The following is a 57,671-nucleotide window of genomic DNA, read 5'->3' on the forward strand; positions in this document are numbered from 1 at the left end:
TCGTAATAATGCTCCGGCCAGTTCTCCAGATAATTGACCGGAGCGGTTTTTTCATGGTTTAAAAGCATAAAACCCTCCCCGAAACAGTATTACAGATATTTTACCATATATCCTGCAAGATGTCCGAATTTATTGACATGAAAGAAATCTCATGCTATATTGTTCAAAATAAAAGAAAGAAGGCATAAAATGAACAAAAAAGACGGAAAATTCGGGAAGTATAGCGGGCAGCTGGACTGGATGATCACATTGGTTCCGCTGCTTCTGATCGTTGTGCTATGCATGTTGTTTTTTATTTTGCCGGAGCAGTCCAATGTGATGCTGACGGCGGTGCGGACCTTCCTTGGAGATTGCTTTGGTGTCTATTATCTTGCCATCGGACTGGGCATGGCATTGATCTCCGTCTTTCTCTGCGCTTCAAAATATGGCAGCATCGTACTGGGAGCACAAGATGAGAAGCCAAAATACAGCTTTTTTGCCTGGGGCTCAATGATGTTTACCGCAGGACTCGCGGCCGACATCCTCTTTTATTCCTTCTGTGAATGGATGCTGTACTGGGAGGATCCGCATACCGCGGAGATGGGAGACCTCATGGAGTGGTCCAGCACCTATACACTGTTTCACTGGGGACCGACGGTCTGGTCGTTTTATCTGGTTCTGGCTGTCGCGTTTGGTTTTATGCTGCATGTACGGAAGCGTACTCGCCAGAAGTATTCAGAGGCATGCAGGCCGATCCTTGGAAAGTATACGGATGGTCTTGCAGGACGTCTGATCGATCTGTTGGCGGTCTTTGCGCTGCTTGCGGGTACGGCAACGACTTTTTCTGTGGCGACACCACTTCTTGCGGAGGCGATCAAGGCGTTGACCGGCATCACCTTATCCGAGCGGATCATAACAATCTGTATTTTGCTGCTTACCTGCGTGATTTATACTTATTCTGTTATGAAGGGCATGCTCGGGGTTTCCATGCTTGCCAACATCTGTACCTACTGCTTCTACGGACTACTTTTGTTTGTTCTGCTGTTTGGAGGAGATACAAAATTTATTGTAGAAAACGGCTTTTCCGCTATGGGAAGGCTTGCCCAGAATTATTTTACGCTGTCCACCTACACGGATCCGCTCCGGAAAACGGGATTTGCGCAGAACTGGACTATTTTTTACTGGGCATACTGGCTTGTGTGGTGTGTAGCGGCACCGTTTTTTATCGGCAGCATTTCCAGGGGACGTACCATCCGGCAGACCATCCTGGGAGGTTATGTCTTCGGTATGGGCAGTACCTTTGTAAGCTTTATTATCTTAGGAAATTACGGACTTGGACTGCAGGTCTTTGGCAGACTGGACGTCGTTTCTCTATATGAAAAGACACAGAATCTTTACAGCACGGTGATTGCCATGATCGAGCAGCTGCCTTTGGCACCGGCGGTGCTGGTCTTACTTATAGTAACGATGATTGCTTTTTACGCGACCTCGTTTGATTCCATCGCGCTGGTGGCATCGCAGTATACCTATAGAAAGCTTGGAGAGGGAGAGGAGCCGGCAGGACTCATCAAAGCCTTCTGGTCGATCCTTCTGATTTTACTTCCGGTGGCACTGGTATTTTCAGACAGCTCTATGGCAAACCTTCAGTCCGTAAGTATCATTGCGGCATTTCCGATCGGATTTGTCATACTGCTGATTACGGCAAGCTTTATCAAAGACGCGGGAGATTATCTTGAGGAAATCAAAAAGAGCAAGTGACAGTATATATATTGAAATATTGAAAATCTGTCTGAAGATTCAAATGACATTAGATATTAAATGACATTAAATAAAAAAAGACCCTGTAAAAAGGGAATACGCTATAAATGATAAAGCCCTATAAAAGGGAGGAGGCCAGGGATCCATTGGATCCCTGGCCGAGTATTATGAAAAAAATCTTATTAAGCTAGATAACTTTTCTTTGTTATCTATGTGATAATATAAAGGTCAGTAGTGAACAAACTATGTGTTTCCTGTAAACAAATTTAAAACAAACTATGAACGAATTATGAACAAAACAAAGCAGAATTTTAACAGAACAATCAACGTAATTTTTGACGTAGACGGTACCTTGTGGGATTCCGCAGGGGAGGTCAGCAATGCATGGAACTCTGTGCTTTTAAAACATACAGAGCTCGGTAGTCCGCAGATCACAGTAGAGGATATGTACCGTTATATGGGGCATACCATGGAGGAAATCGCGCTCATGATGCTGCCGGATGCCGGTGAGAAACAGCGTAAGGAAGTCATGGAGGAGTGCATGGAAGTGGAAAACAAGTGGCTTATGACGCACAGCGGACGTTTCTATCCTGCGCTTGCCGGCACACTTGACCGTCTGCTTAAAATGGGCTGTCAGCTCTATATTGTCTCCAACTGTCAGGACGGCTATATCCAGGCCATGCTTACATGTGGAGATCTTACAAGTAAAATCAGCGATTTTGAATGCTTCGGCCGCACGAAGCTCCAAAAGGGCGATAACATTTTGCTCCTTATGAAACGGCAGGGGATCGCTCCGGAAACTGCTGTTTATGTCGGTGACACAGCGATGGATGAAAAAGCAGCAAAGCATGCAGGCATCCGTTTTATCCACGCGAAATACGGATTCGGTAAGGCAGATGCACCCGATGCCTCGCTTTCTGCTATCCATGAGCTTCCGGAAGTTCTCTCTAAAATGTTTCCGGACTTCTAAGTTCAGGGGAAGTATGCTATACTCCAGTTCTAATCTGATTTCATTCTGTTCATTACATTCGGAAGATCATTCCGGACTTACAGGAAGCGGAGGTTGGTATGGACTTACATTTAAGACCGGCATCAGAATGCTTTTATGATGCGGCATCACTGGGAGAAATCATGCTGCGGTTTGACCCGGGAGAGGGCAGGATCCGTACTGCCAGGTCATTTCGTGTCTGGGAGGGCGGTGGCGAATATAACGTGATCCGCGGTCTCCGGAAATGCTTTGGTATGAAAACCGCCGCGATTACAGCATTCGCCGATAATGAGGTCGGACATCTGGTCGAGGACTTCATTATGCAAGGCGGAGTGGATACGGCCCTTGTAAAATGGTTCCCAACAGACGGAATCGGCAGAGTCTGCCGTAACGGTCTGAATTTTACAGAACGAGGCTTTGGTATCCGGGGTGCCAAGGGCTGCTCAGACCGTGCCAATACCGCAATCTCCAAGGCAAGACCAGAGGATTTTGATTTTGACTATATCTTTGGAGAGCTCGGCGTCAGATGGTTCCATACCGGAGGCGTATATGCATCCATTTCCGAGCAGAGCTGCGAGACCGTGATTGAGGCGATTAAAACAGCAAAAAAATACGGCACAATCATATCATATGATTTAAATTATCGTCCCTCGATGTGGTCAGCGATCGGCGGTGAACAAAAGGCGAGAGAGGTAAATCAGGAGATTGCCGGATATGTGGATGTTATGATCGGAAATGAAGAGGAATTCACAAAGTGTCTCGGACTGCAGGTTGAAGGACAGGATGCTTCCTTCCGGCATCTCAATGTGGACGGATATAAAAAGATGATTGAGGAAGCTGTTAAGAAGTATCCTAATTTCCGTGTGGTTGCGACAACCCTCCGTGCAGTGCATACTGCGACGGTGAATGACTGGTCGGCTTTGTGCTGGGCAGACGGTGAGATCTACAGATCCAAAAGCTTTGAACGGATTGAGGTACTGGACCGTGTAGGGGGAGGCGATTCCTTTGCATCTGGCCTGATTTACGGACTTATGACCTATGGAGATCCGGAGCTGGCGGTAAACTATGGCGCAGCGCACGGCGCACTTGCCATGACAACACCGGGAGATACCTCCATGGCAACCAAACAGGAGGTGGAAGATGCGATGGGAGGCTCCAGCGTAAGGATCCGGAGATAAAGCTTGTCTAGTTTTGATCTGCAATTTCATCTGGTAGAAGATATATGACAGGAAGCAAAGGCATATAGCGCTCTGAAATTATACAGTATTATCCTGCAAGCCATGATGCATAAGTATTAAAAGCCATTGGTAGGGACGAAAGCTTGTCTTATTTTGGTAAGAAAGCAGTCGCCTCTGCCAATGGCTTTTTGATGCCAGAAACGAGAATAGCAACAAAAACAATAAAAACGATAAAAAATTAACAAAATGATTGTATTCCAGTATACATGCTGATATAGTTATAGGCAGTAATTGATATGTGAACAAGTATACATGGGTATATGATGCTTCTATTATAAAGACATGAGCTTGAGTTATGTCAGGGGGGAGAAATGGAACTGGTTCATAAAACGCTTGGCGACTGTCTCAGAGAGACGGCTCTGAAATATCCGGATCATATCGGCATGGAACGTGATGGATGGACATGCACCTTTAAGGAAATGGATGAAATTACAGATGTCTATGCCGGACGACTCATGCATCAGTATGGAATCCGGAGGGGTATGCATGTCGGAATCTGGAGTGTTAATACACCAAGCTTTGTTTTTACAACTCTTGCGCTCGCCAAAATCGGAGCAGTTACCTGCGCTTTTAATACGTTCTATAAGGTAGAGGAAATGTCCAAGATCCTACGGACCTCCGATGTCGAGCTGCTTTTTTATGGCAGTGGATGTAAGGATACCGTCTATGACGATCTGATTCCGGAGATTAAACGCCGTACCCCGTCTGTAAGACATTTTTATCATATTGATGAAAAAGAGGGCGGTATATGGATGTCTATGGACAGCTTCACGGAAAAAGAAAAATCCGAGGAGACACTTCAGAGTGTTCGTGAAGCCGCACGGCAGGTAACATCCGGGGATCCGATCTTTATCATTTTTACATCAGGAACCACGGATATTCCAAAGGGTGTGGTACTTACACATTTTGGTGTGGTAAATGATGTACTGCATGTGAAGTATTACATGCGCTGGTCAGAGAATGACAAAATGTGTGTCTGCGTACCTATGTTTCACTGCTTTGGACTGGTTACCGCACTGGTCGGATCAATTGTTATCGGATTTACCATGCATTTATTGCCGTATTTCAGAACAGCGACCGTATGGAGAGCCATCCTTGACTTCCATTGTACAATCCTTATCGGCGTGCCGAGTATGTTTCTTGCATTGATCCATAAGAGCGAATATGCCGGTTTGCTCGGTACCTCACTTACTTCTGGAATTGTTGGAGGTTCTCCTCTGCCGGCGGAGCAGTACATTGAGATCTGCAGAAGATTTCCTAATATGCATCTGCAGACCTCCTTTGGCATGACGGAAATGTCTGCAAGTGTTACCAATGCGGATTGGGATGAGCCGATTGAAAAAAAGGCTGTGACTTGCGGACGTCTTATGGAGGATGTGGAAGGTCGCATTGCGGAACCGGGTACAGGTAAGGTCCTTGGCAAAAATCAGATCGGAGAAATTCAATTCCGTGGCTTTAATGTCATGAAGGAGTATTACAATAATCCAGAAAAGACAAAGGAAGCCTTTACGGAGGATGGCTGGTTTAGAACCGGAGACCTGGGATATTTCAATAATGATGATGAACTGTGTGTAACCGGACGACTCAAGGATATTATTATCCGTGGAGGAGAAAATATCTCGCCTGTAGAGATTGAGGATGTAATTTTACGCTCCGGAATGGTGGATGAGGTCAAGGTCATCGGTGTGCCATCTAAATTCCGGCAGGAGGAGGTTGCTGCCTGCATTGTGCCCAAAAATCATAATGACCTGAATATTGAGCATTTCTGTGCATTTTTAAGACCTCGGCTTGCAACGTATAAATTACCTTACTATATTATAAGCTTTGATAAACTGCCGATGACTGCGAGCGGTAAGCCGGACATCAAGGAAATACGCGATCAGGCGATTACTATGATCAAAAACGCGAACAATCGATGTTATATCAATAAATAAGCAATGGAAGTATGGAAAATGGAAAAAAATGATGTATTCTATAAGAGAGTTTTGGAATACAGGAATTCAGAACATAATCCCTATGGTCAGCTCCTGGGATTTCATATTGTGGATATCCAAAAAGGCTACGGACGCGTCGAAATTGATCTGAAAAATGACATTATGAACTCGCTCGGATTTGCACATGGAGGAGTACTGTTTTCTCTGGCAGATTCAGCGAGCGGCGCTGCGGCTGCATCGCGTGGGACTAAAAACGTCACGCTGAGTGGGAATCTGAATTTTGTGCATCAAGGTAGAGGCTTCCGTAAACTGATTGCGGAAGCACGCTCTGTGCATGAAGGCAAGACGATTTCAGTTTACAATACGACGATCCATAATGAAAATGGCGAGTTGATTGCCGAGGGAAGCTATACCTATTATGATCTGCACATTCCTCTGTTTGACCAGGACCTGTAAACAGCAAGTCAAAGAGAGAAGAGGAAGTTAATGAACAGTAAAAATTACAGTTTTAATCAGATCACATCGATGAAAAGCTTAAGTAGTGAAGAAATTTATCAGGAAATACTTCAGAAAATCATAGATTTAAGCTATGAGCCGGGTAGATTACTCAGTGAAAATCAGATGACGGATGAGTATAAGGTGTCGCGGACTGTAATACGAGCTGTATTTGCAAGACTTCAGCAGACAGGTTTTTTGGAAGTATATCCTCAGAGAGGAACCTTTGTATCACTCATTGATTTAAATTATATTTCGGATATATTAATGCTTCGTACTGCACTGGAAAAAGAGATTATTTATGAGCTGATCAGTAGTCTGCCGGACGAGGAGCTTGAAAAGTTAATCTCCAAACTGGAAGAAAATATGGAGCAGCAGCGCTCATGTATGCATGAAAAAGATTATCATGGGCTGTTTCCCAAACTTGACTCCGAGTTCCATCACAGCATGATCCACTCTGCGCACAGAGATTCTCTGATGGCAATGATTTCTCCATACATGGCACATCTCGCCAGGTGGAGAAACTTTGATGTTTCCCTTGGAAATCGGGTTCCGGAATTGATCGCAGAGCATCAGGATATCCTTACGGGTCTGAAGCAGCATGATGTTTTGGCAACGCAAAAGGCCATGGCAAAGCATCTGGATACCATCAATGGAATTGCAGAAAAAGCTATACAAGAATATCCGGGGTATTTTGTCAAAAGATGATAATAGTATCTTGATAAAAAGGGCTGACGATAGGCCCTTTTTATTTTACAATCTTAAATATCACTAAAAATATAAAAATATTATATTCAAATCCACAAAAATTTTTTTTTTAACAAAAAAAGATTTACATTATAGATATGCATTGATAAAATAATAACGATTCCGAAAGGAATATTTTTTGATGGTTGGTTGTATACAAATAAACATGTATACGTATCAACATGTATACGAAATAGGAGATAGGTCATGTATACACTGGGTGTGGATATTGGTTCTACAACTGCAAAGGCAGTAATACTGGAAAACGGAGAGCGCATTGTTGCTTCGTCCATTATTATTGCAACGGTTGGAACAAGCGGAGTGCAGAATGCTGTCACGGAAGTGCTTGACAAATCTGGACTACGGATGGAGGACATGACCGCTGTTGTTGCAACGGGATATGGCAGACAGACATATGAGCAGGCAGATTACCAGATCAGTGAGCTTAGCTGCCATGCAATCGGTGCGCACTTTGTCTTTCCTGATGTGCATACGGTCATCGATATCGGTGGACAGGATGCAAAGGTTTTGTCTCTTAACGAGCGAGGACAGCTTGCAAATTTTGCGATGAATGACAAATGCGCAGCAGGTACCGGACGTTTCCTGGATGTTATGGCAAGTATCCTGAATCTTAAAATCAGTGATTTGGAAAAGGAAGCAGCCAAGGCAACAGAACCGGCGCAGATTTCCAGCACTTGTACGGTTTTTGCGGAATCAGAGGTTATCTCACAGCTTGCCAACGGCGTCAAAATACCGGATGTAGTTGCCGGGATCTGCAGCTCGGTGGCATCCAGAGTTGCCTCGCTTGTACGCAGAGTCGGCGTACAGGAAAAGGTATGCATGACCGGAGGAGTTGCTCAGAATGGTGGTGTGAGACTCGCACTGGAAAAGGAACTTGGTGTTCCGATTTTATATGATGACAAAGCACAGCTTATGGGGGCTCTGGGAGCTTCCCTGTATGCTTTCAATAAAGAAAATAAAAAAAATAATGCATAAGGAGGTTCTATTTTATGGCAGAAGAAGTAAAAAAGCAGAGACCGGCACCGGATCCTAATTCAGCAAAGATGCGTCTTAGAAAAATCGCGGCGGATGCATATTCAGATGCTATAGAAGCAAAAAAGCGTGGAGAGCTCGTTGGATGGTGCTCCAGCAACTTTCCGGTGGAAATTCCGGAAACTCTGGGATTAACCGTCTGCTATCCTGAAAACCAGGCAGCTGGTATTGCAGCCAGAGGCGGCGGAGAGAGGATGTGCTCAGAAGCAGAGAGCGAAGGCTACAGCAATGATATCTGCGCATATGCTAGAATCTCGCTTGCATATATGAAGCTTAAGAGTGCACCAGAGCAGGATATGCCGCTTCCGGATTATGTACTGTGCGCTAATAACATTTGTAACTGTATGATCAAGTGGTATGAAAATATCGCTAAAGAACTGAATATCCCGATGATCATGATCGATATTCCGTTTAACCCGGATTATGAGGTTTCCGAGGCGGAGATTGATTATATTGAAGCGCAGATGTGGGATGCGATCCATCAGCTGGAAAAGATTACCGGTCATAAATGGAGCGATGAAAAGTTCAGACAGGTACAGCAGATTTCCGGCAGAGCCAGCAAGGCATGGCTGGATGCAACTGCTACGGCAAGATATGTACCATCTCCATTTAACGGATTTGACCTGCTCAACCATATGGCGGTTATGGTAACTGCCAGAGGTAAGGAAGAAGCTGCCGAGGCTATGGATAAGCTTAATTCCGAGTATGAGGAGAATCATCTCAATGGTACGTCCACTTTCCATGCAGAGGAGAAGTACCGGATCATGTTTGAGGGTATTGCCTGCTGGCCGTGGCTTCGTGTGACATCTACCGGACTTAAAGGCCGTGGAATCAACATGGTAACTACAATTTATGCCGATGCCTTTGGATTTATCTATAAAGATTTCAGAGATATGTGCAGAGCCTACGCTGAAGTGCCTAACTGCATGAACATCGAGCACGCAAGGGATAAGAGAGTCCGCCTCTGCAAGGATAATCATGTAGAAGGTCTGCTCGTACATACTAATCGTTCCTGCAAGCTTTGGTCCGGATTTATGCCGGAGATGTCCCGTCAGATCGGTAAGGAATGCAATATCCCGGTGGTTTCCTTTGATGGGGACCAGGCGGATCCGAGAAATTTCTCAGAAGCACAGTATGATACAAGAGTACAGGGTCTTATGGAGATTATGGATACCAATAAGGAGGCAAAGTGAGTATGACTTCAAAAGAAATTTTTGCAAAGCTTCACGAGGTTGCATTTAATCCAAAGCAGCAGCTTAATCAGTATCTCGCGGATGGTAAAAAGGTTGTTCTGGTAACTTACTATACCCCAAATGAGATCATCCATTCCATGGGACTTGTACCGATGGGTGTATGGGGCGCTGACATTCAGCTCAATCAGTCTAAAAAATATTTCCCGGCGTTTATCTGCTCTATTATGCAGTCGATTCTGGAACTTGGCATCAATGGGACCTATAAGGGTGCATCCGCGCTGGTTGTTCCTTCCCTCTGCGATTCGCTGAAGTGTATTGGACAGAACTGGAAGTATGCAGTAAAGGATATCCCGTTTATTCCGATGAGCTATCCGCAGAACAGAAAGCCGGATTATGGCAAGCGCTTTACCAAGGCTGGATATGAGAGAGTCATTTCCGATCTGGAAGCGATTACAGGAGCACATTTCTCAGATGACAATTTGAGAGTATCCAATCATATTTACAACGAGCATAACGCTGTGATGCGTGAGTTTGCCGAGGTTGCATCTGAGTACGAGGTTTCCGCACAGGAAAGATCCGATGTATTTAAGAGTGCCTGGTTCATGCTCCCGGAGGAGCATACCACTCTCGTTAAGGAGCTTATTGAGAGACTTAAAGAGGGACCAAAGGACAGCCGTAAGGTAAGAGTGCTTGTCAGCGGTATCCTTGCAGATGCTCCGCAGCTTCTGGAGCTTTTTGAGAAATACGGCATCAAGGTTGCATTTGATGATGTATGTGATGAATCCAGACAGTATAAGAAAGACGTACCGGAGACCATTCAGAATCCGATGGACGGACTTGTAGAGAAGTTCTGCTCTATGGATGATGATACCTTGCTCTATGATGCAGACAAAAAGAGAGTGGATTACATTGTTACCGAGGCTCAGAAGCATCATGCAGAGGGCGTTATTGTGCTGATGACCAAGTTCTGCGATCCGGAGGAATTTGATTATGTACCGATCAAGAGAGCATGTGAGAAGGCAGGCCTCCATCAGGTAAATATCGAGGTGGACCGTCAGATGGTGAACTATGAACAAGCCGCAACGCAGCTGGAAGCCTTTAGCGAGCTGTTCTGATAATACGTATTCCTTACACACGTTGGGGGTTATAGGAGGAAAAAAGCAATGAACGGAAATAATAGGGAAAGCCGTTTTGCCATTGAGATTGGTGTGGCGTTTGTGTGGTTTACAACGCAGTTTGGCGGTGGATTTGCATCCGGCAACCAGTTAAGAGCTTACTTTGTACGATTTGGAAACTGGGCGTTTCTAACCTGCCTGATTTCACAGGCAATCGGCGCATTTTATCAGTGGTATGCACTTAGATATGCAAGACGTCATAATGTATATGACTACAGAAGCTTTAACAACAGCTTTTATGGAAAGTATGCACCGATCTTTTCTAATTTGTACGAGCTGGTATATGTCGTAACGCTCTGTGTTGCACCTGCGGCAGCTTTTGCAACTGGTGTAGAAACCATGAAGACATCCTTTGGTTTAAATCATTGGGTTGGGACCATATTTGTCGGATTATTTATTTTCATAGTAGCAGTTTATGGCACTAACGTTGTACGAAGAGTGGCGTCGTTCCTGTCGATCGCCATTGTTGCCGGACTTTTTCTGGTTTATGTTCCCAATATCTTTGCACAGTGGGGAGATATCCAGGCTAATATAGCAGCAAGCTCCGCAGCTCCGCAGCCATTTGGTAAGGCTCTGTGGATGACCATAGTATATGGATCTTTCCAGCTCGCATCTATTGGTCTTTTGGTTCAGCATGCAGCTCCATTTAAAGAGCCTGATGATGCCAGAACTTCGATGATCGCCGGATTTTTTGTAAATGGTATTATCTGCCTCATGGCAGTACTTGGGCTTACTGCCATTACCAATGACCCGAACTGGATGAAGGAGCCAATTCCTCTTATGATCCTTGTCAATAAAGGACCAGCATCCGCAATTCTGAGACCAATCATTTCCATCCTGATTGTACTTGGTTCTGTTTCCACCGCAGTTAATATGATCGCAGGTATGTCCAACAGAGTCTGCAAGGGACTGGATCCTAAGTTCAATCCGACCGATAAGCCGGGTAAAAATGTAATCATTGTTACACTAGTTTGCACGGTTGTAGCATTTTTGATTGCACAGCTTGGCCTCAACAAGATCGTCGCTGTCGGATATAAGTATCTCGGATACCTTACGATCCCGGTTATCGTAATTCCGTACATTGTACATATGATTGTTACAAAGTTTGATTCATTACCTCTGAAAGATGAAACAAAGTAATAATGCTTTATCTGAAGCGGGTAATTGTCAATAAAAAGGAGAGTTAGTCATGAGTAAGTTACTAGAAGGTGTGAGAGTTGTAGAGCTTGCTAATTTTATTGCGGCAGCAACAGCAGGCAGATTTCTTGCGGACTGCGGCGCCGATGTCATCAAGATTGAGGCACCGAAGGGCGATCCGCTCCGGTATACCGCTCCGTCTGAGGGCAGACCACTGGACTGGCTGGAAAATACTACATGGGAACTGGAAAATGCCAATAAGAGAGAGGCATCTCTTAATTTAAAGTCTCCGGAAGGCATGGAAGCTTTTTATAAGCTCCTCTCAACTGCAGATGTACTGATCACCAACTGGCGGATCCAGGCATTGGAAAAGCTGAATCTGGATTATGATCATCTTAAGGTAAAGTTTCCGAAGCTTGTCTATGCGATCTGCACCGGTTACGGTGAAAAGGGACCTGATAAGGATCTGCCAGGGTTTGATTTCACAGCATTTTTTGCAAGAGGTGGTTATTTACATTCACTGCATCAGGCAGGAGATCGTCCGATGAATGTTACACCTGGACTTGGAGATCATAATGTTGGCATGAATCTTGCAGCAGGTATCCTTGCAGCACTCTACCATGCCAAGATGACTGGAGAAGGCGAGAAGGTTGAGACGTCGCTGTTTGAAACTTCGATTTACAACATGGGTATGATGGTGCAGGCTGCAAACTATGATGGCATTGCAAGGAAATACCCGATTGATGCAAGAAATGCGGCAACCCCGACCAATAACTGCTTTAAGACAAAGGATGGTCGTTACATCCAGCTGTGTACTCCTGACTACAATATGTACTATGACAAGGTTATGCGTTCGATTCATCGAGAGGACCTTGTCGGCAATAAGGAGTATTTCCCAATTCTGGAATGCCAGAAAAACGGCAAGACACAGGAGGTTTATGATATTGTAACGAATGAGTTTGCCAAGTACACCAAGGATGAGATGGTAAAGAGCCTTACGGAAAACGATGTTGCGTTTGGTCTTGCACAGAGCTGGGAGGAAATCCTTGCGGATAAGCAGGCAGAGGCCAATGACTGTTTTTATGATATGAAGTTCCGGACAGGTAACACCAGAAGACTTGTAAGACTTCCAGTTAAGTTTGCCAACATGGGAGTTCCGGAATACAACAGAGCACCGGACCTTGGAGAGCAGGGACCGGAGGTGCTTAAGGAATTAGGCTATTCCGATGAAGACGTAAAACGGATGATTGAAGATAAGGCACTTTACATTCGCGATAATAAATAAGTAAATCTGTGAGGGCAATGATGCTGCTATTGATTTAATGACCGTTATCATTGCCCTTCTTTCTATATTTAAGGAGGAGTACGCATGGTTCTTTCAGAAAAATATGAAATGCTGAGAAAGAATTTCCGTAATTTTGCTGAAACTGAATTTACAAAGGAAATCCAGGACAGACTGGATGCAACCGGAGAATTTGATGAAGAGCTGTATGCCAAGATGGCAAAATACGGATTTACCGGTGTAAAAATTCCAAGAGAGTATGGCGGACAGGGAGCAGATACGCTGACCTATATGATTATGGGTGAGGAATTTGCAAGAGTGATGCCGGTTGCCACAATTTATGTCAATACTCCCAATTCCCTTGGTGCAGGGCCGATTTTGATGTGCGGAACAGAGGAGCAGAAGCAGGCAATTCTGCCGGATGTAGCGGCAGGTAAAAAGCATATTGTTTTTGCACTTACCGAGCCTGGTGCCGGTTCCGATGCCGGAAGCATGCAGACCTACGCCGTTGAGGATGGAGATGATTATATCATTAATGGACGTAAGTGCTTTATTTCCGGTGCGCCGTTTGCGGATTATGCTGTGGTTTATGCCAAAACAGACCGTACACAGAAGGGCAGCAAGGGAATCTCAATGTTTATCGTAGATATGAAGACTCCCGGTATCAGCACAGGTAAGCCTGAGGCTAAGATGGGCATCGGCGGTTATCCGACCTCGGATATCAGCTTTGACAATGTACGGGTAAACAAGAAATGGCTTCTCGGACCAAAGGACAAGGGCTTCCAGACGGCACTTAAGACACTGAATGGTGGACGTCTCGGGGTAGCCGCTCAGTCCCTCGGACTTGCACAGGGATGCCTGGAAGAAGCGATCAAGTACTCCAAGGAAAGAGTTCAGTTTGGTCGTCCGATCTGCAAGAACCAGGCGGTCAGCTTTGCAATTGCAGAAATGGCAACAGAGATTGAAGCAGCGAGATGCATGGTTTATACGGCGGCGCAGGAAATGGATGCCGGAGTTAAGGATAATTACATTAAGTGTGCAATGTGCAAGTACTATGCTGCAGAGATGGCGAACCGTGTTGCATATAAGGCACTTCAGATCTTTGGAGGTTATGGATATATAAAGGAATATAAGATCGAGCGCATGTATCGTGATGCCAGAATCTTCAGTATTTATGAAGGCACAAGTCAGGTTCAGCAGATGGTAATCTCTGGCGCGCTGTTACATTGATGGGAGGAATCGGACATGAGAATTTTTGTATGTGCTAAGCAGGTTCCGGATACATCAGGCAAGGTTGCGGTTAAGGAAAACGGTACTTTGGACCGTGCTTCCATGGCAACCATCACCAATCCGGATGATATGAATGCAGTCGAGGCTGCACTGGAGCTCAAGGATGCTACAGGCTGTCAGGTCACGGTTGTTACCATGGGACCACCTCCAGCGGCAAGTATGCTTCGTGAGCTGATTGCAATGGGTGCAGATGACGGCATTTTGATTTCCGGACGCGAGTTTGGCGGATCCGATACATTCGCAACCTCTCAGATTATCGCCGCAGCACTCCATCATGTAGGCATCGGCAAGGATGATATTATCTTCTGCGGACGGCAGGCAATTGATGGTGATACTGCTCAGGTTGGTCCGCAGATCGCGGAGAAGCTTGGTCTTCCACAGGTAACCTATGCTGCAGACATCAAGAAGGACGGAGATGTATTAAAGGTAAAGAGAATGCTGGAGGATGGCTATATGGAGGTCGAGGTTAAGACTCCATGTCTGATCACCTGCATTAAGGAATTAAACAATCCGCGGTATATGACAGTTAAGGGAATCTTTGACTGCTTTGATAAGCCTATCACGGTACTGGATTACAATGCGTTGAAGGATGAGCCTCTGATTGAGCCGGATACCATCGGACTTAAGGGCTCCCCGACCAATATCTTTAAGTCATTTACACCGCCTCAGAAGGGACAGGTAGAGATGCTTGAGGGTGGAGCTGAAGAAGCGGCCAAGGCGCTTGCCGCTAAGCTTGCAAAAAAGCATGTAATCTGATGGCTATACACGGGTAATACAGAAAGGAAAAGATATGGCTTATAATAGTGCAAATATCGAGGAATTTCATGATATCTGGGTTTTCTGCGAGCAGCGTGACGGCAAGCTTCAGAACACAGATTTTGAATTGATCAGTGAAGCCAGAAAGCTCGCAGATCAGAGAGGCTCAAAGCTTGTTGGTGTACTGCTTGGCGATCATGTCGAGGGTATTGCCAAGGAGCTGGGTGGATATGGTGCAGATAAGGTTATTGTTTGCGATGATCCATCCCTTAAGGTTTATACAACAGATGCATATGCTAAGGTGCTTTGTGATGTTGTCATGGATAAGAAGCCTGAGGTGCTGCTGATTGGTGCAACGACCATCGGACGTGACCTTGGACCGAGATGCGCAGGCAGACTCCATACCGGATTAACCGCTGACTGCACACATCTGGATATTGATATGAACACGTATGTGCAGTTCCTGCGAGATGCTTCGACAATAGATGTAGATTCTCAGAACTTTGATATGGCAGATACCAATCTTAAGATGACACGTCCTGCATTTGGAGGTCACCTGATGGCAACCATTATCTGCCCGAGATTCCGTCCGTGCATGTCTACTGTGCGTCCGGGCGTTATGAAAAAGGCAGAATTTGATCAGGCAAAGGCAGACGCATGCGAAGTAGAGATGTATCCGGTGCACATTTCCGCGGATGACCTTAAGACCAAGGTACTGGAGGTGGTAAAATCCACCAAGAAGACAGTGGATCTTGTAGGTGCAGATATCATTGTTGCTGTTGGTATGGGTATCAGCAAGGATGTGGAAAAGGGTAAGAAGCTTGCCGAGGAGCTTGCCGAAGCACTTGGCGGTGGTGTTGTAGCCGGTTCCAGACCTACGATTGAGAACGGCTGGCTTACCGAGGATCGTCAGGTTGGTCAGACCGGTAAGACCGTACATCCTAAGATTTATGTGGCACTTGGAATTTCCGGTGCGATCCAGCATAAGGCAGGTATGCAGGACTCAGATCTCATCATTGCTGTGAACTCCAATTCTGCGGCACCGATTTTTGAGGTTGCGGATTATGGTATTGTCGGAGATCTCTTTGATGTGGTTCCCAAGATGATTTCCGCAATCAATGAAGCCAAGACTGCAGAATAAGGTGAGACAAATACCCTCCATAAATTATTCAAAATTGTTCTTTAATAAAGTATCGTAAAATTTTTGTTGTGAACTTGCCAAAAAGTTTTATACTAACGATGACGGTAGCCTGACCGTTACGGGAGGGCATGATACTAAAGATGCAACATGATACATGGAGGGTATTCCAATGACTGAATTTAAGCCTGTTAAGGAAGGTAAGGTTCGTGAAATCTATGATCTTGGCGATCAGCTTGTAATGGTGGCAACAGATCGGATTTCTGCATTTGATGTCATTCTCAACAATCAGATTACGGATAAGGGCAAGGTGCTGACGCAGATGTCCAAGTTCTGGTTTGATCTTACCAGGGATGTGATTTCGAATGATCTGATCTCTGTAGATGTTAAGGATATGCCGGAGTTTTTCCAGAATGAAAAATTTGAGGGCAGATCCACTCTGTGTAAGAAGCTTACCATGATCCCGATTGAATGTATCGTGCGCGGCTATATCACCGGATCCGGATGGGAAAACTACAAAAAGGATGGAACCATCTGCGGTATGAAGCTGCCGGAGGGACTGGTAGAGTGCCAGAAGCTGCCGGAGCCGCTGTATACTCCATCGACCAAGGCTGAGCTTGGAGATCATGACGAAAACATCAATTTTGAGCAGTCGATTGATGTGCTGGAAAAGGTTTTTCCGGGACGCGGTAAGGAGATTGCTTCCAAGATTAAGGATGCAACGATTGCCGTATATAAGAAGTGCGCGGATTATGCACTTTCCAAGGGCATTATCATTGCTGATACAAAGTTTGAGTTTGGTCTTGATGAGGATGGCAATGTCATTTTGGCAGATGAGGTGCTGACCCCGGATTCTTCCCGCTTCTGGAGACTGGACCAATATAAGGAAGGACAGGGACAGTCATCCTTTGACAAGCAGTATGTAAGAAACTGGCTGAAGGCTAATCCGGATAATCATGCGACACTGCCGCAGGAGGTTGTTGACAAGACTGCGGAGCTCTATCGTGAAGCATATCATATGCTGACCGGCAAGACGCTTTGATCCTAAGCTTTAGGGTGAAACTGCTTTAGCTTCTTTGTACGGAACTTATAGTAATTTAAATACCAATTTAAAACATAAATTGCAATTTTTTAAAACGCGCATTTTTAAAAAGTGAGGGTGGGGATACCTGCTCTCATTTTTTTGTATTTTATAAAATGCCATGATTGAAAAGCGTCGATTTCCAAAGTATAGTGTTTTTGTAGATAGTATCGGGCGTTTCCCAGCTTGATCGGGATGTGCCTGTCCAGGATGCGTTAAGGGGGATAATACACCATGGATCAGGGCAAAAAAGTCGAAAAAAAGGTTGAGTATGTCGAGCTTTTTTATGATCTTATTTTTGTATACAGTCTGCGTACGATCAATGCGCTATTTCATGACGTTGAGGGCTTTCCACCGCTGGGACTGATTGCTACTTTTTTATTTTTAACGGTAGTCATCCTGCAGGTCTGGTACAATACAACCATGTTTTTTAACCGTTATGGGCGGAAGTCACTGCGTGATTATATCAGTATTTTTATCAACATGTACCTCCTGTACTATATGGCGGATGGAGCCAACAGTGAGTGGCTGAATCATTATATCCGATACCATGGAGCATGGGGACTGATTATGCTGAATCTTGCGTATCGTAACTGGGATAAGATGTATTTCGGCACACATCTTGACGAGCTGGATCACCGGATCCTCCGGTCCAATTGTACTACCATGCTTGTGGAGGCGGTAATTATCCTTTTGTCCATACCGATCCATCAGCTTACCGGAATCGTTGTTTCGCCTGTGGCACTTATTTTTGGTTATATAGCCAAGGCTCTGGAGCACAGGCTCTATCGGCAGCGGTCTGTCGACTTTCCGCATCTGTCCGAGAGATGTCTCCTGCTTGTGATTCTTACCTTTGGAGAAATGATTATAGGCATTTCCTCATTTTTTACAGAGCAACAAAGCCTGATCCATAACGTCATGGCGTTTCTGATTGTGATCGGTATGTTCCTCCTTTACGGCTTCTTTTATGATAACGTACTGGATCATAACCGTAATACATCGGGACTTGGTTATCTCACGATTCATGTTGCTCTGATCCTGGCGATTAACTCTACAACCATTGCCCTGGAGCTTGTGGCAAGGGCTTCGGAGGGGATGGTGGAGTTTCAAAAGTCGCTGTTTCTTGTGCTGACTATGGCTGCCTACTACTGCCTGATTCTCTTAACGGAGCAGTACTGCAAGCCGGCGTTCCATAAAGACGGACAGTTTATCGGTATTGTGTTCAGCATCCTTCTGATGTATGCCCTGTTTATGCTGCTGGGCGGCCATAGCATGATTGTGGGAGGACTGACAACCATTATCATGGTGTATGGAATTCTGATTTTTGCAATTCATACGCACAAAGGACGTTTAAAAAAGCTTCAGTTCGGTGGTTATCTGGAGTAATCCGGTAGAGCTCCGGCAGGGCGTGTCTTAGGAGTCATCCGGTCGACCTTGCCACGCTAAGTAAAGCATAGTATAATCAAGTACAAATGTTTGCATGATGAGCGAGGCAGGAATTATATTTATGAAACTGATTCATACGGCGGATCTGCATCTTGACAGCAGGATGACGGGAAACCTTACAGAAGAACAGGCAGAGGTGAGACGACAGGAGCTGCTTCATACCTGGATGTCTCTTATGGAGTATGCCGGGAAGTATAAGGTACGTGCAGTTCTCATTGCCGGAGATATGTTTGATTCTGCGGCGGTGAGCCGTACTACGATGCAGACAGTGCTGGACTCGATCCGGCATCATCCGTACATTGCCTTCTTTTATCTGAGAGGAAATCACGATGAGGACAGCTTCTTAAATCTCCTGGAGGAGAGGCCTCGCAATCTCTTTACGTTTGACAGAAAATGGAAAAAATACCGGCTTTCGGACAGGATTGTCATTGCAGGACGGGAGCTTCCGGAGGAGATGCCGGAACCGCTCGCAGACGGACTTGTCTTGCGGAAGCCGGATTGTAATATTGTCATGCTGCATGGAGAAGTAACGGAGTATCATGCAGGCTCCGGCGCAGGCGCTCAAGTTAAAAACGTCTCGGCGCCTCGGATTTCTCTTACGGATTTAAGAAACAGAAATATTGACTATCTGGCGCTTGGACATATCCATCAGCCCTGTGAGGGACAGCTTGACGGGAGAGGAACCTGGTGCTATGCCGGCTGCCTTGAGGGACGGGGATTTGATGAGTGCGGCAGCAGAAGCTTTGTGCTTCTTGATGTAAACGAGACCTCCGGAGTTATGTCTCGTCAGAGAGTGGATATCGCGTCCCGTCATTACTGGTCGTTGAATGTTTCCGTTACCGGGGATGAAACGAGTGAAGCCATGGCAGGAAGCATTCGCACGGCACTGATGCGTCCTGAATATCAAGAGCGGGATCTCTATCAGATTACGCTTACGGGTGAGCTGGAGATGGATGCGGATAAAAATATGACCTATCTTAGGACGGCGTTTGCGGGGAGAGGCTTTTTTGTCAGAATCATGGATGAAACAAGGTTATCTCTGCACCCGGAGAGGTTTCAGAATGACAAGAGTCTTAAGGGGGAGTTTGTGAGATCGGTTATGGGAGACAGCAGGCTTCCGGATGACGCCAAAGCAGAGGTGATTGAGATGGGAATCCGCCTCCTGAGAGGGGAGAGCCTATGAAGCTCATCAGTTGTCATATTGCAAATTTCGGGCGGCTCCATGATCTGGATCTCTCCTTTACGGATGGACTGAATACCTATCTTAAGGAAAACGGTGCCGGTAAAAGTACGCTTGCCGCGTTTATCCGGGTTATGTTTTACGGTCTGTCCGGTGAGAGGAAGACGGAGGAAAGTGAAAATGACCGGAAAAGATACATGCCCTGGCAGGGAGGTGTGTTTGGTGGTCAGCTGACATTTACGACACGTACTAAGTCCTATCGTATTGAGAGAGTCTTTGGAGAGCGTAAAAGCCAGGACCGGTTTACGCTTTACAATGCGGAGACGAATCTCGCATCTCAGGATTATACGGAAAATATCGGAGTGGAATTATTTCAGATGGATGAGGAATCATTCCGTAATACAATTTTTATCGGGCAGCAGGCAGTGGCATCCTCTGTGACCTCAGATATCCATGCAAAGATCGGAAATGTGGAGGCGGATGCGGATGATATGGGTCAGTATGCCCGGGTTTCCGCGAAACTCAGGGATGAAATCAACGCCATTTCTCCGAACCGGCGTACCGGAAGCATCTTCCGGCTAAGGCTTGAGCTTGAGAAGATCGAGGGGGAATTGAAGCCGCAGAAGGAGCTTGAGGCACGGATGGAGCATGCCGGCAGCACGCTTTGCAAGGCGAGAGAGCAAAGTATTAAGCTAAGCCGGGATATTGAGGAAATACAAAGACGCTTCCAGGCATTGTCCCGGTATCAGGACCTGGCGTCTGAGAAGGCGCAGTATGATCGCATCCGGGAGGATATCGAGGAGCTTCGTGCGGAGCTTGAGTCAGATCTTGAGAGATGCTTTAGCGGTGCGGATTCTGAAATGTCAGAGGAGGATAAGCTCCGGCAGGCTTCGATTGAGCTCAACCGGCTTACACAGACATTTGAACATGGATTCCCTACAGAGGAGGATCTCCAACGAACGGAAAAGGAGCTTCTCAGGGTCCGTTTTTTAAATGAGAGAGAATTAAAGCTCCTGCAGGAATATAAGCATAGTCCCGGAAAAAAGCTTTCAATCTATCGACTGCTGCCTGGCGTACTCCTTGTGATGGCGGGCATTGTGCTGCTGGTTCTAACGTCTCAGCCTATGCCGGGAGCTCTGGTACTGGGCATAGGTATTGTATCCATGCTTTTTGGAGCGGCTTCTCATCCTGCTTCCGGAGTCAATGAAGATATTTCGGAAAGAGAAACCAGGATTTCCCATGAGATTGCACGGCTCAATGGCAAAGTCAATCGTTTCCTTGGCGGGTTTTATCCGGATTTTGACTATCCCGGGGCAGAACAGGAGGAGCTTGAAACGGGAGACACCGGGGAGGATGAGCTGGAAAGGAGGCATCCTAACCGCTTTGTACTGCTGCGTAAGCTTGGACGCGATCTGATCCGCTATCATCGGCTGAGTGACCTGAATGTATGTGAGCAGAAGCTTTACCAGAAAACAAGAGAAAGGGATTCCTTTGAGGAATCGCATGATGTATCGCGCTATGCCGGGCTTAAAAAGCCTGCAGGAGAGACCGAATCGCTGGCAGGACTCAGCAGGATTCTTACCGCGACGACGGAACAACGGAATCATGCAGCGGATGTGATCCGTGCCGCCGGGGGAGAGATCACAGAGCTTCAGCAGAGGCTTACGGAGCTCTCGGAAAAGGAAAGGACATATCAGGCAAAGAAAGGAGAGCTTTCAGAGCTGGAAAAGCGATATGCACTGCTGGTGCTTACCCGGGATCATCTTGCGGCTGCCAAAGAGAAATTCTCCGGAGCATATATGGAACCCCTGATGCAGGCATTCCGGAAGTATTATCAGATGATGACCGGGAGTGAGGATGTGCCATACCGGATGGATGCGGATTACAATCTCATACTGATATCTGATGGAGCAAGCCATACGACATCGACGCTAAGTGATGGCTGCCAGGACCTTGTGTCTATCTGCCGCAGGATGGCATGGATCGAAGCGATGTATCCGGAGGAGCATCCCTTTATCCTGCTGGACGACCCGTTTGTCAATCTGGATGAGGATAAGCTCAGAAGGGCAATTCGCTTTTTAAACTGTATTGCGGAAGAGTATCAGATTTTGTATTTTACCTGCCATGAAAGCCGACGGTAAAACAGGAAGCTACAGGTATAAGCAGATATAAATCTTAATATATGCATAGATACAGACCGGCTATATGGGATCAACCGGTGAAACGTAAACTACTGGCGCTGGAGATGCATGTGATACAGTAATCGTAATAAATTAAGCCCCCCTGGCGGACAAAATATCCGCCGGGGGGCTTTACGATTATTATGCTTTTTTCTGTGTATGGGTTCCGGCTTTGGATTTGGCGGATTCATCCTCATCCTCGCCTTCCTCGAGATTTCTGGATACGGTCATTTCCTGATTATCAATATGCTCTTTCATTAATGCCTTGGCACGGATAATATCCCGAAGACGGATTGCTTCCAGGATTTTTTCATGCTCGGAAATGAGTGTACCGCGTTTTGCCTCGTCTTTAATGTATTCCAGGCGATACCGGTACATCTGCTCCCGGAGATTATTGATCATCTGCACCAGCTTTTTATTTCCGGATGCATTATAAATGATGTCGTGATATGCCTCGTCTGCCTCTGCAATCTGCATTTCATTGCCACCGGAGCTGACCACCTGCTTAAAATGTGCCTCCGCTTTACGGAGACTCTCAAGCTCCTCGTCCGTGATCCGCTGGCAGGCAAGATCCGTGGCAAGCTCTTCCAGAGCGCCGCGGACCTCCAGCACATCCTGCAGAGACTTGTGCGAAATCTTGGCAACCTCGGCACCTTTCCTTGGGATCATCAGGACCAGACCCTCCAGCTCCAGCTTCCGGATTGCTTCCCGGATCGGGGTTCTGGAAACACCGAGCTTCTCTGCAAGCTGTATTTCCATCAAACGCTCACCGGGCTTCAGCTCTCCCTTTAATATCGCCTGACGCAGGGTATTAAAGACGAGATCCCGAAGCGGGAGATATTCATTCATATTAACTGTAAAATCACTCATTTTTCACCTCCAGGGTTCAGTGAGATATACCTGTTTTGCAAGCTCACGGTCTTTACCAAACCGGAGCGATTCATAACACAGCTTGGCTTTGGCTGCATTGTCAAAAATGCCAAATACCGTTGATCCGGAGCCTGACATCATAGAGTTAAGTGCGCCAAATGACAGCATTTTTTCTTTCAGCGCATCGATTTCCGGATAACTTCTGGATGTAACGGTTTCCAGGATATTTCCCATATTGTCTGCAACCGCTTTTAAGTCCTGTTGCTCCAGAGCTGTGATCACACGGTCTACATTGGGGTGCGCTTCCGGAGGAAGCTCGGAAACATGGAGATTTGTATACACAAGCTTGGTGGAAACGGAAATGCCGGGCTTTGCAAGCACAATGGAACAGTGCGGAAGCTTCGGAAGGGGAGTCAGGATTTCTCCAATCCCCTCGGAGAGCGCGGTCCCGCGCATGAGACAAAACGGTACATCCGCACCCAGGGTTACGCCGCGTGCCCGCAGCTCCGCATCCGTGAGACCGAGACCAAACATCCGGTTCATACCATAAAGGACGGATGCGGCATCTGTAGAGCCTCCTGCCATGCCGGCGGATACGGGAATCACCTTTTTCAGATCCAGTCGTACACCATCCTCAATGTGAAACTCATCCATGATAAGCTTTGCCGCCTTATACATGAGATTGTTTTCGTTTACAGGCAGAAAGGAAAGATTGGTGTGAATCTCGATCCCCGGCCTTTTGGTACGATAAAGATCAATGTTATCATGCAGCTTTACCGTCTGCATGATCATGCGGACATCATGATAGCCATCCTCACGCTTCCTGAGTACATCCAGGGAAAGATTTATTTTTCCATAAGCCTGCAGCTTTAGTAATTCCATATGTGTCTCCGTGATCATCCTGACAAAGAAACTGTCGACTGTATACAATGTAAAGGCTAGATTGTATTTTATAATAAACATAAGCAAGAATCAAGTGCTTGTTGACAGGGTGACAGATTGTCACTATACTGTAGAAAGTCTCAGAGTGACAGGGTGTCACTTTTGCGCAGGCAGTTTTTGGTCCTGTGAGGCATCTGTAACTAAGACATTATTTTTAGCACATGATATATGAGGGAGGAAGTTCATGCCGTCAGAGCGGTTCATGAAGCTGGATGAGGAAAAACGCCAGCGTATCATCAAAGCTGCGAGGGAAGAGTTTTCTAAAGTGCCTTTTGAGGAAGCTTCGATCAATCAGATTGTCAAAGCTGCCGGGATTTCCAGAGGATCCTTTTACACGTATTTTGAAGATAAGAGAGACATCCTGGCGTATGTTTTAGAGGATCTGGATGAAAAAAATGAAATTTTGAACAGAGAGCTGCTGCTTAAATTTCATGGCGATTTCTGGAAAGCGGAGAAAGAGTGGATACGCTATATTGTAAGCATTCGCGAAACAACCGCCGTAAAGGAAAGTCTTAATATGTTTCTGGAAACCGGAAATCTCATACAGCTTAATGCGCTCCGTTCCAGAGAGCAAAGAGAGGAAAAAATCAATAAGGAGCTGGACTGGCTGCTGGACCATATTAGTCCGGACTGTATAGATCTTACAAAATCGAGAGAGGCGCTCAGGGTGTTGTTCCAGTATGTGCGGCATATCGCAGGGATCTTCCTGCTGCAGATTCTTGCGGACCATGAGCATGCAGACAATCTGATGCAGGAATTTGACATTTATCTTGACTTTGTAAAATATGGTGCTGCGCCTGGAATCAGGGCTGCGGCTTTACAGAAGATGCATGTAGAGTATAGAGATGGTGAGGAGTTATAACTATGAAAAAGGGATTTAAAATTGCAGCAGCTGTGGTTGTGATTGCTGCTGCAGCAGGACTTATTTTTACGAGGATCAATAAACCAAAGGAGGAGCTGCAGACCAAGGAGCTTCCGGCAGTCACATTAACACAACCCTCCAGCGGCAGCATTGCCAGTGAGGAATCGCTCATCGGCTCGATCCAGCCATCGGATACCTATTATGTTATGCCTAAGGTTGCCGGAGAGCTCCTGGAGGTCTATGTCTCCAATGGAGATACGGTGAATGCAGGCGACCCGATTGCACGCATTGATGTCAAGGATCAGCTGGATGCCGCCGAGATTCAGCTCTCGGCAGCGACTTCACAGCGGGACAGCGCCCAGGTGCAGGCCAATACAGCGACGGATGCATTAAACCGTATGACACCGCTGTATCAGGCAGGAGACATCTCCGCGCAGGAGTATGAGAGCACACAGGCACAGGCAACAGCCGCGCAAAATGCAGTAAAAGCGGCGCAGTCCAGTGTCGATGCCGCACAGCTTCAGGTAAATAACCTTAAGGACTATGCTACGGTCACAGCGCCGGCGGCAGGAACCGTGCAAAATACGGCAATGACAGTCAATGCCACGGTGGCGCAGTCTACGCAGCTCTGTATGATTACCGGCACAGGAGCCAAAACCGTGGATTTTAATGTCACAGAGGAAATGCTTAACAACCTGGAAATGGGCAGAGAGGTTGTGGTCGAGAAGCAGGGCTCCGAGTATCATGGAGCCGTCTCGGATATTGGATCAGTGGCGAATGCTCAGACCGGTCTGTTCCCGATTGAGGCAACGCTTACGGATGCCCAGGCACTGCCGGACGGAACCTCCTGTAAGGTGCGGGTTACGGCAGAGCAGCATGATAATACCATGCTGATTCCGCTGGACTGTGTTTTTTACGCAGCAGGAGAGTCCTATGTTTATACATATGATGAAGCTGCCGGCGAGGTACATAAAGTGGTAATTACCACGGATCTCTCGGATGATAAGAATATCGAAGTCGCGGACGGACTCAACGGATCGGATAAGATCGTTTCCAGCTGGACCGATGAGCTCTATGACGGTGCCAAGGTCCGGATTATTGATGAAAATGGCAATATTATCGGAGGCGAAACAGACGCTTCCCGAGAAGCGGCAGAGACGACAGCAGCGCAGTAAGCAGGAGGCAGTATAAAGGTATGGAGAAGTTAACACAATTCACCTTGCGAAGACCGGTTACTACCTTCCTGGCGGTCCTGTCTCTGGTGTTTTTTGGATTCATGGCGATTATGAACTCAAAGCTTGAGCTGATGAGTTCGATCGATATGCCCATGATGATTATTACAACCACCTATCCGGGCGCATCACCGGAGGATATTGATAAGCTGGTGACAAAGCCCATCGAGGATGGTGCAGCCGTGCTTTCCAATGTAAAGGAAATCGGTTCCTATGCGATGGACAACATGTCGATGGTTATGGTTCAGTATAACTATGGCACAGATATGGACCAGGCATATGATGATCTTAAAAAGAAGATGGATTCCATTAAGGCAGATCTCCCGGACGATGCTGGCGATCCGAGCTTCCTGGAAATGAACATCAACGATCAGCCATCCATGTATCTTGCGGTAAATAACCCTTCGCAGGATAATATGCTGAATTATGTGCAGAATGAGATCGAGCCGGAGCTTGAGAAGTTGTCTACAGTGGCATCGGTTGATACCTCCGGCGGACAGGCAGAGTATGTACAGGTGCAGCTGATTCCGGAAAAGATGGCGCAGTATCATCTGGATATGTCCACCGTGGCACAGATTGTCGGCGCAGCCGATTTTACCTATCCGGCAGGTACGACTGGTGTAGGCTCACAGGATCTCTCGGTTTCCACCGGCGCGGATTATGACAATGTGCAGGACTTACAGAATATTCCGATTATCACCGGAAACGGCAATACGATTTACCTTAAGGACATTGCCATGGTCAAGCTGGCACTTCAGGACAAGACCGCGATCGGACGCTACAACGGTTCCGATACGATCATGCTTTCCATCACCAAGACCCAGTCTGACTCGGCGGTGACACTTTCCAAGGACGTCATGGCGGAAATCAAGGCTCTTGAGGCGAAGGACGCAAACCTCCAGATCGCCGTCATTCAGGACTCTGCAGACACCATTACAAGCTCCCTGAACTCGGTGTTCCAGACGATCATCATGGCAGTTATCATTTCCATGGTCATCATCTATATATTCTTTGGCGATGTAAAGGCATCGCTGATTGTAGGTACCTCAATCCCACTGTCGATCCTTGTAGCGCTCATCTGTATGTGGGCGATGGGGTACTCACTGAATACCATTACCATGTCGTCTCTCGCACTTGGTGTTGGTATGATGGTGGATAACTCTACGGTTGTCCTGGAGGTATGCTTCCGTGCGATGGATCATTACACGGATATCAATGGATCCTCCCGTCGCAGGGCGGCGATCGAATCCATCAAAACGGTTGGTGAATCCGTTATGGGTTCCACCATTACGACCTGTGTCGTATTCCTGCCGCTTGGCTTTATGCATGGTCTTTCCGGACAGTTCTTTGCGCCGCTCGGTTTTACGATTGTGTTCTGTATGATTGCCTCACTCCTTTCCGCAGTGACGATTGTACCGCTCTGTTATGTGATGTACCGTCCGACGGAAAATACCAAGGCGCCCGCATACCGTGGAGTGCGGATTTTGCAGGATGGCTACCGCTCCATTATGGACCGGCTTCTCAACCATAAGGCGCTGGTTATGGTTACCTCTGTGGCGCTGCTGATCTTATCTTTTGTACTGGCAGGACAGCTTCGTTCCGAGCTCATGCCACAGACGGATGAAGGTACGGTGGCGATTTCTGTGGAAATGCGTCCCGGCTTAAAGATCGAGGAGCAGGACAAAATCCTTAAGGGGATTGAGGACCTGGTAGCCGCCGACCCGGATACAGATAACTATATGGTGAGTGCCGGTGGTTCCGGGCTGCAGTCTATGGTGAGCGGCGGTGGCAGTTCGGTAACCGCATATCTTAAAGATGACCGCGCGATGTCGACAAAGGAGAAGGCGGATCTCTGGAGGAAAGAGCTGGATGGTACGCCTAACGCGGTTATTACCGTACAGTCCCAGAGTATGATGTCTACGATGTCCACCAATCAGGAGACGTATCAGACCATCATCACAGCGACAAACTATGATAAGCTGAAACAGGCATCCGATGCCATTGTATCGGACATGCAGGGCAGGACTGACGTTACGGCAGTGCATTCCACGATGGAAAATGCGGCACCGCTGGTTAAAGTCCATGTAGATCCGGTGAAGGCTGCAGCCGAGGGGATCTCTCCGGTGCAGGTCGGACAGCAGTTAAATCTCTTACTTTCCGGTAAAAAAGCCATGACCATGCAGGTGGACGATCAGGATGTGTCTGTCATGGTTGAGTATCCAAAGGATGAATACAATAACCTTGAGAAGGTCAAGGACATTTATCTCTCGACGCCGACCGGTGCATCGGTAAAGCTTGAGGATCTTGCGGATATCGGCTTTGAAGATTCACCTGCGACCATCCAGCGTGATGACAGGAAGTATCAGGCAACGATCACAGCAGATTATACAACCAGCGCAGATGCCAGGACCAAACAGACCATTGATGAAGAAGTTATCAAAAAGCATCTTAATAATGAAGTAAGCATTGCAGAGAACTCGCAGATGAGGATGATGAACGAGGAGTTCGGCGCATTGGGAATGGCGATTGTTATTGCCATCTTCCTGGTATTTGTAGTCATGGCGGCGCAGTTTGAGTCGATGAGATTTTCACTCATGGTTATGACCACGATTCCATTTTCCCTGATCGGATCGTTTTTCCTGCTTTGGATTGTAGATTCACCGATTTCCATGCCGTCCCTGCTTGGATTCCTGATGCTGATCGGAACGGTAGTTAATAATGGTATCCTGTATGTTGACACAGTCAACCAGTATCGCATGGCGATGCCGATCCGCAGGGCTTTGATTGAAGCCGGTGCGACGAGACTGCGTCCGATCCTGATGACAACGCTTACTACGGTTGTATCCATGGTGCCGATGGCAATTGGATTTGGTAAGAATGGAGCAATGATGCAGGGTCTTGCACTCGTGGATGTGGGCGGACTCACGGCTTCCACCATTCTTGCGCTTCTGATGCTGCCGGTGTATTACTCGGTTATGAATCGTAAAAAGAAAAATATTTCCAGGGATGTACCGGACCCCCGGATATATGCAGGGGAAAAATCCGGAGCAGGAAAATAAACGCAGACTCTCCGCTGAGAAGGCGTATATAGACTGGACCTACTCCGAGGGAGAATAAATGTTAGAGGAGTGCATGTAATATGAAACATCATTTCAAATATTTTACGCTGCTTCTTGCGGCAAGTATGATACCGACAGGGATAGCTTATGCTGCATATCCCAACACTTCCATGACGCCGCACCAGAGCTCTGTGGAGCAGGCGAGAGATGCGGCACAGTGGGCAACGCTCCGCGACAATAAAATCGAGTGGGGAGAGCTGCAGGATCTGGTACGCGAATACAATCCGACGGTTTCCTCACTCTGGCTGGATTTCAGAGAGAGCCAGAGCCGTGGTAAATATAACATTGATTATGAGGACGTACTGGATCAGATCCAGCAGTCATATGATGCGTCTATGAATGCTGCCAATAACAATGAAATCCTGGAGGCGTACGCCAATCTGCAATATGAGACCAGTACTACGGCACAGGGGGTGGACACCTCGGCGCAGGCGACCGATGAGCAGGCAGCAGAGCTCTCTATCCGGCAGACGGAAAAAACCGTGACAGAGCAGATTCGCAAAAGTCTCATCAGTATTTATACGACGGACCTGCAGCGACAGATGGATCAGCTGACGGCGGACCATGCTGCGTCACTCTATGAGATGCAGAAACGGAAGCTAAGCGTCGGCCAGGCAACGCAGCTGGATGTGCTGACAGCCCAGGAAACGATGCAGAGCGCCCAGGCAAAGCTTACAAGCGATCAGACACTGGCAGACAAGACGAAACAGCTGGTGCTTGTGAACCTTGGCTGGAAATACAATGACAACCCGGAAATCTGTGCGATCCCGATGGTGACAGAGGAAATGCTGTCCACGATGGATCTTACCAAGGATACACAGACGGCACTTGCTAACAATTTCGCTATCCTGATTAATGAAAGAAAAATCGCGGTTTCCTCTACAGATACGCAGATCGGGTCTCTCAGCACAACGGTGGAAAATGAAAAGGAGAGCGTCCGCTCGGATATGATTGCCCGCTTTAACAGCGTGAAGAGCGCCAAAAACTCTCTGGATCAGGCAAAGCTGTCCCTTAGTAACGCCCAGGCAGCACTGGATAAGGTGAAGCGAAGCTATGCAACTGGTGCCGCAAGCCAAAGAGATCTGGAAACAGCAGAATATAATGCCAATGTCGCAAAGCTTACCGCAGATATAGCGGACTACTCACTTGTAACAGAGTATTATGATTATCTTGCCGGTCGAGATGGGATCGCGACAGCAGATGCATCCTGAGTGATTTCAGCATGCTTGCCACGCGGGATAAGGGTGGATCAATATATTTTGTTTAAGTAAAGCCTGATGCGGGAGGGATCCGCATCAGGTAACTTTTATAGATCTTTTATAGATAGAGAAAGGCTGAAATATGGCTAGAAGCAAGGTGGAAAGAAAGCGGCGAATGCTGCAGATCGCGGCGGGAGCGCTTGCCTTTTTGATGCTGGTGGGCACAGTTGCATCGGCAGCATTGGCAGAGGAACGCGTCTCCGGCTATAATCTTGAGGATAATGTAATTGAATTTAATGAGGTTCAGGATCTGGTAGGTAAATATAGTATCCTTGCCAAGATGGAGGACAGTCTGGTTCAGAACATGACGTCTGGCTTTGATGATGTGAATGCGGCATACCGGGACACCTACCGGGATACCAAGGATCAGTTTGACTCCGCCATTGATGATCTCAAGGATCAGAGAGACAATGTAACAGATACAGACGTAAAGAAGATGCTGGACGAGCAGATCCATGAGATGAAACGCGCAAGAGATACCGCGCTTAACGATATTGAGGATGAGCAGGACAAGATTTCAGATCAGAAGGATGCAGCAGTGCGTGCCATAGCCAACGGATCCATCTATAATGGAAAAAAGTCCATGACCTACGGGATGCAGACAGCAATTTTTTCCTATAAAAATCTGGAGCTTACACAGAAGCTTCTCAATCAGCAGGTGCAGTGGTATCAGACACAGTACGATAAGCTTGTGAAACAGCAGGCACTGGGAGCGGCAACAGCGCTGGATGTCCAGGGCGCAAAGCTGAATCTTACGGGCGCGCAAAATAACCTGGACCAGGTCAATCAGGGTCTGGACGCAATCCGGAGAACCGTAGGAGTAAACCTCGGATGGAATGCGCATACATATCAGAACATTACCTTTGGAGATTTACCAGTTTATGATCTCGGATATGCAGACACGAGAAACCTGGAAGCAGATATTAAGTCGGCAATGCAGCAGAATTATGCGTATGGGCAGGCGCTGCGTATAAAGGACAAGAACTTCACCAGATGGGATAAAAAGGAAATTACGATAGCATCCACGGAGCAGGAAATCCGGATTTCCATGACCAATCTGCTTGCCACAGTGCGTCAGAAACAGACGGAATATCAAAATGCCGAGACCTCCAAAGAGCTTGCAAGACTTAAAAAGGAGCGTGCTGATCGTATGGATGCGGCAGGTCTTGTGGGCAGATCCGATTATGAGGCGCTGCAGCTGGATTACATCAATAAAGCGAATGCAGTGGAAACCGCCAGGATGGCGTATCATCAGGCGGTTTTTAATTATGAGTCAGCCGTAAACCTTGGCATTATGACGCTGGGAACCTGAGACAGGAGATTCCCGTAGATGAGATGTTTTTTGTGAACCATATCCTTTTACGGATATTATCCGGATATGGAGTATAGGAGATGTCATTTTTCCATGCTATAATACAGGCGACCGCTTCGGAAACAGGAAATACTTGACACTGTTTTTGTTTCCGATTACAATAAAATCCGAAATGAGAACATACGTTTCCTAAATGCTTGGAGGATAAAATGGCAGCAAAAACCAGTAAAGCTCCTGTAAATATAAATCAGGATCACGATGAAAAGCTTAAAGCTCTGGATGTGGCTTTAACGCAGATTGAAAAGAATTTCGGCAAGGGCTCCGTCATGAAGCTGGGTGAGTCCGGCGCCAACATGAACATAGAGACCGTACCGACAGGAGCACTTTCGTTGGATATTGCGCTTGGTGCCGGTGGTTATCCTAAAGGGAGAATCATAGAGATCTTTGGACCGGAATCCTCCGGTAAAACGACGCTTGCGCTGCATGCAGTTGCGGAGGTGCAGAAAAGAGGAGGCATTGCGGGCTTTATTGATGCCGAGCATGCCCTGGATCCGAGATACGCCGCCAATATCGGGGTGGATATTGATAACCTTTATATTTCTCAGCCGGACTCCGGTGAACAGGCACTTGAGATTGCGGAAACCATGGTACGCTCCGGCGCAATGGATATTCTGGTCATTGACTCCGTTGCGGCGCTGGTACCTAAGGCGGAAATTGACGGAGAAATGGGTGACTCACATGTCGGACTGCAGGCACGGCTTATGTCGCAGGCACTGCGCAAGCTTACCTCTGTGATTTCCAAATCCAACTGTATCCTGATTTTTATCAATCAGCTGCGTGAGAAGGTCGGGGTGATGTTTGGAAGTCCTGAGACAACTACGGGCGGACGCGCACTTAAATTCTATGCTTCTGTCCGGCTGGATATCCGCAGAATCGAGACACTGAAGCAAAACGGAGATGCATCCGGTAACCGGGTACGCGTCAAGATTGTAAAAAATAAGATCGCACCACCCTTTAAGCAGTGTGAGTTTGATATCATGTTTGGTACCGGCATCTCTAAAGAGGGCGATGTCCTGGACCTTGCAGTGAATGAAAATATTGTGGAAAAAAGCGGCGCATGGTTCGCCTATAAGGGAGATAAAATTGGGCAGGGACGCGAAAATGCTAAGGTCTACCTGCATGATAATCCCCGTGTGCTTGCAGAGATCGAGAACCAGGTGCGGGAGAAATACGGACTGCCGGTAGATACCTATGAGCAGGCGGAAGCGCAGGCAGCCCCGGAAGGCGCGGAAGATCCGGATCAGCCGGAAGCCTGAGACAACGAGACAGCGCTGAGCATACATGATTTTGTTCAGGCATAGGACAGAATCAATACCTGAAGTGCAGCAGGATCATGCCACATATGTTACAAGCCATACTACATATGGAACCCAAAGCCGGATATTTCCTGATGGAAATATCCGGCTTTTTCAATGATGAATAAGAAAGCAGCAGACAATGAAAAATTTTGAGGATTTTAAGGCAGAGTTCGGTGAGGAAACAGAGTATAATCTGGATCCGAAACGACTTTCTGATCGGGACAGGCTTTTGAACCGATGTAAGGAACGATGCCTCTATCTGATTACGGATTCTGAAAAAACGGAGCAGAGCCTCCGTACAAAGCTTAAGAAATCCGGCAAGTATCCGGATGAGATTATCGACGAGACAATGGAGTTTCTCAAAAAATATGATTATCTTAATGATTTACGGTATGCGGAGCATCTGATCCGACTTTACCGGGGATCCAAGTCTTTGCGCGAGATCGAACAGAAGCTATATCAGCGTGGTGTAGACAGGGAGACGATAAAGGAGGCAATGCAGGATTTCCGGGAGACGGAAGGTACGGAATCCGAGATGGAGGCAGTGAGACTTCAGATCCGGAAAAAGGTCCGGGATGTCTCTGCTATGACTGCAGAGGAACGCAGGAAGCTTTATGCGTCATTGATGCGGAAGGGGTTTTCCTATAGTGTCGTAACCAAAGCGCTGGAGCTCGACCAGCAGTATGAGTGATGCACAGGAAGCTGCTGCGGTCGCTTTAAGATAGAGGCAGGCGGAAATGATGGATGAGATAGACAAGATAGATAAGCTCAATAAGATCAATAAGATCAATAAAATCGATCGGATGGATGAGAAAGATTCGTTTTCTGTAGAACGGAAGCTTGGAAGACCAATCTTTATGGTATCGGTGCTTTTACTTTTGCTGGAGTGCTGGAAGCAATGGTACTTATATCATGTTTACTTTGGTGGAGGGTATGATGTCTGGTATCTGCCATTTCAGCTTTGTTCGACGCCGATGTATCTTGGGACCTTTTACGGATGGCTCTTGAGACCGGAAAATGCCGGGTATGGAAGCTTGCGAAAGGCAATTCTCACGTATCTCCAGGACTTTGGTCTCCTGGGAGGAATTGCCGCACTGATTGTACATGATGGATTTACACATCCGGATTTTCCGCTTCTTACGCTCCATGGCTATGTGTGGCATATCCTGATGGTACTGATGGCGCTCTACATTGCGGTGCATCATATGGCAGCACAGCGGATCAAAACATTCCCAATCGTCCTTCCACTTTTTGCGATCGGTTGTATCTTGGCGGAAATCTTAAATGTGATTTTTCATCCGTATGGTGACTGTGATATGTTTTATATTTCGCCGTATCATCTAAGCTCCCAGATTGTTTTCCATGAGCTTGATGCGGTCATCGGCAGACCGCTGGGCATTATCATCTATCTTATGACGGTGGTGCTGGGGGCATTTCTCATTCACACTGGCATCTGTCTGCTGCAGCAAGGACGAGAGGGGCTTGGAAGGAGTGCCTTAGGCTCCAGGTAGAACCAGTTAAATTGTGCAAAATTTATTTTGAAAAAAGCTTGACAATAGTGATTTAATTGCGTACAATTTAATCACAGGTTAAGGAAAACCTGGTAGGCAAAGAAGCAATCCATGAGAACGACTCATTGGAATCAATGTATACAAATGATATGGAGGTATTACCATGGCAGCAACAAAGGTTACAACAGCAGAGTTTGAAGAGAAGGTTTTGAAGTCCGACGTTCCGGTACTTGTTGATTTCTGGGCAGATTGGTGCGGTCCATGCAAGATGCTCTCTCCGATTGTTAATGAAATTGCGGATTCCGCAGACGGATTTAAGGTTATGTCTGTGAATGCCGATGAGGAGCCGGAGCTTCTCACAAGATATGGCGTAAGAGCCATCCCGACACTGATTGTATTTAAAAATGGTGAGCCTGCAAAGCAGAGTGTAGGTTTTGTACCTAAGGAGCAGGTTCTGGATCTTCTGAAGTAAAGGTGGAAGGCAAAATGTACGATATTGTTATTGTAGGTGCAGGTACGGCGGGGCTCTCCGCAGCAATTTATGCGGAGCGCGCCGGCAAGAAGGCACTGGTGCTTGAAGCTGCCGCATACGGCGGACAGATTATCAATACACCGGATATCGAAAATTATCCGGGCATTGCACATATTTCCGGCTTTGACTTTGCAACCGGGCTCTATAATCAGGCAAAGGATCTGGGAGCCGAAATTAAGTTTGAAAAGGTTCTTGGCATCGAGACGGATGGTAATGAAAAAATTGTCAAAACCTCCGGTGGAGAGTATCGCTGCAAGGCGGTGATCCTTGCGACAGGCGCCAAGAACCGTCCGCTGGGACTGGACAATGAAAAGGAACTGGTTGGTAAGGGCGTTTCCTATTGCGCCACCTGTGACGGTATGTTTTTCCGTAATCAGCCGGTGGCTGTCAATGGCGGCGGCAACACGGCGGTAGAGGATGCGGAGTTCCTGGCGAACTTCTGCTCCAAGGTATATATCATTCATAGACGGGATGCGTTCCGTGCGGATGAAAAAGAGGTAGAGCGTCTTAAGGCTAAGGAAAATGTTGAATTTATCCTCAATGCCACCGTTACCAAGCTGAATGCAGATGACAAGGGCCTCAAATCTATTGAGGTTACTGATAAGAACACAAAGGAAGTGCGCACTCTCGAGGTGAACGGACTCTTTGTTGCGATCGGGCAGTCTCCGGACAATACTGCATTCGCTAATGTAACAAAGCTGGATTCTAAAGGATATATTGAGGCAGGAGAGGACTTAAAGACCGGCACCGACGGCATCTTTACTGCGGGAGACTGCAGAACCAAGACGGTGCGGCAGCTTACAACGGCAGCATCAGACGGAGCTGTGGCAGCGTTGGCAGCATGTGCCTATATTGATGCTCTCTAAGACAAAATTAATATAAGGAGGAAAAAGCTGTGGCTTCAATTTATGATATAAAGGTTCTTGATAAAGAAAAGAAGGAAACCACCCTTGCAGAGTATAAGGGCAAGGTTATGCTCATTGTAAATACTGCTACAGAGTGCGGATTTACGCCGCATTATGAGCAGCTGGAAGATATGTATAAAAAGTATCAGGATCAGGGATTTGTTGTACTGGATTTTCCGTGTGACCAGTTCGGACATCAGGCTCCGGGCACAGAAGAGGAGATCGCAAAGTTCTGTTCCTCCAGATTTGGCGTAACATTCCCGATGTATGCCAAGATCGATGTTAACGGAGAGCATGAGACAGAGCTTTTCCGTTATCTTAAGAGCCAGCAGGGCTTCAAGGGATTTGGAGAAGGCAAGATGGCGGACTTTATGAAGGACTTTGTCGGTAAGGCACATCCGGATTATGAGTCCACACCGGATATCAAGTGGAACTTTACAAAATTCCTCGTTGGCAGAGACGGAACCGTGCTGGATCGTTTTGAGCCGACCATGGATATGGCAGAGGTTGAAAAGAAGGTTGCTGCAGCGCTGTGAATGCCGGCAGGAGAGGAGGAAAGCATAGATGGCGGAAAAATATGATGCATTGAAGCTGGAAAATCAGCTCTGCTTTCCTCTCTATGCCTGTGCCAAGGAAATTACCCGGAGGTATAAGCCGTTTCTCGATGAGGTGGATCTTACCTATACGCAGTACATTGCTATGATGGTGTTATGGGAAAGACATGAGATCAATGTAAAAGCTCTTGGTGAGTGCTTATATCTTGACTCCGGAACGCTGACGCCACTTCTGAAACGTCTTGAGCAGAAGGGACTTGTAACCCGGGAAAGATCCCATGAGGATGAACGTTCGTTGATCGTAAGGATTACGGAAGCCGGGATGAAGCTGAGGGATCAGGCGGTGGACATACCAGTTAAAATGGGAGGCTGCGTCCACCTCAAGCCGGAGGAAATGCATACCCTGCAGAAGCTTTTATATAAAACTCTTGGCTGTATTGAGGAATCCATGAAGCAGTAAATGAAAGACCATGTCGTGCAGTAAGGTACGGCATGGTCTTTTGCTTTTGCTTTCTCTTGTATCGTCAGTTGACAGTGATTATGATTTTATATAAAATGAAATAGTTAAGTTAATGTAGAGAAATCGGAAACGGTATCTTATTATAAAAATATAAGAATTTCAGTGGGACCCGTCGGGTCCTGGTTTAAGTTCGCATTAACAAATCAATACGTGAGGGAGGTACTGAAGTGACCCCAGTTGAAATTATTATTGCTGTGGTTGCTCTGGCTTGTGTGGGTGCCATCATGTTTGTGGTGGGCCGTAATAAGGAGAAGTCTGACTATGCGAGAACCGTAGGTTCGGCTGAGCAGAAATCCAGAGAAATCATTGATGACGCAATCAGAACGGCAGAGGATAAGAAGCGGGAAGCGTTACTGGAGACAAAGGAAGAGGTCCTGAAATCCAAAAATGACCTGGACCGTGAAATCAAGGATCGCCGTAAAGAGGTTTCCGATCTGGAGCACAGAGCGCTCAAAAGAGAGGAAGCTTCGGAAAAAAAGGCTGTTGCACTGGAACAGAAGGAAAGTGAACTTGCCAAAAGGGATGAGGCTTTAAAAAGCAAGGAGGCAGAGGTAGAGGATCTGCATAATCAGAAGGTTGCCGAGCTGGAAAGAGTCTCCGGTCTTACCAGGGATCAGGCAAAATCCGAGCTTCTCAAGTCTGTAGAGGAGGACATCAAGCATGATACAGCGATGATGATCCGGGAGTATGATAATCAGGCAAAAGAGGAATCGGAAAAAATTGCGAGAAACTATATTGTAGATGCAATTCAGAGATGTGCCGCAGATCAGGTGACGGAATCCACGGTTTCTGTGGTTCAGCTTCCCAATGATGAAATGAAAGGACGGATCATCGGACGTGAAGGCAGAAATATCCGTACGCTGGAGCAGCTGACAGGTGTAGAACTGATTGTAGATGACACACCGGAAGCGGTTGTGCTTTCCGGCTTTGATCCGGTGAGGCGTGAGGTTGCCAGAATTGCACTGGAAAAGCTCATTGTAGATGGACGTATCCATCCTGCCCGGATCGAGGAGGTTGTGGAAAAAGCCCAGAAGGAAGTTGATGAGACAATCAAGGAGGAAGGTGAGGCTGCAGTCCTTGAGGTCGGTGTCCACGGAATCCATCCGGATCTTGTAAAGCTTCTCGGACGGATGAAATACAGAACCTCATTTGGACAGAATGCACTGAGACATTCTGTGGAGGTTGCACAGATTACCGGTCTGCTTGCGGAGGAGCTTGGACTGGATGTCCGGATCGCCAAGAGAGCAGGACTTCTGCATGATATCGGCAAAGCCATTGATCATGACATGGAGGGCACCCACGTGCAGCTTGGTGTGGATCTCTGTAAAAAGTATCATGAGCCGGAAACGGTCATCAATGCTGTAGCAGCACATCATGGCGGTACGGAGCCGACATCCTTAATTGCCTGTCTCGTTATGGCAGCGGATGCGATTTCTGCAGCTCGTCCGGGCGCCAGAAGGAAGTCGCTTGAGACATATACCAACCGTCTTAAGGAGCTTGAGGATATCACCAATTCCTATAAGGGCGTAGAGAAGTCCTTTGCAGTGCAGGCAGGACGTGAGGTCAGGATCATGGTGATTCCGGATCAGGTTTCCGACGATGACATGACTATTATGGCGCATGACATTGCCAAACAGATTCAGGAACAGATGCAGTATCCGGGTGTAATCAAGGTCAATGTGATCCGCGAGTCAAGAGCGGTAGATTACGCTAAGTAAGGCATAATAAACACACTGAAAAATGGATAAAAAAGATAATCATACGAATATAGATATATCCGGAGATGCTCCGCAGAAAAAACATCCGAGGCAGAAGCATCGTGTATTAAGATTTTTTAAACGTTTACTCTTAGGTCTGCTCGCCTTTACGGCGATTGCAGGCCTTTCTGCGTATTTTCTGGTAATCAAGCCGGAATATGAAAAGCTGCGGGCGACAGCCTATGACAAGCTTGCCTCTGTGGATGTAAAAGAACTCACAAAGCTCGAGGATACTAAGATTTACGATACCAACGGGGCGCTGCTGGGCACCATTAACGCAGGTCACTTTGAGTATGTCAAAATCAATGACATCAGCATGAATCTGCAGAATGCCTACATCGCCCAGGAGGACCGGAACTTTAAAATCCACCATGGGGTGGACTACAAGGCGATGCTGAGAGCAGCGCTGCAGCTTGTAAAAAACAAAGGCAGAATCACGCAGGGCGGATCGACCATCACCCAGCAGGTGGTAAAAAATACCTACCTTACCAGTGAGCGTACCTTTACCCGTAAATTTGTAGAAATAATGCTGGCGCAGGAGCTTGAAAAGATGTACACCAAGGCGGACATCATGGAGCTTTACTGTAATACCAACTTTTATGGAAACAACTGTTACGGAGTACAGGCGGCTAGTCGTTTCTATTTTGATAAAAATGCAGCAGACCTAAATGAAACAGAGGCTGCAACCCTCGCCGGCATATCCAATGCTCCAAGCCGCTATGAGCCGGTGCGCCACGCGGATGCCTGTCTGGAAAAACGAAACCAGGTGCTGCACTCCATGATGGAATGCGGTTATATTACAGAGGAGCAATATCATACCTTTACGGCAATCCCGCTCACAGTTGTACAGAATACGCAGGAAGGGACAGATGAGGATTACCTGACATCGTATGCTCTGCACAGTGCAGCGCTTACCCTGATGGACCTGAATCACTTTGATTTTGAGTATATCTGGGATACGCAGGACGCAGAGACTGCCTATAAAGAGAAATATAACGAGGCATACGACTATTATATTACGGAGATCCGGAACGGCGGATACAGCATCTATACATCTCTGGATCCGGCAGTGCAGAATAAGGTGCAGGAGCAGCTGGATCATACACTCTCCGGGTTCCAGGATGTACAGGAAAACGGTAAATACGCGCTGCAGGGCGCTGCTGCAGTTGTGGACAACCGGACCGGGTATGTCGTCGCAACCATCGGAGGGCGTGGAACGGATGACAAATACAATCGTGCCTATTTAAGTGCTCGTCAGCCTGGCTCCTCGATTAAACCGCTGCTGGATTACGCACCGGCAATCGACAGTGGAGAATACACTCCCACCACGATGATCGATGATCATAAATTTGATAACGGGCCGTCCAATGCCGGCGATGGCTATCATGGTATGATTACGCTGCGGGAGGCACTGAACCGGTCTCTTAATACCGTTGCATGGCAGATCCTGGATGATCTGGGTGTAAAAAAAGGCCTTCAGTATCTTGCTTCCATGCATTTCCAAAATATGAGCTGGATTGACGCCACAACCAAGGCGGTTTCCATCGGAGGCTTTACCTATGGTGTCAGAGTGGTGGATATGGCAGAAGGCTATGCGACACTTGCAAACCGGGGACAGTTCAGCGGCAAGACCTGCATTACAAAGATTGTGCATGAAAAAGACGGAGAACTGACCAAGGATTATAAACCGGTGGGCGGACAGGTATATCGTGATGATACGGCATTTATTATTACGGATATATTAAAAGGTACCTTGACCCAGCCTTATGGCACGGGATATGGACTGGCTCTTGCCAATAACATGCCGGCGGCAGGTAAAACCGGAACGACCAATGAGTCCAAGGATACCTGGTTCTGCGGATACACAAAATACTATACCATGGCAGTATGGGTGGGCTATGACCAGCCTCAGGCGATGCCAGGTGTGTATGGCGCAACCTATGCCGGCAAGATCTGGAAGGCTGCGATGGATCAGCTCCATGAGGGACTTACACCGGAGGACTGGGAACAGCCGGCTACGGTAGAGCGTAAGGTTGATGAGACTACCGGAATTGAGGATTATTTTTCAACCACAGCGGAAATCCGAGCAGCGGCATCTCTCAGGGAAAAGGCAGATGCTGCCAATGCGGAGAAGCTGGAGAGCCTGCTTACGCAGTATGAGTCCATGGAAATTAATGAGGTAAAGGATGTATTTACCGAGAGAAACCTGTACAAGGAGGCAAAGCCGATTGCGGATGAGCTCGAGGACTCGGATACCCGCACAAAGGCACTCTCCCGGCTCATGAGCCGGAAGGCATACTTTGATAATATTGAGGAGAGCATGTCGGACAGTATTGACAAGTATCTTGAGGTAAAAGCGGAGGAATCCAGACAGCAGCAGTCCAAAGACGCATCCAGGGCAGAGGAGTCACGGGAGGAGTCCATCAAAAAGGTTAATAAGGACTCGTTCCTGCAGGCGCTGGATACGCTGGAAAACCTGGAATATCAGGATGAAACCACGGAGGATCTCATCCAGGATGCAGTGGATAAGCTTCAGTACTGTGAAAACTACAGTGAGGCTTACAGTTATGCATCCGATCTGCAGAGTGCGATCAGCCGTGCACGGGCTTTGCCATATAAGGCGGAGTACGATGAAAAGCAGTCGGCAAGTGAAGCGGCTTCCCGCGCAGCACAGCAAAATCTTGAGCAGCAGATTTCAGGCTTGCAGCAGTCGCTTGAAGCAGGAGCAGCCTCCGGTAATGCCGGATCCGGTAACGGACCAAAAGCAGATCCGGATGCGGATGCAGGCGCGATTGCGGGCAAAAATATCGCTCCGGGGATGACACCATAAGGACGACCTCGCAGGTTTTGTGCCATAAGGCTGCTGCCGGACAAGATGCGATCCATACAGTTACGGTTTCATCTACGTGTTTCATTTATAAAAAAATTATACGAAAAAATTATACGAGCATTTGAAAAGGAGTTTATCATGCCAGATTCAGTAAAAGAAAAGAAGGCAATGCATAATACAGAGCGGGAAATCCTGATTACAGGACACAGAAATCCAGACACAGATTCCATTTGCGCAGCGATTTCCTATGCAAGACTTAAAAACAAGATCAATGCGACAGATCGTTATGTTGCCTGCCGCGCGGGTAATCCCAATGCGGAAACCAGCTTTGTGCTGGAACATTTTAAAGTCGCAGCGCCCAGACTCATCCGCTCTGTAAGGACACAGGTCAGCGACGTGGAGTACCGTAAGACTCCCGGAGTGGATCAGAACATGTCTCTAAAGCAGGCATGGAACATCATGAACAATGAGCACATCTATACGCTTCCGACGGTATCCGGATCCGGGAATCTCAACGGGCTGATTACGCTGGGCGATATTGCAAAATCGTATATGAATGTTTATGATTCCAGTATTATCTCCAAGGCACATACACAGTATAAAAATATCCTGGAAACGCTGGAGGCCACACTTGTAACCGGAGATGTCAGCCGCTTCTGTACAGAAGGCAAGGTGCTGATTGCCGCCGCCAATCCGGAGATGATGTCCTATTATATTGACAAGCATGATATCGTCATCCTCGGAAACCGCGCGGAGAGCCAGCTGTCAGCCCTTGACAATGGTGCGGACTGCATCATTATCTGTGAGGGTGCCAATGTTTCGCCTACTATCAAGGCACTGGCAGAGCAGAACGGCATGATCATTATGGTCACAAGCTACGATGCATATACCGCAGCCCGCCTGATCAACCAGTCCATGCCGATCAAGTACTTTATGACCAAGGATAAGCTGGTGACCTTCAGCGAGGAAGATGCGATCGATGACATTCGCGATATCATGACCTCGATGCGGCACAGAGACTTTCCGGTGCTCTCCAAGGACGGAAAGTACCTTGGCATGATTTCCCGCCGGAATCTGCTGGGCGCCCATGGCAAGCAGGTGATCCTGGTGGATCATAATGAAGCGGGTCAGGCAGTCGAAGGCGTGGAAAAGGCGGACATTCGCGAGATCATTGATCATCATAAGATTGACGCCGTGCCGACAATGTCCCCGGTATATTTCCGGAATCAGCCTTTGGGCTGCTGCTCGACCATAATTTACCAGATGTATAAGGAAAACGGCGTGAAGCCTGATCCGGAAACGGCAGGACTTCTAATGTCCGCCATTATTTCCGACACCCTTCTCTTTCGTTCACCGACCTGCACGGAGGTTGATAAGGCGGCAGGCAGGGAGCTCGCGGAGATTGCAGGAGTAGATATTGAGAAATACGCGCTTGAAATGTTTGCGGCTGCGTCCAACCTGAAGGGCAAAACGGATTCCGAGATTTTCCATCAGGATTTTAAGAAATTCACAGCAGGCAAGGTGCATTTTGGTGTAAGTCAGGTAACCAGCTTAAACGCAGATGAGCTTGACCAGCTGAAGCCGAGGCTCATTTCCTATGCGCAGAAGGCACTTACTGAGGAGGGAATTGATATGAGCTTCATTATGCTCACAAACATCCTCAATCAGGATACGATCCTCATCAGTGTCGGCGCAGGCTCGGGTCAGCTTGTGGAGAATGCTTTTGCCGTGCATTGTGATCATGAGATCGGAGATCCGGAGGATCCGACAGATGACAGCTGGACGGTTCGTCTGCCGGGTGTAGTCAGCCGGAAAAAGCAGCTCGTGCCGCCACTTACCATGTTTGCGGAGCAGCTTTGAGCTTCAAAGACCTGATGGACCAGAGATTAAGAGGACACTAATGTGAATATAACATTTATCGGAATGCCGTCGAGCGGCAAGAGCACCATCGGCGTTTTGCTTGCAAAGCGCCTGGGGATGAATTTTATTGACCTGGACATCGTAATTCAGGAGAAAACAGGCAAGCTGTTAAAAGAAATCATCGCAGAGCAGGGGAATGAAGGATTTCTCAAGATTGAGGGAGATACCGCAGCGTCGATCCATCCGGGAAATGCTGTGATCGCGCCAGGGGGCTCCATCTGCTATGAGGACTGGGGGATGCAGCACTTAAAGGAAATTTCCACGGTGGTGTATCTTAAAATCTCTTATGAGGAAATGTGCCGGAGAGTCGGCAACGTGGTGGATCGAGGAGTTGCCATCCCGGAGGGCTATACGCTGAGAGATCTCTATGATGAGCGCACTCGCCTGTATGAGAAATATGCGGATATCACGGTGGATGAGGAAGGCATGGATTTCGGGCAGGTTGTAGACCAGCTGCGAGAGGTTTTTGAACGTGCCGAGGCGGAAATGCGGAAAAAATTCCGATCAGAGGACATTGTGATCTCTAAAGAAGGTAGAGAGGCAAGATGAGGCAGCTGGCAGTAGGTATCCTGGCGCATGTGGATGCCGGTAAAACCACCCTTGCCGAGAGTCTTTTATATCGCTCCGGGAAGCTTCGGAGTCTGGGACGTGTAGATCATGGCGATGCCTATCTGGATACGGATCCGATGGAGAAGGAGAGAGGCATAACAATCTTTTCCAAACAGGCGATGTTTCCACTGTATGATCGCGAGATCATCCTGCTGGATACACCGGGACATGTTGATTTTTCCGCGGAAATGGAACGTACCCTGCAGGTGCTTGATTATGCTATCCTTGTGATCAATGGCTCTGACGGTGTCCAGGGACATACGGAAACGCTCTGGAAGCTGTTAAAGCATTATCAGATCCCGACCTTTCTTTTTATCAACAAGATGGATCAGCCGGGAACAGACCGGGCAGAGATCAGCGGAAATCTCCGGGAGAAGCTGTCTCAGCACATTGTGGATTTCACAGGTACAGAGTACCGGCTGACAGATGGTGTCCCGGAGCTTAAGCTGCCGGAGGATGTTGCGGAGAATGTCTCTCTCACGGATGAAGCCACAATGAACCGCTATCTTGAAACCGGTATGCTTCCCCCGGAGGAGCTCCGCAGGCTCATTCGGGAACGCAGCCTTTTTCCGGCATTCTTTGGTTCCGCGCTTAAGCTTCAGGGGATCGACGAGTTTTTAAATGCTCTTTATGCACTTACGGAACTCCCGGCATATCCGGAGGAGTTTGGCGCAAGAGTTTTTAAAATTTCAAAGGAAGGAAATCAGCGTCTCACCTGGCTTAAAATTACAGGAGGCACACTTAAGACGAGGACCGAGCTCCTGCCGGGAGAAAAGGTCAATGAAATCCGCTTTTACAGTGGTATCAAATATGAGACAAAGGACACTGCAGAGGCAGGGGATATCTGCGCGGTCACGGGCATTCGCAGCCTGAAAACAGGGGATGGCATCGGCATAGAACCAGGGTCCGGAGAGACAAGCCTTAAGCCTGTGCTGGATTATGAGGTGCTCCCGGAGGATGCAGATCCTGAGGAGCTCTACCGTAAATTATCAGAGCTTCAGGACGAGTTCCCGGAGCTTCACATTACCTATCTTAAGGAGCTCCGCGAGATCCATGTGCATCTCATGGGCGAGGTGCAGACGGAAATTGTAAAACGGCTTGTGAAGGAGCGCTGCGGCATCAGCATAGGCTTTGGACCTGGCGAGATCCTGTATCAGGAAACGATCCAGGACGCGGTCGAGGGTGTGGGTCATTTTGAACCGCTCAGACATTATGCGGAGGTACATCTCCTGCTGGAGCCCTTGCCGCGGGGGACAGGGCTTCAGTTTGCTCTGGACTGTCCGGAGGATGTGCTTCCGCGCAACTGGCAGAGACTGGTGCTTACGCATCTTAAGGAACGGGAGCATCCCGGCGTACTGACCGGTTCGCCGATTACGGACATGCGGATTACATTGATTACGGGACGGGCGAGTCAGAAGCACACCGAGGGAGGAGATTTCCGGGAGGCTACCTACAGAGCCGTACGGCAGGGTCTCAGGAAGGCGGTCAATGTGCTTCTGGAGCCTTATTATGCGTTTACACTTGAACTTCCGACAGAGTATGTAGGCAGGGCAATGACCGACATTGGCAGTATGGAGGGAAGTTTTATGCCACCGGAGACCAATGGAGATAAAACCGTGCTGAAAGGCAGGGCACCAGTGGTTACCATGAGGGACTATGCCAGGGATGTCATGGTTTATACCAAGGGCAGAGGGCACCTGTTTGTTACGCTTGCAGGCTATGATCGTTGCCATAATGCAGAGGAAGTGATTATAAAGCGCGGCTATGACCCTGATCAGGATCTGCTGAATCCATGCTCGTCTGTTTTCTGTGCGCATGGCTCCGGCTTCATTGTACCCTTTGATCAGGTGGAGAAATATATGCATGTAGAGTCTCCGCTTGCAAAGGAGGACAGCGGAGAGCGCCGTGATTTTGCCGAAGACCTGGAGCGCGCGGAGCAGCGCCGTAACAGAAAGGAAAATTATACGCCATCCGGGCATTATATCGGAGATCAGGAGCTGGAAAACATTTTTATCAATACCTATGGTAAAATCCGGAACCGGGCACAGGAGGTGAATGAAGCTGCCGCGAGAACCATCCGCGCAGCCAGCAGAGAGGAACCTCCGGAGAAGTATCAGAAAAAGCCGCCGGAGCGGAGGAAACAGTACCTGCTGGTGGATGGCTACAATATTATATTTGCATGGAAGGATTTAAACGAGCTTGCCAGGACCAATCTGGATGCGGCAAGAGGTAAGCTTCTGGACATCCTGTCGAACTATCAGGGCTTTACCGGTAAGGAAGTGATCGCTGTTTTTGACGCATACCGGGTCAGCGGACATCCGGTGGAGAAATTCCGCTTTCACAACATCTATGTGGTATTTACCCGGGAAGCTATGACTGCCGACCAGTACATTGAAGAGGAGGCGCACAGGCTCTCCGCAACGGATCAGATTGCAGTGGCAACCTCGGATAAGGTTGTGCAGGTGATCACCTGGAGAGACAAAGGCACCGAGATTCTTTCTGCGCAGGACCTTTTAGAGGAGATTGAACGCATCAACCATAAGATACGGACCGAGCATTTAAGTCCGGGCAGTATCCCGAGAGAGCATCTCACAGCGCCGATGCAGTTACCGGAAGATGGATCCGGAGAGGGTACGTAGAATATCTACGTGGCTTGTCATATGCTCATGGCAATGCTATAATGCAGTCGCTAAAACAAATGAAAAAGAGGCATATATGTATCAGATAAATTTTAAAACACCTGTCCATGTCCATTTCATCGGCATCGGCGGGATTTCCATGAGCGGGCTGGCTGAAATCCTTTTGGACCGGGGCTTTACGGTTTCCGGCTCGGACAGCCATGAGTCCAAACTCACCGACCATCTTGCAGCTATGGGGGCAAAAGTTAACTATCCGCAGAGTGCTGACAATATCAACGCAACTATAGACGTGGTTGTTTATACTGCGGCTATTCATCCGGATAATCCCGAGTTTAAGGCAGCAGAGGAGAGTGGCATTCCGATGCTTACGAGAGCCCAGCTTCTCGGCGAGATTATGCGGAACTATAAGGAAGCCATCAATGTTTCCGGTACGCATGGTAAGACCACAACCACATCCATGATTACCGAAATCCTGCTCGAGGCGGAGAAGGATCCTACGGTCAGTGTCGGAGGTATGCTTAAGGATATCGGTGGAAACGTGCGGGTCGGCGGCTCGGAAATGTTTGTTGCAGAGGCCTGCGAATACACCAATTCCTTCCTTTCCTTCTTCCCCACCATTGAGGTCATCCTCAATGTAGAGGCAGACCATCTGGACTTCTTTAAGGATCTTGACGATATCCGTCATTCCTTTAAGAAATTTACAGAGAAGCTTCCGGATAACGGACTGCTGGTGATCAACCAGGACATCATGCACTATGAGTATTTTACCGAGGGACTGAAGTGCAGGATCGTTACATTCGGACATGATAAATCGGCGGATTATACTGCTAATTTCATCAGCTATGATAAGGCAGCATGTCCGCAGTACACGCTGTTTTACCATGGCGAGGAGCTTGCCAAGGTAAAGCTCGGGGTTCCGGGAGAGCATAATATCTATAATTCCATGGCCGCCATCGCGGTATGCCGGGAGCTTGGCATTGATCTTAAGGTGATCTTAAAGGCGCTTCTTAATTTTAAGGGGACAGAACGCCGCTTCCAGAAAAAAGGTACAGTCAATGGCTTTACCATCATCGACGATTATGCGCATCATCCGCAGGAGATCGCAGCAACGATTGAGGCAGCAAAGAAGTATCCGCACAGGAAGCTCTGGATCGCGTTCCAGCCGCACACCTACTCCAGGACCGCGGCGCTGCTGGATGATTTTGCCGGCGCATTGTCTCAGGCAGATGAAATCGTTCTGGCAGATATTTATGCGGCAAGAGAGCAGAACACCATCGGGATCAGCTCGGATGATCTCCGGAAGCATATGCTGCAGCAGAATACCAATGTATACTATATCCCTTCGTTCCCGAAGATTGAGGAGTTTCTCCTGGAGCATGTAAAGCCGGGAGATCTTGTAATCACAATGGGAGCAGGCAATATCTACGAGGTTGGAGATGACCTTTTAAATCTGCCTGGCGCAGTTAAGGAATCGTAAATCCTGGAAACATAATATAAGCATCAGTGTAGAAGATAAATAAAATCATAGTAAAAGGGACATCGCGTCAGAATATGCGATGTCCCTTTTGCTATCTCTTGAACGGTTGTTCTCTTGTGCGTTGACCTTCAGTCATCGCCACGTTCCTCTTCCCAGATATCATAGGCGTCATCCATGGCATCCTCATAGCTGTCATAGTCATCTGCATTCTCTTCAGCCCATTCCTCAGCAAAATCATCCGGATCATCATAATCATCCGTATAGTTATAATCCGACACGCCACCGTAATATGGCTGGTAATCATTGGTATTTTGCTTAGTTTCAGCAGAAGTATATCCAATACTCCACCAGGGAGCGCCTATCGTTTCCTCTTCTGTTTCCTCAGGGGCACTGGTTTCTTCCGGAATTTCCTCCATTACATTGACCTGACTTTCCAGATATTTAAGGACTGCTTCCTTTAAAACCTCAAAATTAACCCGATCTGCTCCATATGTGTCAATCAGTGTATCTCTGGTGTAGTATTCTGTACTTACAGAGTTTATCTCCTGGACATACTGATCAATCATGGCATCGGAAACTTCGATCCCCTGAGTTTGAGCAATGTACTGGATTAATAATGCTTCTTTTGCGAAACGTTCACCATCTAATTTGAGATTCACCTTAATGTTATTAAGATCCTGTAAATCAGCAAAATCATTATCATAATACACTTCCAGAACCGTTTGGATGCTCAGACCGGAACTTTTTGCTGAATTTGCCAATGACCAGAGAACTGCTTTATATCCATAGTCTCTTGCCTCTTGAGAAAGCGTCAAACTGGTGTCATCTATTACCTTATCAAGAATCGTGTTCTGAACATATGCATGATAGGAAATATCAAGTGACGCCTGCAAATGCTCTTTTTTTTCCTGGCGGAACTCATCTACGGTTTCAGCTGTGCTATCAGCGTAGTTTCTGACCCAGTCGTCATTGATACTGCTTCCCGGTAAACCTGTATCTTGCGTGAATATGCTTTCAATTGTATTTTCTGCCTCCTCGTCGGTCACCACGCTATTTGGATCGGTCTTTATCGTCATGGTACTTAAATCCGGCAAGTTCTCGATGCTGCCCATTTCTTCAAGCTTAGGTGGTAATGAAAAGGCAGCGTTTGCAAGTTCGGAAAGAAGTTCATTTTTTTCAGAAGTGAATTCAGCTTCATCAGTCGCGTTCTCTGTAGTTTCAACCGTACTTTCCGATGTAGATGTAGATACAGTGCCGTTTTTACTTCTATATGCTCCAAATGTAATAAGGGCAATTGTCAGTACAAATCCGATCGTCAGGAAAGTATAATAACGTTTCATAAAATCCTCCCCACAAAAACATATTCTTCCGACCTCTCTATGACCGGCTTCTAGTCGCCGCGTTCTTCCGACCAGATATCATAGGCATCATCCATGGCATCCTCATAGCTGCTGTATTCATCCTCATCTACATCCGCCCATTCGTCGGCAAAATCATCCGGATCGTCATAATCATCTGTATAGTTATAATCTGACGCTTTGCCATAAGTTGACTTCTTATCATCGGTATCCTGCTGTGCTTCCGAAAAATATTCCGTACCCCTCCATGGATTGCCTTTCGCTGCGGCTTCCGTTTCCGGTTCTGTTGCTTCCGTATCCGATGTAACTTTAACCTGGCTTTCCATGTATTTCGCGGCGGCGTCATTTAAAACTGTAAAGTTAATAATATCCGGTCCATACGTATGGATTAATGTATCTCTTGTATTATATCCAACGACGCTTTTATATACCGGAGTGTTTAAGATGTTCTGCTCATGGGCATACTGTTGAATCAGGGCATCTGATACTTCTATACCTTGAGTACGCGCAATGTACTGGAGTATGAATGCTGTTTTTGCATTACGTTCACCTTCCGTTTTGAGATGTAACTTAAATTCGTGAAGGTCATGAAGATCAGTAAAGTCATTATACTGCTCCAGAGCTTCCTGGATGCTTTGTCCGGAATTTTTTGCATCATTGGCAAATTGCCATAGCGCTGTTTCATATCCAAAGTCGTCCAGTTTTTTAGAAAGCGAAAAATCTGTTTTGGATAGGATCTTATCAAGTATCGAGCTTTGAATCTCTTTGTGATAGGTAATATCAATTCGCTCCTGCCAATCCTCTTTTGTCTGCTGACGATATTCATCTACGGTTTCAGCTGTGGTATCAGCATAGTTTTTGACCCAGTCGTCATTGATACGGCGTCCCGGTAAACCTGTATCTGTAGAGAATATGTGTTCGATGATAGCTTCTGCCATTTCGTCAGTTGCCACAGTATTGGGATCGGCTTCTATCGTAATGCTGCTTAGATCTGGAAAATTTTGCATACTGCCCATGTCCTCAAGCTTTGGCGGTAAGGGATAGACAGCATGATCAAGCTCGGAAAGCAGCGCATTTTTTTCGGAAGTGAAGGCATCTTCTTCCGTGCTTTTTATGGTTTCAGCTGGACTTTCAGATGCAGGAGCAAATGCAGATACAGATACAGCTCCAGGTACAGTGTTGCTTTTATTCTGATTATATACACTATGTGTAATGAGGGCAGCTGCCAGAATAAATCCGACTGTCAGGAAAATAGTATCACGTTTCATAAAATCCTCCATATATTGTCAGATGCGCTATCTTATATCTGCTTCCTATCTGCTTGCTAACTAATTATAACACAGCTTATGTTCATTTTTTTGTCGGTCGAAGTGGATCATAAACAAGCTATGTGAGTGCAGATAGATTCCCTTTGTGCGCAAATCCTATGGAAGGATGAAAAATGGAGAAAAATTATTTTTACTCCACAATCCACATAGGAAATCCACAGCCTGAATGTGGATAACTCATGCTTTGTACTAAAAAAAAACAAAATGACAACACTATTGACAACGAAAAGTCGTTGTTTTCCACATTGCAAGCATATCCATATGCATATAAAATGTTTTATGCAGGACTTGACATTTGAGGTCTCCACTGTATCCACCGTGCTGTGGATAAATATGGTGGATAAAGTTGTGGAGCAGTTCGGTTGATGTGTCTATGCTTGTGTGCTAATATCATCTCGCTATTGAGTTTTGGGGGTGTAATATGGGCACAAATATTGACGACAGATTAGCTGTACATGCAACATGTATTTCCAATGATTTCCTGGATAAGTATATGGCAGATGCCAATGGGGATTATATCAAGGTCTATCTTTTTATTCAGAGACATCGTGGAGAGCAGTTTGAGGTGAAAGATGTCGCCGATGCCCTGAATCTGACAGACCATGATATCGAGAGGGCTGTCCGCTACTGGGAGAAGCAGGGAATTTTTTCTGATGGCGCCGGACAGACAATTAATGCGGAAATCCGTCAGGAGAAAACCTGCCAGGCTGCTGAGGAGCATCTGGAGGAGGCGGAAGCCTCCGAGCAGAAGGTGCAGGAAGCAGCTATGACGGGTACGCTGGATGCGGTGAAGGATGACGAGGAGTTTGCAGGTATCCTTTTTGTAGCTAAGCATGTCCTGCCAGCACTTCCGACGGCGAGACAGGTGGAGACCCTGGAGTATATGTACCGGGAGCTTGGCATGAGCGCCGAGCTGATTGAGTTTATGCTGGAATACTGCGCCGGGCTGGAAAAAACCTCTGCAAGATATCTTGAAACCGTTGCAATAGACTGGCATGAGCAGGGGATTACGACTGTGAAGCAGGCTAAAAAGCTGATCCGGGATTTTGAGAGCAAAAAAGCAAGACCCAAAAAGACCTCCAAACCGAACCGCTTTCTTAACTTTGATGCCGTAGACGTGGACTATGACAGTATAGCAAAGCAAAAAGTATTGAACAGGATGCAGCATGGCACTGACTAACGCACAATACAATAAGATTCTACAGGTTTATAATGAAAGACAGCTGAAGGATTACCGTGATCAGCAGGCACGGATCCGGGATGCGTATCAGCGTATTCCGGAGCTTGAGCGTCTGGATGATGAAATCAGCACAGAATCTGTCCTGGCGGCAGAAGCGCTTGGTCATGGAAACCGGGAGCCTCTTAAGAATCTGCGGGAGAAGATCCGCGGCATTAGTCTCCGGAAAAAGGAATTATTAAAAGCCAACGGCTTACCGGAGGATTATCTGGAGCTTAGATATGAGTGCAGTGACTGCCGGGATACAGGATTCATGGATGGTAAAAAATGCCACTGCTTCCGGGCAATGCAGATGAAGCTTTTGTATCAGCAGTCTAACGTAGATCAAATTGTCAAAGTACAGAATTTTGAACATTTTGATCTCTCGGTTTTTGATAATATAACACCGATACCCTCAGCCGGAGGCAGAACCAATCGGGAGTATATGCGTGGGATCCGGGATGATCTTATAAACTGGGTTCGGGACTTTGATAAAAATCATGGTAGTATGATCCTGATGGGAAATCCCGGAACGGGAAAAACTTTCCTTGTAAACTGTATATCCAAAGCAATGATGGACTCCGGCTACAGTGTGATATATTATACAAGCAGCGATTTTTTTGAGAGTCTATCGAGAACCATGGCAGGCGGTGACCAGGCAAGAGAAATCAATGATGCGATCCTTAACTGCGATCTGCTGATCATTGATGATCTTGGCACAGAGCTTGGCAACAGCTTTACCACATCTAAGCTGTTTTATGTGATCAATCAGAGGATGGTCTTTAAAAAATCGGTGATCATATCTACAAACCTGACATTCCGCAGGATGAAGGATATCTATGGAGACAGGATTGTCTCTCGTATTATGGCGGATTATGAGATCCTGCCGCTTTATGGCAGAGACCAGAGGCTGGGATAGAGACTTGGATCATGGTGCTGAAGGCAGACTTTTATTTGCCTTTTAGTATATATTTCTATGCTGCATTGCAGATGCTTAGGTAACATTGGTAGGTTCGGACATTACGTCCACAGGAGGAAAAGATGTCAGATTCCAGAACTTCGGAATTTATTGAGAGGATTCCGGTTGGCCCGCTTGCACTTGTACCACTTCAGTCGATTGAACCACTTGGTAAAAAGATTAATAACTATCTTGCAGAGTGGAGAGCAGAACGCGAGAGTGAGCATAAGCATACGATTGCATTTAATGGATACCAGAAGGAAAACTATATCATCCCAACCAAGATTTCCAGATTTGGAACGGGAGAGGCAAAGGGCACGATCCTGGAAACTGTCAGAGGCATGGACCTCTACTTCATGGTGGATGTTATGAACTATTCCATGACATATTCCATTTTCGGACAGGTTAACCATATGTCGCCGGATGACCATTATGCGGATTTAAAGAGACTGATTGCGGCAACCACAGGTAAAGCCAAAAGGATCAATGTGATCATGCCGTTTATGTACGAGTCACGTCAGCATAAGCGTTCAGGTCGGGAGTCGCTTGACTGCGCGATGATGCTGCAGGAGCTGCGCGCGATGGGTGTGGAAAACTTCATCACCTTTGATGCCCACGACCCGCGTGTAATGAATGCAATCCCGAGAGATTCGTTTGACAACATTTCCTGCACATATCAGTTTATCAAGTCATTGCTTGCCAATGTCCCGGATCTGTCCATTGATAAGGATCATATGATGATCATCTCTCCGGATGAGGGCGGTATGGGCAGAGCAATCTATTATGCCAACGTGCTTGGTCTGGACATGGGTATGTTCTATAAGAGGAGAGACTATACACAGGTTGTGAACGGTCGTAATCCGATTGTAGCGCATGAGTTCCTTGGTAATAATGTAGAGGGTAAGGATGTCATCATTATCGATGATATGATTTCCTCCGGCGAATCTCTGATCGATACAGCTAAGGAGCTGAAAGACCGTAAGGCGAAACGGGTGTATGCCTGCACCACCTTTGGACTGTTTACCAATGGTCTAGAGAAGTTTGATGAGGCATATGCCAATGGAACACTGGCGGGAGTACTGACGACCAATCTGATTTATCAGACCCCGGAGCTTCTTAAGAGAGAATGGTATATCAATGTAGATATGTCCAAGTACATCGCGCTGATTATTGATAATCTCAACCATGATATGTCGATTTCCGAGATTCTGGATCCGGCGGCAAAGATCACCAAAAAGGTTACAGAATATAAAGCGCGGAGAGCAGAAGAGAATCAGCAGATGGAACTGGATTTACACTGACCTCTGAAGCATTCACCGCACAATATGCATAAGAAAAATATGCATAAGAAATAAGAATAGGAAATAAGAGTAAACAAGAGCAGACGTTCCGTTACAAGCTTGCGGACTGTCTGCTTTTTCTGTACAATAAGGGAAAATGACAGGAGGTGTCTATGGAGCAGGATGCATTTTCCAGGCGGGTTTTTATCATGAGCTTCTTACTGTCTCTACTTGTCATCCTGATCCATGCGGTAAATCTGGCAGATAGTAATGTTATACTGGAAACTACGGTAAGGGAGGCAATCCAGCTTTCCGGACGTGCGGATCCGGGCATGTGGATAGAAAATCTCTTTTCCAATACGCTGGGACAAATGGCGGTTCCCGGCTTTTTTATGATTAGCGGGTATCTGTTTTTCCGGACGCTCCATAATTTCCGGGAGATCGGGGACAAATGGAGACGACGCTTCTGGTCTCTGCTGGTGCCATTTGGTGCATGGAATGTCATTTTATATTGCATGTACGGGGTCATGGGGAAGGCAGCATTCACACTGCAAAACCTCTCCTCGGCAGCCGTGCATTATACCTATAATCCGACATTCTGGTATTTGTACCAGCTGATTCTGCTTACGGTGCTGGCACCGGTGTTTTATCTTCTGCTCCGGAGGCTGCCGACAGCAGTTTTTGTTATGCTTGGGGTTCTTATTTTGATCTATACCATGTGGGATCTTCCGGAGATTAACGAGGATGCGATCTTCTATTATTTCATAGGAGCCTTTGGGGCGAGATTCTGCCGGGATATCGTGGAGTGCAATTCTTCGGGGCGGAAAACCTGTACCGGCAACGTTGCTATTATCGCCACAATGGCGCTTACGATCGGAGTCTGCATGTGGCTTGGGGTGCAGGGAACCATTACAGGCAATATCGGACTCTGGGTTTTGTCACGAGTGCTCGAGAGGAGCGCCATGGTGCTTCTTTTATGGTTCCTGCTTTGTATGTTCCATCTGCCTCAGGTCAGGGACTTTATGAAAAATGGATTTTTTCTATATGGAGTGCATTATCCCTTGATTAAAATGGTAAATTTGATATTGTCCTTATGCAGGATTGACCTTACGGAACATGCCGTGCTTGCGCTTATGGTATATTTTGCAATACCGGTGCTTTCTGTAGCTGTGACATGCTTCCTTAAAACAATACTTGGCAGATACCTGCCGATGGTGTGGAGGATTTTGTCCGGAGGCAGATAAGCCTACCGGTTTCACACCTGCGAAGGTATTACGCGCGATGATATTCAAAATAGACACATAAAAAATAGAAATGTTTAATAGAGGCATTAAAAATCAATTACGTAGAGAAAGAGAGCCGATAAAATTATGTTTATTGCTGATCACTGGAAAGATTATGAAGTCATTGATACAAGCTCCGGAGACAAGCTGGAGCGCTGGGGAAAATATATCCTGAGAAGACCGGATCCGCAGGTCATCTGGCAGACAGAGCTGCGTAATCCTGCATGGAAAAAGCTGAATGGACACTATCACCGCTCGCAGAAGGGCGGAGGAGAGTGGGAGTTTTTTCATTTGCCGGAGCAGTGGACCATTTCATATGTCCTCGGCGGGACGGGGAAGAGCACACTTAGGGAGAACGCGCGGGAAACGTATCAGCGCGTGGCACCGGTTTATGCGCTTCTTACGGAGCTGCCCGCTAAGGACCGGGAGCTTACCTTCCATTTAAAACCATTTGCATTTAAGCATACCGGCCTTTTTCCGGAGCAGGCAGCAAACTGGGACTGGTTCTCAGATAAAATCTTAGGGGAAATCGAGAGGCGCCGTGCAGCAGGCAGTGACAAGCCTGTCAAGGTGCTGAATCTTTTTGCCTACACCGGGGGCGCAACGCTTGCGGCAGCTAAGGCAGGTGCGCATGTGACACATGTGGATGCCTCCAAGGGCATGGTGCAGTGGGCGAAGGAAAATGCGCAGAGTTCCGGCCTTGATACGGCACCGATCCGCTGGCTTGTGGACGACTGCACCAAGTTCGTGGAGCGCGAGATCCGGAGGGGCAATACGTACGATGCCATTATTATGGATCCGCCTTCTTATGGCAGAGGACCCAAGGGCGAGATATGGAAAATTGAAGATGCCGTCTATCCGCTGATTCAGCTGGCCGCAAAGCTGCTTACCAAGGACAGCATTTTCTTTCTGATCAATTCCTATACGACAGGTCTGCAGCCGGCAGTCATGAGCTATATGCTCTCCACGGTGCTTGTGCCGGAGCTTGGCGGTGTGGTGCATTCCGAGGAGGTTGGACTGCCGGTTACAGAAACCGGGCTGGTACTTCCCTGCGGCTGCTCCGGACGATGGGAGAAATGATGGGGACTTTTATGCGAATGTCAGAATGCTATATTTTTGCGTGCCTTTCCATATGTAAGATCGCCGTAGAGACTTTACGTCTGTAAGATTATCGTAATTAATTTATGAGAACAATTAATATAATTGGGATTGTATTTGTTTTTATGGCACGCTATGATATAAACATAATGTAAATTTATGATGTTTCGGCTGGATATTTTATACCGGCTTTGGAGGTTATGTTTTATGAGAGGAAAACTCACAGGCTTTTTGTTAGGCACCAGCATGCTCGCGGCAATTTCCGCGGTTTCAGCATATGCTGCCGGTTGGACGACCAATTCCAATGGAGAGCAGATTTATCAAAATGATAACGGATCCACCGTTACCAACTCCTGGATCAAGGCGGACAACAATGGCACAACCATCTGGTACTATGCAACCAATACCGGTACGCTGCGTAAGGACGGCTGGCAGAAGATTGGCGATTACTACTATTATTTTAACGATCAGGGCATCATGCAGACCGGCTGGGTAGATAATGATAATTACTACTGCGATACTACCAGCGGTGCCATGAAAACCGGCTGGAAGCAGCTGCCGCTTCCTGAGGATGTTGATGACGACGATTATAATAAGGGAGACAGCTATTGGTTTTACTTTAACACCCGCACAGGAGAGAAGTATAAATCTGATGATGAAGAAGCTGTGAGCAGAACCATTGATAACGTCACCTATGGCTTCGACGAAAATGGTGTTATGGTTACCGGCTGGGCTAAGACAGACAGCAAGCAGGACTCCGAGCTTGGAAATTACAGCTATTTTGCGGAAAAGACAGACAGTAAGTATAAGCTGGGCGAGAGAATTAACAATACCTGGTATTCTACAGTAGGTCCGGATGACGATAACAATTCAGGAAACAGCAGTAATCTTG

47 protein-coding genes (2 of these 47 only partly in view) are annotated in these 57,671 nt (G+C 47.1%); 42 read left to right on the forward strand and 5 right to left on the reverse strand.

The features are described 5' to 3' along the window. On the reverse strand, window positions 1-68 hold the 5' portion of the coding sequence (locus ACTNEN_RS03420) for a DUF6553 family protein (protein ID WP_441204675.1). It extends 553 nt beyond the left edge of the window; 68 of the gene's 621 nt are visible here — the first part of the coding sequence; its start codon is at window positions 66-68; the stop codon falls past the left edge of the window. A gap of 121 nt (window positions 69-189) precedes the next feature. Between ACTNEN_RS03420 and ACTNEN_RS03425 the strand changes: the two genes are divergently transcribed. From ACTNEN_RS03425 to ACTNEN_RS03510, 18 genes are all read left to right on the forward strand, one after another. Continuing rightward, a complete protein-coding gene (locus ACTNEN_RS03425) occupies window positions 190-1,737 on the forward strand; it encodes a BCCT family transporter (protein WP_441204676.1) in 1,548 nt (515 codons plus the stop codon). Between the two features lie 289 nt (window positions 1,738-2,026). Further along, the gene (locus ACTNEN_RS03430; protein ID WP_441204677.1) at window positions 2,027-2,707 is read left to right on the forward strand and encodes an HAD family hydrolase; all 681 of its coding nucleotides are present in this window, start codon (window positions 2,027-2,029) and stop codon (window positions 2,705-2,707) included. 98 nt (window positions 2,708-2,805) lie between these two features. Beyond that, window positions 2,806-3,903, forward strand: coding sequence for a PfkB family carbohydrate kinase (locus ACTNEN_RS03435; protein ID WP_441204678.1), 1,098 nt, complete (start codon window positions 2,806-2,808; stop codon window positions 3,901-3,903). Between the two features lie 371 nt (window positions 3,904-4,274). Next, window positions 4,275-5,897 (forward strand): class I adenylate-forming enzyme family protein, encoded by a 1,623-nt coding sequence (locus ACTNEN_RS03440; protein ID WP_441204679.1) that lies wholly within the window; start codon window positions 4,275-4,277, stop codon window positions 5,895-5,897. An 18-nt stretch (window positions 5,898-5,915) separates the two neighbouring features. Continuing rightward, window positions 5,916-6,353: a PaaI family thioesterase gene (locus tag ACTNEN_RS03445; RefSeq protein ID WP_441204680.1), complete on the forward strand. Its 438-nt coding sequence runs from the start codon at window positions 5,916-5,918 to the stop codon at window positions 6,351-6,353. A gap of 30 nt (window positions 6,354-6,383) precedes the next feature. Continuing rightward, window positions 6,384-7,100: a GntR family transcriptional regulator gene (locus tag ACTNEN_RS03450; RefSeq protein WP_441204681.1), complete on the forward strand. Its 717-nt coding sequence runs from the start codon at window positions 6,384-6,386 to the stop codon at window positions 7,098-7,100. A gap of 246 nt (window positions 7,101-7,346) precedes the next feature. Then, entirely contained in the window at window positions 7,347-8,135 is a 789-nt protein-coding gene (locus ACTNEN_RS03455) for an acyl-CoA dehydratase activase (RefSeq protein WP_441204682.1), read from the forward strand. Window positions 8,136-8,149: 14 nt separating this feature from the next. Further along, window positions 8,150-9,385 carry a 2-hydroxyacyl-CoA dehydratase subunit D gene (locus tag ACTNEN_RS03460; protein WP_441204683.1) on the forward strand — a complete coding sequence of 412 codons (1,236 nt, stop codon included), beginning with the start codon at window positions 8,150-8,152 and terminating at the stop codon, window positions 9,383-9,385. Between the two features lie 2 nt (window positions 9,386-9,387). After that, on the forward strand, window positions 9,388-10,500 hold the full coding sequence (locus tag ACTNEN_RS03465) for a 2-hydroxyacyl-CoA dehydratase subunit D (protein WP_441204684.1): 1,113 nt from the start codon (window positions 9,388-9,390) through the stop codon (window positions 10,498-10,500). A 48-nt stretch (window positions 10,501-10,548) separates the two neighbouring features. Further along, entirely contained in the window at window positions 10,549-11,700 is a 1,152-nt protein-coding gene (locus tag ACTNEN_RS03470; RefSeq protein ID WP_441204685.1) for a YkvI family membrane protein, read from the forward strand. Between the two features lie 49 nt (window positions 11,701-11,749). Continuing rightward, a complete protein-coding gene (locus ACTNEN_RS03475) occupies window positions 11,750-12,982 on the forward strand; it encodes a CaiB/BaiF CoA transferase family protein (RefSeq protein WP_441204686.1) in 1,233 nt (410 codons plus the stop codon). Between the two features lie 84 nt (window positions 12,983-13,066). Next, the gene (locus ACTNEN_RS03480) at window positions 13,067-14,209 is read left to right on the forward strand and encodes an acyl-CoA dehydrogenase family protein (RefSeq protein ID WP_441204687.1); all 1,143 of its coding nucleotides are present in this window, start codon (window positions 13,067-13,069) and stop codon (window positions 14,207-14,209) included. A 15-nt stretch (window positions 14,210-14,224) separates the two neighbouring features. Continuing rightward, on the forward strand, window positions 14,225-15,025 hold the full coding sequence (gene acrB, locus ACTNEN_RS03485) for an acryloyl-CoA reductase electron transfer subunit gamma (RefSeq protein ID WP_441204688.1): 801 nt from the start codon (window positions 14,225-14,227) through the stop codon (window positions 15,023-15,025). A 34-nt stretch (window positions 15,026-15,059) separates the two neighbouring features. Further along, window positions 15,060-16,166: an acryloyl-CoA reductase electron transfer subunit beta gene (gene acrA, locus ACTNEN_RS03490; RefSeq protein ID WP_441204689.1), complete on the forward strand. Its 1,107-nt coding sequence runs from the start codon at window positions 15,060-15,062 to the stop codon at window positions 16,164-16,166. Between the two features lie 169 nt (window positions 16,167-16,335). Further along, the gene (locus ACTNEN_RS03495; RefSeq protein WP_441204690.1) at window positions 16,336-17,205 is read left to right on the forward strand and encodes a phosphoribosylaminoimidazolesuccinocarboxamide synthase; all 870 of its coding nucleotides are present in this window, start codon (window positions 16,336-16,338) and stop codon (window positions 17,203-17,205) included. 273 nt (window positions 17,206-17,478) lie between these two features. Continuing rightward, window positions 17,479-18,630 carry a low temperature requirement protein A gene (locus tag ACTNEN_RS03500; protein WP_441204691.1) on the forward strand — a complete coding sequence of 384 codons (1,152 nt, stop codon included), beginning with the start codon at window positions 17,479-17,481 and terminating at the stop codon, window positions 18,628-18,630. A 121-nt stretch (window positions 18,631-18,751) separates the two neighbouring features. After that, window positions 18,752-19,873, forward strand: coding sequence for a metallophosphoesterase family protein (locus ACTNEN_RS03505; RefSeq protein WP_441204692.1), 1,122 nt, complete (start codon window positions 18,752-18,754; stop codon window positions 19,871-19,873). Then, window positions 19,870-22,011 (forward strand): ATP-binding protein, encoded by a 2,142-nt coding sequence (locus tag ACTNEN_RS03510; protein WP_441204693.1) that lies wholly within the window; start codon window positions 19,870-19,872, stop codon window positions 22,009-22,011. Before ACTNEN_RS03505 ends, ACTNEN_RS03510 begins: the two co-directional genes overlap by 4 nt. Before the next feature lie 180 nt (window positions 22,012-22,191). Here the strand turns inward: ACTNEN_RS03510 and ACTNEN_RS03515 are convergent, their stop codons facing one another. Next, window positions 22,192-22,920 (reverse strand): GntR family transcriptional regulator, encoded by a 729-nt coding sequence (locus ACTNEN_RS03515; RefSeq protein ID WP_441204694.1) that lies wholly within the window; start codon window positions 22,918-22,920, stop codon window positions 22,192-22,194. A 3-nt stretch (window positions 22,921-22,923) separates the two neighbouring features. Further along, complete coding sequence (gene ispE, locus ACTNEN_RS03520) at window positions 22,924-23,802, reverse strand: 4-(cytidine 5'-diphospho)-2-C-methyl-D-erythritol kinase (protein ID WP_441204695.1); 879 nt, start codon at window positions 23,800-23,802, stop codon at window positions 22,924-22,926. A gap of 244 nt (window positions 23,803-24,046) precedes the next feature. Here ispE and ACTNEN_RS03525 point away from each other — a divergent pair, with 244 nt between their 5' ends. From ACTNEN_RS03525 to murC, 18 genes are all read left to right on the forward strand, one after another. After that, window positions 24,047-24,724, forward strand: a complete 678-nt coding sequence (locus tag ACTNEN_RS03525) for a TetR/AcrR family transcriptional regulator (RefSeq protein WP_441204696.1) — start codon at window positions 24,047-24,049, stop codon at window positions 24,722-24,724. Between the two features lie 2 nt (window positions 24,725-24,726). Next, window positions 24,727-25,899, forward strand: a complete 1,173-nt coding sequence (locus tag ACTNEN_RS03530) for an efflux RND transporter periplasmic adaptor subunit (RefSeq protein ID WP_441204697.1) — start codon at window positions 24,727-24,729, stop codon at window positions 25,897-25,899. Between the two features lie 20 nt (window positions 25,900-25,919). Further along, window positions 25,920-29,015 (forward strand): efflux RND transporter permease subunit, encoded by a 3,096-nt coding sequence (locus tag ACTNEN_RS03535; RefSeq protein ID WP_441204698.1) that lies wholly within the window; start codon window positions 25,920-25,922, stop codon window positions 29,013-29,015. Between the two features lie 80 nt (window positions 29,016-29,095). Then, window positions 29,096-30,286 carry a TolC family protein gene (locus ACTNEN_RS03540; RefSeq protein WP_441204699.1) on the forward strand — a complete coding sequence of 397 codons (1,191 nt, stop codon included), beginning with the start codon at window positions 29,096-29,098 and terminating at the stop codon, window positions 30,284-30,286. 130 nt (window positions 30,287-30,416) lie between these two features. Continuing rightward, window positions 30,417-31,646 carry a hypothetical protein gene (locus ACTNEN_RS03545; RefSeq protein ID WP_441204700.1) on the forward strand — a complete coding sequence of 410 codons (1,230 nt, stop codon included), beginning with the start codon at window positions 30,417-30,419 and terminating at the stop codon, window positions 31,644-31,646. Between the two features lie 209 nt (window positions 31,647-31,855). Further along, the gene (gene recA / locus ACTNEN_RS03550; RefSeq protein ID WP_441204701.1) at window positions 31,856-32,962 is read left to right on the forward strand and encodes a recombinase RecA; all 1,107 of its coding nucleotides are present in this window, start codon (window positions 31,856-31,858) and stop codon (window positions 32,960-32,962) included. 181 nt (window positions 32,963-33,143) lie between these two features. Next, complete coding sequence (locus ACTNEN_RS03555; RefSeq protein ID WP_441204702.1) at window positions 33,144-33,695, forward strand: regulatory protein RecX; 552 nt, start codon at window positions 33,144-33,146, stop codon at window positions 33,693-33,695. A 46-nt stretch (window positions 33,696-33,741) separates the two neighbouring features. Then, window positions 33,742-34,515 (forward strand): TMEM164 family acyltransferase, encoded by a 774-nt coding sequence (locus ACTNEN_RS03560; RefSeq protein ID WP_441204703.1) that lies wholly within the window; start codon window positions 33,742-33,744, stop codon window positions 34,513-34,515. 163 nt (window positions 34,516-34,678) lie between these two features. Continuing rightward, window positions 34,679-34,987 (forward strand): thioredoxin, encoded by a 309-nt coding sequence (trxA, locus tag ACTNEN_RS03565; RefSeq protein ID WP_441204704.1) that lies wholly within the window; start codon window positions 34,679-34,681, stop codon window positions 34,985-34,987. Window positions 34,988-35,001: 14 nt separating this feature from the next. Further along, window positions 35,002-35,913 (forward strand): thioredoxin-disulfide reductase, encoded by a 912-nt coding sequence (gene trxB, locus ACTNEN_RS03570; RefSeq protein WP_441204705.1) that lies wholly within the window; start codon window positions 35,002-35,004, stop codon window positions 35,911-35,913. A 29-nt stretch (window positions 35,914-35,942) separates the two neighbouring features. After that, window positions 35,943-36,488, forward strand: coding sequence for a glutathione peroxidase (locus tag ACTNEN_RS03575; protein ID WP_441204706.1), 546 nt, complete (start codon window positions 35,943-35,945; stop codon window positions 36,486-36,488). A 28-nt stretch (window positions 36,489-36,516) separates the two neighbouring features. Beyond that, the gene (locus ACTNEN_RS03580) at window positions 36,517-36,966 is read left to right on the forward strand and encodes a MarR family winged helix-turn-helix transcriptional regulator (RefSeq protein WP_441204707.1); all 450 of its coding nucleotides are present in this window, start codon (window positions 36,517-36,519) and stop codon (window positions 36,964-36,966) included. Between the two features lie 227 nt (window positions 36,967-37,193). Then, on the forward strand, window positions 37,194-38,744 hold the full coding sequence (rny, locus tag ACTNEN_RS03585) for a ribonuclease Y (RefSeq protein ID WP_441204708.1): 1,551 nt from the start codon (window positions 37,194-37,196) through the stop codon (window positions 38,742-38,744). 22 nt (window positions 38,745-38,766) lie between these two features. After that, window positions 38,767-41,613 (forward strand): transglycosylase domain-containing protein, encoded by a 2,847-nt coding sequence (locus ACTNEN_RS03590; RefSeq protein ID WP_441204709.1) that lies wholly within the window; start codon window positions 38,767-38,769, stop codon window positions 41,611-41,613. A gap of 138 nt (window positions 41,614-41,751) precedes the next feature. After that, complete coding sequence (locus tag ACTNEN_RS03595; protein WP_441204710.1) at window positions 41,752-43,473, forward strand: putative manganese-dependent inorganic diphosphatase; 1,722 nt, start codon at window positions 41,752-41,754, stop codon at window positions 43,471-43,473. A gap of 42 nt (window positions 43,474-43,515) precedes the next feature. Next, window positions 43,516-44,082, forward strand: coding sequence for a shikimate kinase (locus ACTNEN_RS03600; RefSeq protein WP_441204711.1), 567 nt, complete (start codon window positions 43,516-43,518; stop codon window positions 44,080-44,082). Then, on the forward strand, window positions 44,079-46,781 hold the full coding sequence (locus ACTNEN_RS03605) for an NYN domain-containing protein (RefSeq protein WP_441204712.1): 2,703 nt from the start codon (window positions 44,079-44,081) through the stop codon (window positions 46,779-46,781). Before ACTNEN_RS03600 ends, ACTNEN_RS03605 begins: the two co-directional genes overlap by 4 nt. Window positions 46,782-46,857: 76 nt before the next feature. Further along, window positions 46,858-48,258, forward strand: coding sequence for a UDP-N-acetylmuramate--L-alanine ligase (gene murC, locus ACTNEN_RS03610; protein WP_441204713.1), 1,401 nt, complete (start codon window positions 46,858-46,860; stop codon window positions 48,256-48,258). 128 nt (window positions 48,259-48,386) lie between these two features. Here the strand turns inward: murC and ACTNEN_RS03615 are convergent, their stop codons facing one another. Further along, complete coding sequence (locus ACTNEN_RS03615; RefSeq protein ID WP_441204714.1) at window positions 48,387-49,598, reverse strand: hypothetical protein; 1,212 nt, start codon at window positions 49,596-49,598, stop codon at window positions 48,387-48,389. Between the two features lie 50 nt (window positions 49,599-49,648). Further along, window positions 49,649-50,884, reverse strand: a complete 1,236-nt coding sequence (locus tag ACTNEN_RS03620; RefSeq protein ID WP_441204715.1) for a hypothetical protein — start codon at window positions 50,882-50,884, stop codon at window positions 49,649-49,651. A 481-nt stretch (window positions 50,885-51,365) separates the two neighbouring features. Here ACTNEN_RS03620 and ACTNEN_RS03625 point away from each other — a divergent pair, with 481 nt between their 5' ends. The 6 genes from ACTNEN_RS03625 to ACTNEN_RS03650 all read left to right on the forward strand — a co-directional run. Beyond that, window positions 51,366-52,124, forward strand: a complete 759-nt coding sequence (locus ACTNEN_RS03625) for a DnaD domain protein (RefSeq protein ID WP_441204716.1) — start codon at window positions 51,366-51,368, stop codon at window positions 52,122-52,124. After that, window positions 52,111-53,079: an ATP-binding protein gene (locus ACTNEN_RS03630; protein ID WP_441204717.1), complete on the forward strand. Its 969-nt coding sequence runs from the start codon at window positions 52,111-52,113 to the stop codon at window positions 53,077-53,079. The genes ACTNEN_RS03625 and ACTNEN_RS03630 overlap by 14 nt, the downstream gene beginning before the upstream one ends. Window positions 53,080-53,201: 122 nt before the next feature. Continuing rightward, complete coding sequence (locus ACTNEN_RS03635; RefSeq protein ID WP_441204718.1) at window positions 53,202-54,419, forward strand: ribose-phosphate pyrophosphokinase; 1,218 nt, start codon at window positions 53,202-53,204, stop codon at window positions 54,417-54,419. A 152-nt stretch (window positions 54,420-54,571) separates the two neighbouring features. After that, window positions 54,572-55,642, forward strand: a complete 1,071-nt coding sequence (locus ACTNEN_RS03640) for an acyltransferase family protein (protein ID WP_441204719.1) — start codon at window positions 54,572-54,574, stop codon at window positions 55,640-55,642. 126 nt (window positions 55,643-55,768) lie between these two features. After that, window positions 55,769-56,761: a class I SAM-dependent methyltransferase gene (locus tag ACTNEN_RS03645; RefSeq protein ID WP_441204720.1), complete on the forward strand. Its 993-nt coding sequence runs from the start codon at window positions 55,769-55,771 to the stop codon at window positions 56,759-56,761. A 225-nt stretch (window positions 56,762-56,986) separates the two neighbouring features. After that, on the forward strand, window positions 56,987-57,671 hold the 5' portion of the coding sequence (locus tag ACTNEN_RS03650) for a cell wall-binding protein (RefSeq protein WP_441204721.1). Its footprint extends 557 nt past the window's final position; the window shows 685 of its 1,242 coding nt (coding positions 1-685); its start codon is at window positions 56,987-56,989; its stop codon lies beyond the right edge, outside the window.

Origin of the sequence: Oribacterium sp. HCP28S3_H8 (genome assembly GCF_052064775.1) — a bacterium.
Classification (GTDB): Bacteria; Bacillota; Clostridia; order Lachnospirales; family Lachnospiraceae; genus Oribacterium.

What these genes read in the sequence shown, in the direction of transcription:
- trxA (WP_441204704.1), top strand. Translation starts at nt 34,679, where the DNA reads ATGGCAGCAACAAAGGTTACAACAGCAGAGTTTGAAGAGAAGGTTTTG.
- recA (WP_441204701.1), top strand. Translation starts at nt 31,856, where the DNA reads ATGGCAGCAAAAACCAGTAAAGCTCCTGTAAATATAAATCAGGATCAC.
- ACTNEN_RS03545 (WP_441204700.1), top strand. Translation starts at nt 30,417, where the DNA reads ATGGCTAGAAGCAAGGTGGAAAGAAAGCGGCGAATGCTGCAGATCGCG.
- ACTNEN_RS03470 (WP_441204685.1), top strand. Translation starts at nt 10,549, where the DNA reads ATGAACGGAAATAATAGGGAAAGCCGTTTTGCCATTGAGATTGGTGTG.
- ACTNEN_RS03645 (WP_441204720.1), top strand. Translation starts at nt 55,769, where the DNA reads ATGTTTATTGCTGATCACTGGAAAGATTATGAAGTCATTGATACAAGC.
- ACTNEN_RS03635 (WP_441204718.1), top strand. Translation starts at nt 53,202, where the DNA reads ATGTCAGATTCCAGAACTTCGGAATTTATTGAGAGGATTCCGGTTGGC.
- ACTNEN_RS03445 (WP_441204680.1), top strand. Translation starts at nt 5,916, where the DNA reads ATGGAAAAAAATGATGTATTCTATAAGAGAGTTTTGGAATACAGGAAT.
- ACTNEN_RS03430 (WP_441204677.1), top strand. Translation starts at nt 2,027, where the DNA reads ATGAACAAAACAAAGCAGAATTTTAACAGAACAATCAACGTAATTTTT.
- ACTNEN_RS03625 (WP_441204716.1), top strand. Translation starts at nt 51,366, where the DNA reads ATGGGCACAAATATTGACGACAGATTAGCTGTACATGCAACATGTATT.
- ACTNEN_RS03595 (WP_441204710.1), top strand. Translation starts at nt 41,752, where the DNA reads ATGCCAGATTCAGTAAAAGAAAAGAAGGCAATGCATAATACAGAGCGG.
- ACTNEN_RS03510 (WP_441204693.1), top strand. Translation starts at nt 19,870, where the DNA reads ATGAAGCTCATCAGTTGTCATATTGCAAATTTCGGGCGGCTCCATGAT.
- acrB (WP_441204688.1), top strand. Translation starts at nt 14,225, where the DNA reads ATGAGAATTTTTGTATGTGCTAAGCAGGTTCCGGATACATCAGGCAAG.
- ACTNEN_RS03535 (WP_441204698.1), top strand. Translation starts at nt 25,920, where the DNA reads ATGGAGAAGTTAACACAATTCACCTTGCGAAGACCGGTTACTACCTTC.
- ACTNEN_RS03630 (WP_441204717.1), top strand. Translation starts at nt 52,111, where the DNA reads ATGGCACTGACTAACGCACAATACAATAAGATTCTACAGGTTTATAAT.
- trxB (WP_441204705.1), top strand. Translation starts at nt 35,002, where the DNA reads ATGTACGATATTGTTATTGTAGGTGCAGGTACGGCGGGGCTCTCCGCA.
- ACTNEN_RS03555 (WP_441204702.1), top strand. Translation starts at nt 33,144, where the DNA reads ATGAAAAATTTTGAGGATTTTAAGGCAGAGTTCGGTGAGGAAACAGAG.
- ACTNEN_RS03425 (WP_441204676.1), top strand. Translation starts at nt 190, where the DNA reads ATGAACAAAAAAGACGGAAAATTCGGGAAGTATAGCGGGCAGCTGGAC.
- ACTNEN_RS03435 (WP_441204678.1), top strand. Translation starts at nt 2,806, where the DNA reads ATGGACTTACATTTAAGACCGGCATCAGAATGCTTTTATGATGCGGCA.
- ACTNEN_RS03605 (WP_441204712.1), top strand. Translation starts at nt 44,079, where the DNA reads ATGAGGCAGCTGGCAGTAGGTATCCTGGCGCATGTGGATGCCGGTAAA.
- ACTNEN_RS03500 (WP_441204691.1), top strand. Translation starts at nt 17,479, where the DNA reads ATGGATCAGGGCAAAAAAGTCGAAAAAAAGGTTGAGTATGTCGAGCTT.
- ACTNEN_RS03450 (WP_441204681.1), top strand. Translation starts at nt 6,384, where the DNA reads ATGAACAGTAAAAATTACAGTTTTAATCAGATCACATCGATGAAAAGC.
- murC (WP_441204713.1), top strand. Translation starts at nt 46,858, where the DNA reads ATGTATCAGATAAATTTTAAAACACCTGTCCATGTCCATTTCATCGGC.
- ACTNEN_RS03620 (WP_441204715.1), bottom strand. Translation starts at nt 50,884, where the DNA reads ATGAAACGTGATACTATTTTCCTGACAGTCGGATTTATTCTGGCAGCT.
- ACTNEN_RS03460 (WP_441204683.1), top strand. Translation starts at nt 8,150, where the DNA reads ATGGCAGAAGAAGTAAAAAAGCAGAGACCGGCACCGGATCCTAATTCA.
- ACTNEN_RS03480 (WP_441204687.1), top strand. Translation starts at nt 13,067, where the DNA reads ATGGTTCTTTCAGAAAAATATGAAATGCTGAGAAAGAATTTCCGTAAT.
- ACTNEN_RS03590 (WP_441204709.1), top strand. Translation starts at nt 38,767, where the DNA reads ATGGATAAAAAAGATAATCATACGAATATAGATATATCCGGAGATGCT.
- ACTNEN_RS03530 (WP_441204697.1), top strand. Translation starts at nt 24,727, where the DNA reads ATGAAAAAGGGATTTAAAATTGCAGCAGCTGTGGTTGTGATTGCTGCT.
- ACTNEN_RS03615 (WP_441204714.1), bottom strand. Translation starts at nt 49,598, where the DNA reads ATGAAACGTTATTATACTTTCCTGACGATCGGATTTGTACTGACAATT.
- acrA (WP_441204689.1), top strand. Translation starts at nt 15,060, where the DNA reads ATGGCTTATAATAGTGCAAATATCGAGGAATTTCATGATATCTGGGTT.
- ACTNEN_RS03455 (WP_441204682.1), top strand. Translation starts at nt 7,347, where the DNA reads ATGTATACACTGGGTGTGGATATTGGTTCTACAACTGCAAAGGCAGTA.
- ACTNEN_RS03475 (WP_441204686.1), top strand. Translation starts at nt 11,750, where the DNA reads ATGAGTAAGTTACTAGAAGGTGTGAGAGTTGTAGAGCTTGCTAATTTT.
- ACTNEN_RS03505 (WP_441204692.1), top strand. Translation starts at nt 18,752, where the DNA reads ATGAAACTGATTCATACGGCGGATCTGCATCTTGACAGCAGGATGACG.
- ACTNEN_RS03560 (WP_441204703.1), top strand. Translation starts at nt 33,742, where the DNA reads ATGATGGATGAGATAGACAAGATAGATAAGCTCAATAAGATCAATAAG.
- ACTNEN_RS03640 (WP_441204719.1), top strand. Translation starts at nt 54,572, where the DNA reads ATGGAGCAGGATGCATTTTCCAGGCGGGTTTTTATCATGAGCTTCTTA.
- ispE (WP_441204695.1), bottom strand. Translation starts at nt 23,802, where the DNA reads ATGGAATTACTAAAGCTGCAGGCTTATGGAAAAATAAATCTTTCCCTG.
- ACTNEN_RS03540 (WP_441204699.1), top strand. Translation starts at nt 29,096, where the DNA reads ATGAAACATCATTTCAAATATTTTACGCTGCTTCTTGCGGCAAGTATG.
- ACTNEN_RS03465 (WP_441204684.1), top strand. Translation starts at nt 9,388, where the DNA reads ATGACTTCAAAAGAAATTTTTGCAAAGCTTCACGAGGTTGCATTTAAT.
- ACTNEN_RS03495 (WP_441204690.1), top strand. Translation starts at nt 16,336, where the DNA reads ATGACTGAATTTAAGCCTGTTAAGGAAGGTAAGGTTCGTGAAATCTAT.
- ACTNEN_RS03580 (WP_441204707.1), top strand. Translation starts at nt 36,517, where the DNA reads ATGGCGGAAAAATATGATGCATTGAAGCTGGAAAATCAGCTCTGCTTT.
- ACTNEN_RS03525 (WP_441204696.1), top strand. Translation starts at nt 24,047, where the DNA reads ATGCCGTCAGAGCGGTTCATGAAGCTGGATGAGGAAAAACGCCAGCGT.
- ACTNEN_RS03515 (WP_441204694.1), bottom strand. Translation starts at nt 22,920, where the DNA reads ATGAGTGATTTTACAGTTAATATGAATGAATATCTCCCGCTTCGGGAT.
- ACTNEN_RS03440 (WP_441204679.1), top strand. Translation starts at nt 4,275, where the DNA reads ATGGAACTGGTTCATAAAACGCTTGGCGACTGTCTCAGAGAGACGGCT.